Source organism: Rhodopirellula bahusiensis (assembly GCF_002727185.1).
GTDB lineage: Bacteria > Planctomycetota > Planctomycetia > Pirellulales > Pirellulaceae > Rhodopirellula > Rhodopirellula bahusiensis.
On record NZ_NIZW01000024.1, the window covers coordinates 1 to 57671 of the forward strand.

A 57671-nucleotide genomic window follows, 5' to 3' on the forward strand; every position below is an offset into this window, starting at 1 on the left:
AAGTGGACCTATCAGGGCACGCTTCTGGCTGCTTGAGGATCTGGTGAAAATGAGGTCATCAAGCGGCACAAAATCGTTCCGGAGGCACTAGAAGGCTCCCCGACAGGCTTGGCCGAATCGAGTTCACAATACAGTTACGGACTGCTCATTCGCTTTTGGTTGCTCTCCACCCTTTCTGTTGAAAACGCAGTTACCATCAGCTACGGGGCGGTAACGAATTCCCCGATCAGGACTTTCACCTGACAATTCAATCGCCTTTGCAGGCGCACTAGCTCGGTGGTCCCCCACCGAGTCGAGCGCAACCTCACTTGCATCCCCGGTGAAGTCCACCGTACGACGGGCTGCTACCCCACACTCCTCCGCGAAGTCCAAAGCAAGCCAAGTTTTCCGCAACCTGCCCGTGGTCCTCGTGATATCCTAAGATCACGTCGCCGGGCGCCTTTTTTGCGCGAACACGGCTGGCCACGCTTTTCTGTCGACGAAGGAATTCACCATGAGCCGGACGATGCAAGATTTCACCGATTTGCTGCTCCAACAGGGCGTCATCAGTCTCGATCAGCTGTCCGAAGCCGAAGAAGTCGCCAAAAACACCGGTGCGGACATCGGCGACGTCTTGATCAAAATGGAATACGCCAGCCCCGAAGAAGTCGGGATGGCCTTGGCGAAGTTCCACAAAATCCCCTTTGTCGACCTTCGAAGCGAGCGGATCAGCGAAACCGTCATCGAATTGGTGCCCGAATCGGTCGCTCGAGAAAACACGGTGCTGCCGTTCAAAGAAGAGGACGGCGCCCTGACAATCCTGATCGCCGACCCATTTGACCTCGAAACGGTCGAAAAGCTGCGGTTCATTCTCAACCGGAAAATCGAAACCGCCCTGGCCCCCAAAGAAGCCATCAACGGGGCGATCAACCAGTATTACGGTCAGGTCGAAGGTGAATCGGCTGACTCGATGCTGCAGGAGTTCACCGACACGGCCATCGACTTCACCGAAACCGAATCGGACGCTGGCGGGGGGGAGGAAACGGTCGACGACAATTCGGCTCCCGTCATCCGGCTGGTCAATCTGATGATCGCCGAAGCCGTCCAGTTGCGGGCCAGCGACATTCACGTCGAACCGTTTGAAGATCGTGTTCGAATCCGTTATCGAATTGACGGCGTTTGCGTCGAGCGGGAAGCAGCCCCCCGGCGGATGCTTTCGGCCATCATCGCCCGGATCAAGATCCTCTCGAAGATCGACATCAGCGAGAAGCGACGCCCCACGGACGGGCGGATCAAAATCACGGTGGGGGACAAGCAGCTCGATTTGCGGGTCAGCATCATCCCCACCAACCACGGCCAGTCCTGCGTGATGCGGCTGCTGGACAAGGACAACATCAAAGTTGGTACCCGCCAACTCGGTTTGTCCGAGCGTGACTTCCGGAACTTCAACTCACTCATTCGCCGTCCCAACGGAATCGTGTTGGTGACCGGACCGACGGGGTCCGGGAAGACCACCACGCTGTACGCTTCGCTCAACGCGTTGAACCGACCCGACCGAAAGATCATCACCGCGGAAGACCCCGTCGAGTACTACTTGCCCGGTATCAACCAAGTCGAAGTGAAACACAACATCGGCCTCGACTTCGCACGCATCATTCGAGCGATGCTGCGGCAGGCACCCAACATCATTCTCGTCGGCGAAATGCGAGATCATGAGACCGCATCGATGGGAATCCAGGCCTCACTGACTGGACACTTGGTTTTCAGTACCCTACACACGAACGATGCGCCCAGTGCCATATCACGGATGGTGGACATTGGTGTACCGTCCTATATGGTGGCAAGCTCCGTCATCGCGGTGCTGGCTCAGCGTTTGGTGCGGACAATTTGTCCCCGTTGCAAGGTTCGATATCAGCCACCGCAGAGCGTTATTGAGGACTCGGAGATCCCGCCGGAGATGCTCGCTCAAGCCGAGTTCTGCAAGGGCAAGGGCTGCACATATTGCGGGCGTTCCGGCTATCGCGGCCGGATCGGTATCTACGAGTTGATGCTGATCAACAACAAGCTTCGCGAATTGATGTTCAAAGGGACGACCACCAAAACCATTCGCGAAGAGGCCATAAAGAACGGTATGTCAACGCTTTACGCCGATGGAATGCTCAAAGTGATTCGCGGAATCACGACCTTCGACGAGGTCTACCGAGTGGCCAAGAAGACCGAGCAGGAAGCGTTGGCACTCAGTCACATCGCGAAGGAACTGTCGTCGCTGTAAAGCACGGCGGTCGCGTGGTCTGGCTGGCTCGTTTGTTCTCGCGATAGCACGAGGATGCTTGGACTCGGTGGCGCTGAGTGGTGTTTGCTTGCCATTCCGCTCCGACGCCGGTGGCGAAGCTTTTCTCGCCGGCGGGTTGGTTTCGATTGCCCTGGATGGGGAGGGTCGGTGCCCATTCCGCGTACACAACGCGAATTTCTTTGCCTTTGACGCTGTTTCACGCATAATGACACCGTCTGGCACGGGAAATCACGTGTTGGGCGACTCATCTGGGACACACTGTCCCGTTGCCGAACGATCTGGCGGGATGCCGGTTGCTCTGGCGTGGTTCGTTCTCGTCTTTTCTCGCGAATCACCTGGGGAGTGGCCGGTCTGAACGCCGGTTGGACTGGCCGTTTGAGTCGCCAGTGAAATCCGACCAGACAGACGGCCCCTAATTCTCCTCTTCACGCCCTCCCACCCATTGTCAGGCGTTTTCCATGGCCACCGTGCTGATCGACAAACTGCTGCAAGCTGCTGTGAAGCAGGGCGTGAGCGATATCCACATTGTCGTGGGTCAGCCACCTGTGTTTCGTTTGCACGGCCGAATGCGGAAGTTGGAAACGAAGACGTTGGAAGGCGAAGACTCCGTCGCGTTGATGAAATCGATCACGCCGGAACGTTGTCAGCGTGAATTGCAGGAGACAGGTTCGACCGACTTTGGGTTCGCGTTTGGCGATCTGGCCCGTTTCCGAGTCTCGGTCTTCAAGCAACGTGGCTTCATCTCGATGGTGCTGCGTCAGATCCCCAATGACAAATTGACACCCGAGCAACTTGGTTTGCCCGAGGCTGTTGTCAAAATGGTTCACCGCCCGCGTGGGTTGTTCCTCGTAACGGGCCCAACGGGTTCGGGGAAATCGACGACGCTGGCATCGCTGATCAACTTGCTCAACGAGACCATTGACCACCACATCATCACGATCGAAGACCCGATCGAGTTTTATCACGAACACAAAGAGTCGACGATCAATCAGCGGGAAGTCGGCGTCGACGTGCCGAGTTTCTCCGAAGCGATTCGTCGTGCATTGCGGCAAGACCCCGACGTGATTCTGGTCGGTGAGCTTCGTGACCTCGAGACGATCGAGGCGGCCATCAGTGCTGCTGAAACGGGTCACGTCGTGTTTGGAACGCTGCACACGAACAGTGCTCAAGGCACCGTCAACCGGATCATCGATGCGTTCCCGGGAAACTTGCAGGACCAAATTCGGACCCAGCTCGCTTCGACGTTGATCGGCGTGGTCGCTCAGACGCTGCTGCCGAAGATCGGTGGTGGTCGATGTGCCGCTTACGAAGTGCTGAACGTCACTCCGGGGATCGCCAACCTGATCCGCGAAAACAAAACGTTCCGGATCAACTCGTCGATGCAGACGGGTGCCAAGTTCGGCATGCAGTTGATGGATGACGCGTTGTTCAACCACTGGAAGGGCGACCGAGTCTCGGTGGAAGACGTGCTTGCAAAAGCCCACCGCCCCGATGACTTGGCCAAACGAATCGTTCAAGCAAGACAAGGTTTGGGGGACGACCCCGTTCCGATTAAAGAAGATTAGAAGTTGAAAAGGGCCACAGGACCACAGCAGCACAGTTTGTTGGGGTCGGTTGGCTCAACCGTTTCTTATTTTGTTTCCTGTGGCCTTGTGGCCCTGCGCCTCTTTCCAGCTCACTATCCATGGCCCCACGTCGCATCGGACAGATCCTCGTTGACCTCGGTTTCCTCACCGATGATCAATTGCAAATTGTGCTGGACGAACAAGAGCAGCAGCCTGGTGCGCTGTTCGGGAAAGTCGCCGAGGACATGCAGTTGGTCACGGACGAGCAGCTCATTCAGGCGCTCGCCGAGCAAATGGGCATGCAAACCGTTTCGCTGGAAGAGGCGAAGCTGGAACCGGAGGTGATGGAGAAGATCAGTGAAACGATGGCCCAGCTCTATCGTTGCGTTCCGATTCAGTTCGAAGGCAACACGCTGACCATCGCGACGTGTGACCCTCAGAACCTGAACATCCAAGATGAGTTGCGGACGTTCCTCGGTTTCGAGATCAAGATCTTGGTCGCGACCGAAGCGGATATCAACAAAACGATCACGAAGTACTACGACAGCGAAGCCGAAAGCGTCGAGAAGCTGGTCGCTGAACTGGCCGAAGACGAAGAGCTCAAAGCCGCCGCAAGTTTGTTGGACAACGAAAAGTTCAACATCACCGATGCGGAAGCCCTCGCCGACTCGGCTCCCGTGCGCAAGCTGCTCAACATGGTGTTGTTGCTGGCGATCAAGGACCACGCTTCGGACATTCACTTCGAGCCGTTTGAAGATGAGTTCCGCATCCGGATCAAATCCGAAGGCGTGCTCTATGAGATGGTCCCGCCGCCGCGTCACCTCGCGTTCGCAATCACGACTCGAATCAAGGTGATGGCCAACCTGGACATCGCCGAGCGTCGGATGCCACAGGATGGTCGGATCGAATTGATGGTCGGTGGTCACCCCGTCGACCTTCGGGTGTCGGTGCTGCCAACGATCTTTGGTGAGTCCACCGTCATGCGGGTGCTCGACCGATCGGTGGTCAACCTTTCGCTCGACAACGTCGGCATGGACGAAGACATGATGTCTCGTTTCCGCTCGGCGATCGACCGGCCCAACGGAATCGTCTTGGTCACCGGCCCGACGGGATCGGGCAAGACGACCACTTTGTATTCGACGTTGTCTGAACTCAATGAGATTTCCGAGAAGCTGATCACCACCGAAGACCCGGTGGAATATGACATCGATGGAATCATTCAGATCCCAATTGACTCCGACGCGGGGGTGACGTTTGCGTCTTGTTTGCGAGCGATTTTGCGGCAGGATCCGGACACGATTCTGGTCGGTGAAATTCGCGATTTGGAAACCGCCGAGATCTCAATTCAGGCGGCGCTTACCGGTCACTTGGTGTTCAGCACTTTGCACACAAACGATTCGCCCAGCACGGTCACTCGGTTGACCGACATGGGGATTCAACCCTTCATGATTTGCGCGACCGTCGAAGCCATCTTGGCTCAGCGACTTGTTCGCCGGATCTGCACTGGTTGCCGCGAGAAGACCCGCGTCAGCAGCGATCTGTTGATGGAACTCGGGATGAGTCGCGAAGAGATCGAAGCGACCGACTACTTCAAAGGCGTTGGTTGCGAGAAATGCAACAACACAGGGTACAAAGGTCGGATCGCATTGTTTGAGTTGATGATTCTCAACGACACGATTCGCGAAATGATCATGCAGAACGCCAGCACGGACGAACTGCGAGACCAAGCTCAAGGCGACGGGATGGTGATCCTCCGAGAGTTCGGAATGAGCCTGGCTCGCGACGGCATCACCACCCTCGACGAAATCGTCCGAGAGACAGTGGTTGATGGTTGATGCAGTGCGAAAGGGCCACAGCGTCACAGGACCACAGTGATTTAGGACGCAGGTAGATCGAAAAGAAGTAATCCGAGAGGCAAAGATTTAGGAGCGAATGGCGAGCACGTTTGAAGATTTGGAAGTTTGGAAACGAGGGTGCCGATTGGCCGTTTCTGTTTACGAACTCTTATCCGATTGCCGTGACTTTGGACTCAAGGATCAGATGCAGCGAAGTGCCGTCAGCGTTCCTTCCAACATTGCAGAAGGTTATGAGCGAACACCCAAAGACTTTATTCGGTTCCTCGTCATCGCCAAAGGCTCCTGTGCCGAACTTCGAACTCAACTCTACATCGCAACTCGAGTCAAATTGATGTCCACGCAGCAGTCCGAATCGCTCATCGATGAAACAAAGCAGATATCGAGAATGTTGCAGGCACTGATCAGCAACCGTCAGCAACAACTCACAAAGCAGTGAGTGCCACCACGAAATTCAAACGCTTTGCGTGAACAACCAATGAATCCAACTCCAAATGAAGAAGCTAGAAGCTAACCGCTAGTAGCTTTACAAAAACCAAGCCTGTGGCCCTGTGATCCTGCGGCCCTTTTCACTTGAAGAAGCAATCCCATGCCGACTTATACCTTTGAAGCGATGGACGCGACCGGACAAGAGATCCGGGACGAAATCGATGCGGCCAACGAGGACGAAGCCCAAACCACCATCCGTCAGATGGGCTACTTCGTCACCAAAATCGCGGTCAAGAAACAAGCGGCCGGTTCCGCCGCGGCCGGGGGTGGCAAGAAACGCCCCTTCGCCATGGGCGGTGCCAAGACCAAGCACATTTGCGCGTTCACACGTCAGTTGTCGATCTTGCAAGACGCCGGTCTACCGATTTTGCGCAGTCTGAAGATTCTGGAAGGCAACCAGAAACCCGGTAAGCTCAAGAACGCCTTGATGGACGTTTGCGACGAGATCGAAGGTGGGTCGACGCTGTCCGAAGCGATGGCGAAGTGCCCCAAGGTCTTCAGCCGTCTGTACGTCAACATGATCAAAGCCGGTGAGGCCGGCGGTGCGTTGGAAACGATCCTCAATCGTTTGGCTGACTTCCTCGAGTCGGCTGAATCGCTCAAGCGAAAGGTCAAAGGGGCGTTGATCTACCCGGTCATCGTGGTCTTGGTCGCGACGTTGATCCTGACGTTCATCATGCTGTTCATCGTGCCGACGTTCGAAAAGATGTTCGACGAGTTCGGTTTGGATCTGCCAGCACCCACGGTGTTGTTGATCGCGATGAGCAATTACATCGCCGGGTATTGGTTCCTGCTGATCTTGATGCCGGTGTGTGCATTGATCCTGGTCAAATTGATGAGGAAGTTCAAACAGGGGCGAATTGGGTTCGACATGTTCATCATCCGCGTGCCCATTTTCGGCACGTTGATCGAAAAGAACATTCTGGCTCGGACAACGCGGACGCTCGGGACATTGATCAGTTCCGGTGTGCCGATTTTGGAAGCCCTCAACATCACGCGAGAGACGGCAGGCAACGCCATGTTCGAGCGAATGTTCACCGGGGTCAGCAACCAAATCCGCGAAGGGGAAGTGATCAGCAAGCCATTGAAGGAATACTCGGTGTTGGGTTTCCACCCGATGACCGCCGTGTTCTGGGCTTTGTTTGGATCGTTCCCCGGCATCATGGTCATGAGCGTGGCGTTAACCGCGAAGGGCGGCAAGCTCGATGACGGCACCATGGTCGAGATGCTGACGTTCATGTCCAGCTACATGATCATCGGTGGTGCCGTGCTGTGTGTCTTGTTTTACCTGACGAAGATCAAAGGCCGCGTGGTGGATGACCTCGTGGTGAACATGGTCGACGTCGGGGAAGAAACCGGCGAGCTCGACACGATGCTTTACAAGGTGGCCGACACCTACGACGAAGAAGTCCGGATCATGACCGACGCACTGACCGCGTTGATGGAGCCATTGATGATCGTGTTCCTCGGGGTCGCGGTCGGTTTCATCGTGATCAGTTTGTTCATGCCGTTGGTCGAGTTGATCTCGGGCTTGAGCTAAGCAGCCAAATTGAAACAGCCCGACCGGCGCGAGAGTGCCGGTCGGCCGACGAGACAAACCTTTTTCAACCTCATCCGCACCGCGTCGGTTTCACTCCATGAGTGGAACGGACAACCGCCAGCACCATTCCCCGTTCCGAGAGTAGCGATGAACGCTCGAACCAACCTCCAGCAGCACGCCCGCGTGGCACCCACCACCCGCTCCGCCTTCACCCTGGTGGAAATGCTGGTTGTGATTGGAATCATCGGCATCTTGTCGGCGATTCTTATCCCGGCCATCACAGGAGCGATCGGCACGGCTCGCGACACTGCGATCCGAATGGAAATCGATGTCATGGATCAAGCTTTGGCGGCCTACAACTTGAAGTACGGTGACTATCCGCCGGACTTCTATCAGTGGAAAGACGTTGAGCGTCACTTTCGGAAAGCGTTTCCAGACATCAACGACACTGAGTTGCGGATCCTCGCCCAGTTCACTCACGTGAATGATTCGTTGGCGCGTTGCGGTGGCAGTGGAGTTGCCGATCCACGTAGCAGTTCAGCGTTTGCTCACTATCCACATGCGATGGACCGAGCAGAGGCATTGGTTTTTTGTCTGGGTGGTTATTCAAGCGACAAGAAACGCCCATTTACTGGACAAGGCGGACCATTGGCGTTGGTTGCCTCGGCCAGCTACCCAGTCACCGCATCGGACACTGATTATCAGTTGTTTCAGTTCAATTCAGATCGCGACAACGCTTTCTTTGATTTTGCGTCAGCTCGAAACAGCGTCCTGGTTGTCGATGGCAGTGGGGCATTCAATCCGCTGGGTCTGGCCGCTCCATATGCCTATTCCGACGATGAGAGCGTGGCAAATGCTTTGGGGTTTGCTCAATTGCCGGATCCCTTTCCCGTCGCGTTTCCTGGCGTGAGTGAGTTGCCGGTCGCCTACTTCTCTGCCGACAACTATCAGTACGCACTTGGTAGTGCCGATCAGGGAGGTTGGGCTTGGCAGCAAGCCGGTTCGAAGCACCTGATGAATGTCTATTCCCCACCGGGTGATTTTCAGGATGTGGGGGCAGCCCAGGTGTTTGTTTCTGCTCAACAAGACACAACGCCTAAGTCTACGCTTGCTGGACTGTCCGTCGTAGCCGCTGGGGCCTACGAGTTTATAGAGCCCAAACGCTTTCAATTGGTCTCAGCGGGAAGGGATAACCATTTCGGTGGGATCTTCGTTCCGCAAGGATCGGATGCGTATGTCAGTGCCCTACCAATGTTCACGACGGGCCAGTTTTACAACCCATTCGGACTCCCGGCTGCAATCAGCGGGACGCCAGCAAACCTGTCGAGTGTGGACAAGTACCAAGACGGCTATGCCTACGAAAAGATGGGTGGGTCTTCGCCGTACACCACTCGGCCAATGCTGGACAATATTACCAATTTCTCGACTTCGACACTCGATTCGGACCTTCCATAGAACCTGTTACCGCATCAGTCATTCGCCACTCGGCAAAGTCTTTTCTTATGTTTTCTAAAACTTCCAATCGCAACGCATTCACCTTGGTTGAGGTGCTGGTGTCATTCGTGATCATCAGTGTCATCAGCGGGATGGTGGCGATCGCTTTGTCCGGAGCCCAGCGACAGGCTCAGGACACACGTGCGAAGGCAATGATCGACCGATTGAATCTTTCGATCTTGCGACTTTACGAAGACGAGTCGCAAAGGCGTGTTGCCATGCCAAGTAATGTTTTGGATGGCGAAGCTGTCAGTCATGCTCAGTTGATTTTTAAACGAGATTGGTTGCGAGCTGTCCTGCCAAACAATAGGGCGGACATGGATGTCGGATCATCTAGAACGGGTGCTCCAGGTGTGGCTCCGATTGCTTATCGAACCAACGCAGCGGAGCCTCCGGTGACCCCGGGGATTGCACCAGAAAATTCGCGAGCCTTGGCGTCTCAAAGATATCGTCAGCGAGTGATGCGAACATTGAATGTTGGGAGTTGGGCCGCGGCATGGACCGCTTGGACTCCCGAGCATGAAAGCGCTGAATGTCTGTATCAAATCTTTGCGTCATCAACGCTCGATGGAGAGCCATTGTTGAAGCAATTGAGGACCCGAGATATCGCAGACACAGATGAAGACGGAATGCCGGAAATTGTCGACTCGTGGGGTGTCCCGCTTCTTTGGATGCGTTGGCCTACTGGTTTCTACCTGAAAAATCGTTGGGTCGTTGATGAGTCAGATTCTGCGTCTTGGCCAACTGTTGGCGAACTTGCTGCGATCATTCGCAATCGCGGAGACGATCCATTGGATTTACTCCGAATGGACCCGCGTTACCGATCGGAGTACGACTACGATTTGGCGTCGACGACAAATGATTTGGTCGATCCGACAACTAATAGCAACAGCATCATGGTTGACAAACTCACCTATGCGGTGCGGCCGATGATCGTATCTGCAGGTAGTGATGGTGAGTTCGATCTAGTGACTTCGGGGCCGGGGACTGGCCGTGAAACGGTTGGGGATGATTTCGTTAGCGATCTGCGTGTGGCGGATGCTCGTGACGGTACTCTGCGCCGGTTCGATCGTGCCGTTTTCTTCCCTGATCCATTTTTTACTTTGGATTTGGTCGGTACGGGGGCGGACGCTCCACGGCCGCTCCTTCAGCGTCTTGGTGCAGTATCTGACGTGAATGGCGACCGAACGGACAACTCGGCCGATAACATCTATCCAGTGCTGGGGTTCTAGTCATGTTCGTTGCAAAGATGAAAAGAACACTACTTCGGTCTGGTTTTACGCTAGTCGAGCTGATGATCGCTCTTGCGATCATAACCTTGCTGACCAGCATCGCACTGCCCACCGTCAAGAATACGCTGCGTGAACAGCAGGTGTCGCGTTCCGCAACGTTGTTCCAGTCGGTAATTGAAGAAGCCCGAGCTCGCTCCATTGCCACGGGCGGTGGCGGTGGGATCATCATTGATCGAATTGGCGGAAGGGGACCACTGGGTCGAAGTCAAGCGATTCGCATGCGTTTTGCGACGACTCCGGCTCCCTATTCCGGTGAAGGTTTGGGAGATCGTGGTTTGATCTCCGTCGGATTCAATCCTGCGGGGGTCACGTTGGATACGTTGACCATGTTGGTGCCTGGTGAAGCATCTCAACTATTGCGATCTGCTCGTGATATCGATGCAAATCCGAATAAACGTACTTTGATCAATCCGGGCGACATTATTCAGCTCGGTGACAACGGGATGCCCGCAGAAATCACCGGGATTGGACTTACCGCAACGAGCGATGTCATGCTTGCATTGCAAAGGATTGAGCCCAACTCGAACTTCCGCCGGTTCCATAATCAACAAGTTCAGTACCGCATCTTGCGTTCGCCAACTCCGGCAATCGCGATGCCCACTGAATTGTCTCAGGGCGCGGCGATTGACCTAACGAGTTCTGGGATCGGGCGTTATGGGAACGAGTTTTCACCGATGGAGATTGAGGGGAACTATATCGACACGACTGCCCTGCCTTTTGTCGTTGCCGCGAATCGATCTCAAGTCGTTGACTATGGCTCCATTTGGATCTTGTTCGGTGCGAGAGGCGAGGTGAGTCGAGTTTTGTCTTCTCAAAGGGTGGGCGGTGCTTTGCAACTGCAGGAACTGCCTGTTTTGGGTGATATACATTTCTTGGTCAGCCGCTCCGGTGAGCTGAAGGTGGAACCGAATGACCAACTTGAGGATACGGACGGCTCACCATTTGCGGATGATGCCGATGATGGGACGACACCACTTCTCAACAACGAAAGCATCTGGGTGACAATCAAGTCACGCAATGGCGAGGTGGTGTCGTCGTCATGGACCAATCCTTTCGTGAATCAGGGCCAAATGATTCCGCCGGGGCCTCCTACTGATAATGTTTATCAGAGTTCGCGGATTCGGTCAGTGATCGGAGCCGCTCGGACGGCAGCGGTCGAAGCTCGTGACTTGGGGTCGAACTGATGAATACTTTGAGCCAAAATCGATCATGGTGCCGCAACCTTATGGCGCAAGATTCTCTGATCCATGGTTTGCGGGGCGGCGTGACTCTGATGGAAACCGTGTTTGCCATGGGGGTCATTCTGACAGGACTTTTGGGCCTTGCTGCACTGATTCCAATTGCATCGGACAATGCTAAATCGGCGATGGAGTTGGATCGCAGCATCAGTGAATCGACTGCTGCCGCCGCAATTGGTGCCGCACAGAAATTTAACGACTTTGATAAGTTGGCGATCTATTACAAACCCGTTTCGACTTCGCCCGGTGCACCTGGTGAAACACTGACCGGGCAGGTTCTGTCCGTTCGCGATGCGATGACTGTCGGAGGTTTTCCTGCCGAGGAAAAGGAAAAACTTAGTTCACCGGGTTATGGGCATCCAGATTCGAAGGCAGGGCTGCAAGGCGGGATTTGCATCGACCCTCTGGGTATGCCCGATCTCCGAACGTTGCTCGCCGGCCCATCCACTCCTGCAAATGGGAACTTTGCGGACAACGTTTTGGCGAATCCGTTTGCAGCAGCTTCGAACACCGATTCAGCTTACGACTTCAGCCGATTCCCATACTACAACGAGCGGTACAAAATTCTGACACCTCCGAATGAGGCGGTGACCGCATCCAATGGGCCAGTCGCATCAGGTCCCGTTCCACCGAACCGGCCACAGATGCCGTTTCCGATGTCGCCTCGGATGTGGAGGGCGACCTTGCGATCAGATATGTTCGCGCAGACGACTCCTGTGTACCGCCACCAGATCATCAGTCGTTCCTATGCAGAGCATGTGTTCCAGGGTTCGGGTGGACTGTCGATGGTTGATGGTAGCAAGCCAGCGGATCCAGCGTCGGTATTGCTGACAAAAACCGTTATGACGAGTGGTGCAACCACGGATTCAGGAACGGCGAACTCCAGTGAGTACACCTGGTTCGCAACGCTTGTTCCGCCGTTCTTGGGTGGCAACAGTTACCGCCAATCAATTGTTGTCGTTCGACAACGCTTGCCCGAAGTACCTCGGCGATTAGATGATCCGCTAGCACTGCAAAAACGCAGCTATGCGATCGATGATTCGGACGACAACCCTCGGGGCGAAAGAATTGCCTGGGTTGGCGGCTGGATTGGTTTCGTCGGTGGCGCTGGTGGTGAAGTGGAGTTGTATGGCTCAGCTGCAGTTGACTCCGAGGTCCGCACCGGGGAATGGGTCATGCTTTCACGCCAGCCACACCAAGTCGGTGGCGGACCGTTGACCCTTGGCATGGCCGCACAGGGGCCGGCTGTGCATCGATGGTATCGAGTGTTACGAGTCGATGAGCCGCAGTACGGTTTCATCAACGCAGGTGGTTTCGGTGCTGGCTGGAATGATTCAGACGGCAACACAAACCCAGAAGTTTGGCGTCGTACTGTGACGTTGGCTGGTCCCGACTGGACCTTCCAAGACGAAGCAAGCGGCAATGTTACCCACGTCGACGATACCTACTGCACGATTGTCAGTGGGGCTGTGTCGGTGGTCGAATCAGAGGTGGTAATCGAATGAGTCGCGAAACCCCTCTCCTCTCTCTCTTCTCTATTCGTAATGACCTGCCTCCAAACGCAGGGAGTACAAACATGACTCAAAGAAACAAACAACGGCCTCCGGTTCGCGACTCGCAAGATCAGCGATCGGGGATTGTGTTGCTGGTCGTCCTTGGGATGCTGACCCTGTTCAGCGTTCTCGGTGTCAGCTACCTCGTTTTTACTTCACGCCAGCGCAGTGCGGCTTACAGCATTCAGCGTGCGGAAGCTGCTGATTTGGACGGTGCGAAGTTTGTCGATGACGCTTTGAAAAAGATCCTGGTTGGTGCGACTGGTCCTGAATCATCTCTCTGGGGCCACGATTTGCTAGGCGACCTTTATGGGATGCGAGATGCCATCGAAGCCAGCGTTGCACCAGTCGCTGCATATCCTACCTCTGCGACGAGTCGCGACGATATCGCACCAGATGTGTTGCTTGGTGGTCAGTTCATTCGTTTCCCGACGATGCTGTATCTTGAATCCCCCTTTCAGGCAGGTGGGTCAGGCGTTTTTCCGCTAAGTGTTGCTGGGATCAACGACTACTTGTCGGATTATCCGCACCGTCGAAACGACAATGAGCCGACAAGACGCTACCCAGGGTATGGAGGGGATGTCTCTCAGTTGCCCTTGAATCCCAACAGCTACGCGACGCCAAACTTCCCACACGATGACGAGTTAAATGGTCGGCTTCTGACTTTCTTGGGTGGGCCGCTTGAAGGTCTCACATTTTCGGTTGCAAGGTATTTCGGTGATCACCGGGGCGCTCCCTACGGACGCGATCAGTTGTCAGGTCAGCTCGTGATCGATATTCGCGATCATCAGAATTCGCCTATCACGGTGGGTGATGTGACGCAGTCAATGAGCGAGTGGCTGGCAGATCCGGCATTTCGGATTGATCGATTTTTCTATGACTATGACGCGAGTGCGACTGCCTTGCCCAATGGGGCATTGCCTTATGCTCGCTTTTATATGAACGGACGGATTCTGAATGGGCCCGGACTCGGTTGGGATCGCCCCCGTCGTCAGTTCAATCCGACGGGCGGCTTCAATCAACTGATGGGCATGGACCGTCTTCGTACGGTTGGGACAAACAACCCGGTTCGGCCCTTTAATTTGAACGAAGTCGTCTCGACCGATTTGAACATCACTCGGGTTGAAAAAGGAACTGCGTCCAGCATGGAAGCCGTCCCAGTGACAGGCATTCCGTATGAAGTTCCTGATGGGCCATTCGACCCGAACTCACAGGTCAATTGGCCGGGCATGGGACTGCAGCAGCTGCCACTTCGTCGTGGCTCGGATGTGCCCGTTGCCTTGCAAGGTCACTATGCGATCCATCGTTTGGCACGAGATGAGTTTTCCACCACGCCGTTGGAATCGTTTCTTCAAGATCTGCCGCCCGGCGACACGGACGAGCCGTACGATGCACCCGACTTTAACAATCTGTGGCTCAGCTACATGCCCACAGATCCGATTTTGGGTGAAGCAGCACCATCATTCGTGCGTCCTGCATTGTTGAATTGGATCATCAATAATCAGGATGGAACCATGGATACGCTTCGCTTGCAGCGAATGTTGATTGCGATGCAACGGTCAACTCTGCGGCCACTGCCAATCGAAAATGATCCAATGGTTCCTGCTGCTGTTGCCGATCGTGGTGACGGGGTGAAGCGTCTTGACTACTCGACGTTCACCGGCAGTAACAACACGCCCGGTCTCAATCAAGCTGTTGATTTTACAAATCCCTCGCTTGCCGAAGTTCTTGCTATTGCCCGTGCTTTGGCCGGACGCGACGACGACGGCGATGGTGTCATTGATTCATGGGACGTCGACAACAACGGCGATGGCATCGTCGATGGCGTTTGGATTGATGCTGGTCTTCCTCTCACCCAGAGTCGTGATGGGCAATTGATCAAGCCTTTGGTCAGTTACTTGATCGAGGATCTTGGTGGCCGGGTCAACATCAACTTGGCCGGGAATATTGCTCAAGCAAGAAATGCGATCACCAACGATTTGGCGGGCGCTGTTCAACATGCTTCTCCAATCGCGCAGCCTACCAGCAATGCTGCTACATCACCTGCCCGAGTTTACACACAGGTGCCAGCACCACCTAATCGTGGGTACCTATTGGAAACGGGGCTTCCTGCTGGTTGGGGTTACGGCCCGGCGGAGATTGACATTCGGGCGTTGTTCACTGCACTCGGTACAAGTTCAATCTCAGTGACAGAGAGGGCACCTTTGGCAAGCTACAACGCTGATAACCTGATGCGTGGGCCGCAACGCTTGATAGGTGAGCGTCTTGGGGTCTTCTCAAGTGTTGTTGGTCGTGCTCGTGCTTATGCCGATATGGGCGATACTGGTTATGGGCGTGTGGTCGCAGTTCCCGGGTATCTGGCTGATCCAGTGACAACCAATGGCAATGATCTGTTGGGGGCGCTGCGGAACCCCAATCGCCCGAACCTTCATCAATTGATCAACCGCCAAGGTCTGCCGGTTGATGCCTATGGGCGAGGTGCAATCGGTCTCGGTGTCAATGGTGAGTTAGTTGTAGGCGGCACATCTTCGATCGTATCGAACGGTGGGGCTGCGGCCGGAGACTCCTTCGACGACCCCTATGAGATGGATCTCACTGCTTCGAGCGAGCCAGACAAACCTTACACTTTTGCTGATATGGAGCCGTTGCTTCGATTTGACTCGTTTGACCGAGATATGTTGTCTGATCGAATCATTGAGTTGATTGAGGATTATCACAACAACGCTGATATCGATGGAAACGGAACGGTTGCTCCAGCGGAATATGAATCGCTACAAGGCTTGCGAAAAGCGTTGGCAGATTCGATGACCACTCACTCCGTCAGTGCCGCGACGGTCAAGGGGAGTTTGCCGCCAGAGTTCTTTGAGAACACCACGATGGCCACCTCGGCGTCCAGTCCTCAGCAATTGCTGCAGCTCGCTGTTTTTCCGAACACTGCTCCGATTGACCAAGCTCGGAATGCGGTCATGTGGGAACTAATGCCAGAGGAGCTTCGTTCAGGGCGGAAGTTTAATTTGAACCGGCCGTTTGGGAATGGTTTTGATGACGATGGCGATGGCGTTGTCGACGATGATCAAAACGGTCGCATCCTCAACGGGGGAATTTCAACGGCAGAACTTATCGAGACTCACTATCTGGGTGACGGTGGTGCTACCAGTCCAGTTTCATCGACTCGTGGAGTCAATGCGCCCGGAGAACTGCTGAACCCCCAAATCACAGATCACGCTGGTTTCAGCCCTAGGAATGTGACTGCACGGGCCCAGTTCGCTCGTCATTTATATGTCCTTGCGATGATGCTCATTCGGGATGCGAATCGCGGAGTCGATTTCGACTTCCCGCATTCCTACCCCGATCTATCAACATTCGATTCGCCGAACTTCTTCCCAATGTTGCCGATGGATGACACGAGTACACCTGGGATCGATGAAAGATTGCTGGCCCGCCAGGAACGTTTCAATCAAGAGTATCGAGCGATGAAAATTGCTCAGTGGGCGGCAAACGTTGCGGACTTCCGTGATGCAGATGCTGTGATGACACGTTTCGACTACGACCCCAATCCTTTTGACGGATGGGACGTGAATGTCATGGACAGCACAACCTACCGGACTGTATGGGGGCTCGAGCGACCTGAGTTGTCCTTGGAAGAGTCGCTCGCGTTTCATGACCGTCGGGTTCGAGACACAAACCTCGACAACGGTGGTGCTGATCTGTCGTTGCAGGGAGCAGATGGAAGTGCGACTCGAGGCGATGCTGATTTGGATCAATGGCGGATCCCACAAGGCTCGCTCTTCCTGGAACTACGGAATACGCGAAGTCCGCAATTGCCAATCGCACCCGGAAGTGAGATCGACCCGGTTGCGAACGCTTCAGCGTATCCTCCGGAGCTCTACAGTCATCTTGGTACACAACAACCATGGGATCCGTGGGCGTTGGATCTGAATCGAAAAGCACCTGGAAACGATGTTCCTGTTTGGCGAGTGGCGATCAGCGAAGTTCATTCGGCGGATTCCGATGTTCAGACTTCCACGTCAGCAGTACGTCCGCGTGCACCAAGTGGCACCAATCCGTCGACTACGCCCTACTACGAGGGTTCGGCGGATCTGTTGCTTCAGCCCATCGGCAGTGGTGCCGTCACTGCAGCGTCAAACGCTGGTGTTGCAATGGATCGTGATACGGCGACGCTCAATCCGGCGCAGCCTCGATTCTTTGATCCGGTGCCGGCAAGTCAGTCTGCGACAGCGATTGATCGGGTTATCTTCTTTGCAAACAATGTTGATTCGTCTGCGATGGCGACCACATTGGCCGATATCACCGATGCGGGTCAGGTCTACTACAACCGATATGCTAACGGTGACTACGATGACGGCGGTGTCTATCTCGCCGGCGGCCAGCATGCGGTTATCGGTCCACGTCCGCGGACGTTCATTGGAGCGAAAAAGAATCACGCTGGAACCCCTACGCACGACCCCGCGACTGATGGTCCTGCGGTAGATCTAATCGACTATGAGTCGCCGCAGCGAATTGAGCTGTCTCCTCATCAGGTCGTGCACCATGAAATGGATGACACTCTGACGACTCCGATCTATGACGATCCGAATGCTCCTCAGGAGGATGCATCAATCCGTCAGGTCATCGGGATCCAGGCAGCTGCTGATGTTCCTGCCTCTTGGACAACCATAACGACACCGGTTGGCGTCAACGTGTCCGAACCGCTGCCCTATGAAACACCTCCAGTCGGCCGACAGTACTATCTTGAGCCTACCGAATCGCTCAATCCAAACCGGAACTTCCCGGTTGATTCTTATCGCAACTTCGATAGTGGAACGGGACAATTTCCGGACCGACCATTCGACGATCGTCCTGACATGTCAGAGTTGTATCGAGCGTTCGGAGCAACGGGTCAGATGACCGGTACGCGTGAGCACTTTAAAACTGCTTACTTGCAGCGGTTGGCCGACCCGACGCAGCCTTATCACGCTGACATGAATCCATTCATCACTGTTGACTACATCACCATTGATTTGACTGTTTTCAACGGAAGCGATGAGAATGAAATCTCGTTGGAGGACACCGGGATGAATCTCGTTTGGAAGGACCCGTTCGATGAAGACCCATTCACGAATGATCCACAGGAGAATTTCGCGAGTCGCTACAAGACTGGTAAAACCGTCATTGAAGATCCCGCTTCGGCCACCTTTGATAACTTGCTGCACAGCATCAATACTTTTCCACCGGAGGTGACAACCGTCACACCCCAGGACGAGACCGTTGCTGGGTCGGTGTTCTTCGCTGCGAACTTGAATCGCGACACGGCGACTTTGTACAACGAAGACCCAAGTGACCGAGCGACGCACTCATCCACATTGGGGTACCTGAATCATTCGTACGGACCACGTTGGCGCCAGGGGCCGATTGCGCCGGGCACCGTTTATAACTCAGCCCAGTCGACGTTCTCACCGTTCGTCGGACAGCCGTACAACGGTTTCCCCGCAAGCGTGCTTTGGCTCAATCGACCGTTCGTTTCGGCCGAGGAGTTGATGTGGGTTCCCATTAGCTCGCCGGGAAGGTTGGGCATGGAGTTTGGATCGGCGGTAGGTGCCGTGACGACGGACCAATACCGGTCTCTCTACAACACCGAGCCAATCAGTGGCGCGAACCCCGCGGCACCACCAGTTCCAACTGCTGTTCCAACTCCGTTGGTGGCAACACAGCAATCGCGTTACGACTTCAATCAACGGTTCACGCACCTGTGGAACTTCTTCTCGTCGTCATCGAACGTTTTTGCGTACGAGCCTGCGACCTACGAGACAGCAGGAGGAACAACCAAGCCGGACTACCCTTGGTTGCCGAACGACCCCAATTCCTCTCCGTGGACACCAACCCACGAGCACGCGCAGCATGGCTTTGTAGGTATGCCGAGCAGCATGCCTGCGATGACTGCACCCTATCCTGAGATTCCAGAAAAGTGGCCTTCGCCGAACTTCTGGAGACTGTTGGAGTGGGTCGAGGTTCCACCACCGTTTGATTTCGATGCCGATTTCATTTCACCAGAAGACAATGTCCAGGTTGCTGGCGAGCAGTCGTTGTTTTCACCGAGGATGGATTACCGAACCTTCGGTACTATCAACGGCACGGATGTGGTAAACGCCGATCCGCGAAGCTGGGATGCTGTTGTTCCAACCACTACATTTGGTTGGAATCGCGCGGCAGGTGCCTGGCAGAACAATCCCGGGACGAATGGTCAGTACGATGGTTTTTGGACGAACGATGTTCTTTTAGAAGGGTTTCGGCCGCCATTTGGTTTCAAGAGCAAGTTGTATCGAAATGGTTTGGTCAACTTAAATACCATCAAGAGCGTCAATGTCTACAAGTCGCTGATGGCTGGCTTCTCAACTCCGGGTGAATTGGATCCGACTCTGAACAACAATCTGCCGCTTGGCATGGGGGCGTTCTGGGCCGAGTTCTTGAGGAACCGAAGAGGGTATACGCCGGATAGTGCAACTGCAGCTCGGGCGAACAACTGGTTTGTTCCGGGAACACAGCCGCTGCAAACGTTCGATCACGACGACAATCCTGGGACCGCCCCAATTCCCTCGTTTGACAAGAATATTCCAACCCAATTTGCCGGCGTCTTTCGTTCGGCGATGTACGGGAATATCGCACCGCTGGAGAGCATGCGAACCCGTACGATTGATCCTACGGAGCATTCCGGTCAGGTTCATGATTCGGTTGGTCCGCCCTACACACCTATCGTGCGTGAGGAAAAACAGCCTTCTGATAGCGGTTTGATGCGTCGCGATTTCGTTCGAGACGGGGCGGCGCAGGAAGGAAAGCCGATCTTCCAACGGCAATCGACGGATCCTGCAGTGACCGCACCTCAGAACCATGAGCGGAGTGTTGTTCACCAGCAGCTTGGTATGACTCGACTTTCGAATATGGCGACGGATCAGTCCAACGTTTTCGCTGTGTGGGTCACTGTTGGTTACTTCGAAGTTGATGGTGCCACACTCGCGGTGGGGCCAGAAGTCGGACAAACGATGGGCGATGTTACTCGTCCGAAGGGTTTCTTCGTGATCGATCGTAGCAAGCCTGTGATGTATCGACCGGGTGAAGTGAACAACGCGTTGGAAACCATTCAACTGTCACGGATTTTGGAATAGGGACGTAAACATGAATTGCCATATAAAGAAGTTGCCGGCAAGGTTTGCGTTTACCTTGGTCGAGTTGATGATCGCGATGACCGTGACATTGTTGTTGATGGCGGCGTTGGGCAAGGCCTTCGCGGTCATTGGACGTTCAATGAAGGAAGGACGTAGTCAGGTTTCATTGAGCAGCAAGCTGCGTGGTATTAGCTTCCGCATTCGGAACGATTTGCATTCACGTACGGTTGATGCGACGCCGCCGATTTCTCCCGTTGGTGGTCAGGGGTATTTCACATACTACGAAGGGCCGCTGACCGAGCACACCTACGCCTTGTTCGGTGCAGAGCCAACGCAGGAGACGAGCGGAGGCGATTTTGATACACCTTCGTCGGGCGGATTCAACGCACCCGAAAACGGCCCCACCTACAGACGTTTATCGCGATTTGGGGATTTCGATGACTACATTGCATTCACAGCCGAAGCGGAAGGCGACGATTGGTTTACCGGAAAGGTACCGGCCTATCTGGTTGACGATACCGCCGCTGATCCGATGGAACCTCGAATCATTCGGTCGAAGCGAGCGGAAATCATCATGTGGGCGTCGCCAGTTTGGGACGTCGACAAAAGCTTGAATCAACTGCGAGTTGCAACCACTCCCGCTGCCTCAACCGATCCAGTTTGGCTGCCTAGTCCAAGCAAGATGCCTTTGTTTCAAGATAGCGACCGAGATTTTGCACCTGATCGAATAGTCCTGCGACAGCGGATTCTGTTGGTTCGACCTGATCTGAACCTTAAAGCTCGTCTTGAGTATCCGTTTGGCACAGGGCCTGCCGCGGTTCGTGATGGTGGTCCGCCGAATGGTCGATCGGGAGACGGATTCGAAACAACTTTCTTGCGACCGATGGGTGGAAATGCGAATGACCCGGGAGCCGTGCCTGTTGGACTCGAAGAAATCTATCCAATCGGTCAGGTGACGTTCCCCAATTATGTTGCTCCCGGTAGTTCGGCTGATTCGGCGCTAGTTCGTCAAAGCAATTGGTTGGTGGGGATGGCGCCTATGCACCATTACTTCGATATTTCACTACGTCGGGTAATTCATCCTGATACAGGCGAACCGACCAATTTTGTTGCGGCTAACTCGCTGAGTGATCTCGTTTATCCGCATAATCGTTTTGGGCATGTGCGCTATCCAGGTCGCTATTTCGGACGTGGTGATTCAACAGGTGCATTTCAAGACCGAGTCGATTATGCGACATCGATGCCGCTGCTCGCTGTCGGCGGGAATGATGCGCTCACCACGTGGCAGGGAGCGGGCGATACTCGGCTCGATCCTCCGAATGCGACTGCTCCAGGTTGGTTTCCCGCTGCTCACCCCAGTTCGCGAACGTTCAATGCTGTGAGCGGCGAGCAGTTTGGGTTGTTCAATGGTTGGCTGCTTCCTGAATTCGAACTGGGTGATCCCAATCCTCGTCCGAATCCGGCCGTTCCTGTATCACACTGGCACCGCGAATATGTTTCGACGGACGATCCACGCTGGGATCGCACCGGAGAAGACGTGATTGCGTCCAATATTCTTTCGTTCGACCTTCGAGGTTTTGATCAGAGTGCACCCATTTTTGCAACATCGGGGATGGACGAAGCTCCGGGTGTGGCTGGGTTCGATGATGATTTATCCGGAACAGCAGACGACACGAGCACGTTGGGTCTGCAGTTCTTGAGCGAACTCGGCACGATTGGAAGCGATGATGAGGTGATGTCGGTGAATGATATTGGCATTTCAGCATTGCTGAGTCTGAATAATGATACCGGATTTGATATTCTTGATCTTCGAGACAACGCACCGTCGAACACTTACAGCAAGGATCCCGGCCACTACGCGGCGCTCGTGGGGCAGGGTGGATTTGTCGATCTGTGTTATCCCTATCTAAACGGAACGCCGCTTCAGAGTTTGATGGCAAATTCGGGGCAAGTATCCACTCCTCCACTAACGCTCGTCGCTGACGCAGAGGTGACTCGGAACTACACGACATTCTTAAATTCAAGCTATTCTGCCTTTCCGATTCCACCCAATGGATTGGATAGCTTGAAGTACAGTGGAAAGCTGTTGCACCGCGGTACTGCAGGCAACATCGTCTATTTTCAACCTACCTATGACACATGGACTGATGGCTACGAGTCGGATGGTTTCGATCAGACTCAGCGTTCAGATTCGTCTCTGTCGGGCGGAACAGCTAGCGGTACAACTTGGCTGTTGAACAACACTTCCGGCCTCACGAAGACGCCTCGGATTAGTACGAGTGGATGGCAGATCGATTCCGGTCGATTCGATGGTAGTTTTCAAGAATGCCCGCCGCCTTTCCTGGATGATCTGCAGGCCATCAGCATTACCGTTCGACTAGAGGATCCTCCGACCGGTGAGATAACTCAGTTCACTATCGTTGAGAGTTTGCAGTGATTTTGCTGTCGATTTCGGTTCGGGTTTATGATCCGACGGCGGGGCAGCTTCGGCAGCAGACGATCGTTGAGTACTTTCAGTGAGAGGCTGACTGCGGAAGGCAGCTCGGTGAATTGCAAATTGCAATGTGGTCATTGCGAATTTGGAATTGGGTGAGGTGCGAGACCGAAAGGCTCTTTTGTTTCGAGGCTTTGGGTCTGGGCTCGCTTGTTTGGGTGGACTGCTTAGTGAGTCAGTGAGTCTTGGCGGGACGCTTCGCTTTATTGGCGAAGCATTGGTTGGATTCCGGGTGAGACCTGGACCACGCGAGATGCGGTTAGTCACGGTGGTGATCACCGTGCTAAAGGTTTGCAGTCAGCTGACCTAGCAATCGGCCCAGGTTCGGCCGTGGGCGACGTCGACTTTCAGTGGCACGTCGAGTTCCATCACGCTAGTCATGGCTTCGCGAATCATGTCCGACAGCGCGTCGAGTTCCTCGTCGGGGGATTCCAGTAGTAGTTCATCATGGATCTGTAGCAGCAGCCGAGCTTGCAAGTCGCTCTGCTTGAGTTGCTCGTGGACGCGTAGCATGGCCAGTTTGATCAGGTCGGCCGCGGTGCCTTGGATGGGCATGTTGATCGCAATCCGTTCCGGTTCGGTGAGGCTGCGTCGTTTCGATTCGGGCAATTTCGCCAGGTCGCGAACGCCTTTGATTTCTCGCCGTCGACCCAACATGGTTGTCACGTAGCCTTCGTTTCGGCAGCGGGCCAGCGTGTCCATCATGAACGCTTCGACGCCCGAGTAACGGCTGAAGTACAGCTCGATGTAATCGCGAGCCTCGTCGTTGCTGATGCCGAGCGTCTTGGCCAACCCAAACGGACTTTGCCCGTACACGATTCCAAAGTTAATCGTCTTGGCGATCCGGCGCAGATCGCTGGTCACGTCCGCTTCTTCGATCCCGTTGACTTCCGCGGCGACTCGCGTGTGGATGTCGGCGTCGTCGTGGTAGGCACCGATCAGGGCTTCGTCACCGCTGTAGTGGGCCAGCACTCGCAGTTCAATTTGCGAGTAATCGGCACCGAGCAACGACCAGCCTTCTCGGCCGGCGGTGAACGCGGCCCGGATCGCTTTGCCTTGTTCGGTTCGAATGGGAATGTTTTGCAGGTTGGGTTCACTGCTGCTAAGCCGGCCCGTTGCCGCGACGTCTTGCCGGAACGAGGTGTGGACGCGCCCGGTTTTCTCGCAGATCAATTGCGGCAAGGCATCGATGTAGGTGTTCTTTAGCTTGGTGGCTTGGCGGTACTGCAGCACGTGCTCGGCGATCTCGTGATTGACAGCCAATTGGCCCAAGACGTCCGCGTCCGTGCTGACTCCGGTTTTCGTTTTCTTGATCACCGGCAGCCCAAGTTCTTCGAACAGGACGACGCCGAGCTGCTTGGGGCTGTCGAGATTGAACTCGTGTCCAGCGGCTGAGAACACCAGCGTTCGCAGGTCCGCGATGTCCTTGTCGAATCGCTCGCTCATTTTGGCAAGGGTGTCGGCGTTGACGTGGATGCCGTTGAACTCCATTTCGGCGAGCACTTCGGTCAGCGGCATTTCGAGTTGATCGAACAACCCATCCAGCCCGGATGCATTGAGTTCGTCGCGGAGCGCGGGGGCGACTCGAATGGGCACGTCGACGTCTTCGCAGGCATAAGGCGAAACGTCGTCCACGGGGACTTGGTCCATCGTGATTTGTTTCTTGCCTGTTCCTATCAATTCTTTGATCGAAAGGTTGGTGTGATCGAGCCTGCGTTTCGCGAGGTCATCCAGGCCGTGGTTGCGGCCTCCTGAATTCAGCAAGTAGTCCGCGACCATCGTGTCCATTGTGATGCCACCGAGTTGGACGCCGGCCGAACGGAGCACGATCACGTCGAACTTGAGGTTGTGTCCGACCTTTTCGATCGCAGAAGACTCCAGGACATCGCGAAGAGTTTCGATCACGATCAATTCGTTGATCGCCGGATCACCCTCGGGGGCTCGGACGGGAATGTAGGCGGCTTCGCCGGGTTGCCATGCGATCGAGATGCCGACCAGGTCGCAGCCGCGAGCGTGAGTGCTGGTGGTTTCCGTGTCGATGGCCAGGATGGTTTGTTTGGCAAGTTCGACCGCGAGTGCTTTCAGTTCGTCTTCGTTGGTGATCGTCTGGTAGCGAGACTCCCAGACTGGTTTGGGTTCTTCGGGCGGTGCTTCGCCGCCGAGCAGTTCCGCGGCGCGGCTTCGCAGTCGACGGAAGCCAAACTCTTGCAGCAACGCGTCGACTCGTTCGAGGTCGGCGGCCGAGCGGACGCAGCGGTTCCAGGGAATCGGCGATTCGACATCGCGTTTCAGTTCGACCAGCTCACGCGACATCATCGCGGCGTCGCGGCCGTTCATCAGGTTCTCTTTGCGTTTCTTTCCCGAGATGGAGGAAGCGTTGTTGAGGATCTCTTCCAGCGTGTCGTGCTTTTCGAGCAATTGCTGGGCGATCTTGGGGCCGATCAGGGAGATGCCAGGAACGTTGTCGACGGGGTCACCGACGAGGGCCTGGTAGTCGACGACTTGGTCGGGACGAATTCCCCACAGCCCGAACAGTTCGGTGGCGTCGATCTCTTGGTCTTTGCGGATATTGTAGATCTTGGTTTGGTCGCTGATCAGTTGCCGGCAATCTTTGTCGCTGGTCACGATCAGACACCGGCCGCCGGCCGCTTCAACTTTGGCGGCGACGGTGGCGAGCAAGTCATCGGCTTCGAAACCGGATTGCTCGATGATGCCGATGCCCATCGCGTCGATGGCTTGGCGAATCAGCGGGATTTGCTGGCGCAGTTCATCGGGCATCGAGTCCCGGTTGGCTTTGTATTCGGGATACAGCTCGTTGCGGAACGTGACCTCGCTTTTGTCGAACGCGGCGATCAAGTAGTCCGGTTCTTTGCGAGAGTGCAGTTCCAGCATGTCGCCAACGAACCCATAGACGGCTGACACGGGCAGCCCGCCAGTGCTGGTCATCGGAGGCAACGCGTGAAAGACCTGGTAGATCAACGAGTGGGCGTCGACGACGACGACCAACTTGTCGGTCAGGTCTGGGATGGGGTCGTCGGTGGTTTCTGGAATGGGGCGTTGCAGGACAGCGGGCAAGGCATCGTCGGCGATGCGGACGGCGTCGTGACGTTGCTTGCGTTCTTCCGTTGTTTCGCGATCGGCTCGCGGGCCGGATTGCGAGGCGTCCTGGGGGGCTGTTTCAGATGCAGCCGATTCGCGTGTTGGTTGGGTGGAGCTGGTGGGCAGCGGCGTGACTCCTGTGCCCGCGACGGATGGAATGGGCGTGGCGTTGGGGCTGGGCGTGAATCCTCGCGTGGCGGACAGCTTGTTTGGGTCGCGCTCGGCAGTTGCGGCGGCCGCGGGTTTGTCAGCCGCGGATGGCTCGGGGGAGGCGATTGTCGGCGTGGATTCGGCGACTTGGTTGCTGGCGGATGGAGGCGTGTTGTCCGAGTTCGCGGCCGGAGGGCTGGGGGCCTCGTCGAACCCGCTGAACAGCATTTGGTCGTCGTCGTTCTGCTTGGGGCGAGGTCGGGATTTGGCCATGGGAACTGCGAAGAGGGTGGCGAGGCGTCGAGAAGGGCGTGTGCTGTTTGCGAAGCGGAGAGCATACCGCGATCGACCGAAACCGGGCAGTTTGAATGAGCGAAGTCGACGCGTTGATCGGCGAATCGCAAACGATTGTGCCAGTCGAAAGGAGCGTTGCCGGAAGCCGCGTGTCGCTCGCTGGGGCCCCCAGCGAGTTGCGTGTGGATGCCCGCTGGGGCTCCAGCGGGCTACGGTGAGTTGCAGAGTAGAACAGTTGTCTCAACTGTTTGCGTGTCGGGGTGCTGTCGTTGAAATGCTTGACGCGAACGTTTGGGCGGGTGAACGCGAGGCCGATGTGGATTGGCGTTTGAACGCCGGTTGACGGAACGATTGGGGACAATCGTTCTGCTCTGGTGCCGATTGTCGCCCATCGACTCCGCTCGATGGAGCTGCACCGCAACAACCTGTAGCTCGGTGGTCCCCACCGAGAGTTTTTATGCTCGTCTCGGTGGGGGACCACCGAGTTACGGTTGGGATACGCGGGAATCGGGTGGTTCATTCGGGGGTGAGGATGGCCCGGCTTGGGGTTGCACGGCAGTTTGTCGTCAAAATCGGACCAGGCCGGTGGGTTTGCGCGATCGCCCAGGCAGTTTCGGCGTGATTTCTGTGTCAAAAAGATGCGTTCTGGATCAACTCTGAATACAATTGCTGTTTGCAGAGGCAGGTGGTCCGCCGGTCTGAACCGGTCGGTGGTCCCTGTTCGTAGAGTCAACACGCAACGAATGCGACCCAAGTTGGTCCGACTGCCCTCGCACGGGCACTCCATCTCCTCCTACTCTTCATCGCCCCCATGGCCGCACGCGACGATTCAGTGATCCGAGGCAGCTTGATTGCCTGTCTGATTTTCCTGGTGCTTTCTTTGGCGCTCAACTTCTTCTTTTGGAGTTGGGGCAACACACAAGCCCAGACCGCCGCGACGGCGAAGGAAAGCTTGCAATCCCGCGGCACCGAACTGCAAACGATGCAGAGTGAGGCAACATTGATGAAAGCGATGTTGGGCGTGGGCGGGCTGACCCAGGCTCAATTCGACACGCTGACATCCAGCAGCGGTGACGATCCTGAGATGGAGATCATTGAGCAAAACTTTGCTCGCGACATGGCGTTGTTTGGTCCCGAAGTCGACCCGCAAAACCGCAACTATCCCGCGCTCCCGGACTTCCTGGTCAATGCGATTCGCAACCGAAACGTTCAGTACAGCCAGGCTCGTGAACAAGCAACGCAAATCCGTTCGCAGGCCGACAGCGACATCGAAGTGGCTCGCAAGGCTCAGGAAGTGGCCGAACAGAGTCGCGACGATGCGAACAAGAAACTCGAAACAGAACAATCCAAATTTGCCGAAGACCGTCAGCAAATGAAGCTGACGACGGAGCGAACCAGCGACAGCCTTCAAAAGAAGATCGCCGAGTTCACGACTTATCGAAACAAGGTCACCGCCGAGATCAACGAGCTTCAGCAACTGGAAACTCGTTTGTCAGGCACGATCGAGAACCAGCGTCAGGAACTCGTGCGACTGCGAAGCACCAACTTCGAAAGCACGCAAGGTTTGATCAGCTACGTTTACCGCGATGGCAACGTTGTGACGATCAACTTGGGATCGGCGGATGAGCTGACTCCGGGGGTCACGTTTGGTGTCATCGATGGCGACGAAACACGTCTGCAAGATGCGAAGATCAAAGCGACCATCCAAGTCACCAAGTTGTTGGGCGATCACCGTGCCGAGGCTCGCGTGGTGGCGTTCCCCGAGATCCGTTACCCGATCATCCCTGGCGACCAAATCTACTCGCCGTTCTGGTCGCCTGGACGTCGTGTGAAGATCGCTTTGATGGACAACATCGACATCGATGATGACAGCCGACCTGACACGACCGAGATCTCTTCGATGATCCGTGCGGCGGGTGCCGAAGTGGCCGCCATCTTGCGAACCGATGGAAGTCGTGAAGGCACGTTCGACAGCAGCGTGCGATTCTTGGTGATCGGCGAATCCGAACGATTGGACGATCAAGCGGGCAACGCCAGCGAAATCGCCGCGGTCGGTAAGGCCAAGGCGGAAGCGACCGAGAATGGGGTGACAATCATTCCAGCTTGGAAGTTGCAAGCTTACCTGAAGACGATCAACGACTCGCTGACAACGCCTCTCGGATCGGCCGTTCGCGGACGCGACTTCGCTCCGGAGAAATCAACGGCACCCAAGTCGTTGCCGACTAGCTTGCCGAAGATTTACACCGAGCAGCAAGAACGGATGCAACGCACCAACGACATCCTACGTCCGTAGTCGCGTCACCGTCGCCCATCGACTCCGTTCGATGGAGCTGCACCGCAACAACCTGTAGCTCGGTGGTCCCCACCGAGAGTTACTCCGCTCGCCGCAGGGCTCAGTTCCGCGTCAGGTCCCAGGCGTTTGCCCAGGTGGTCTGGGTCGATTTCATTCCGAATTCGTTTTCCAAGCGGTCGGCCATGTCTGGCAAGTGACCGGCTCCGTAGAACACTGCGACGTTCTCTTTGCCAGCGTCGAGCTCTTCCTTCAAAATCTCAAACGCCTTGCGGTTGCGACCTTTGATCAAGGTGTTCTCACCGTTGGCGTCGTCCATGCCCGCGGTCACCAGTTCAATGTCGACGAGTTGGCGAGCCATCGCTCGCTTCATGTTCTTGGGTCGGTCTTCACCGCTGAACATCGCCATTATCAAACCCGCGTCGCCGCCTGTTTTGGCTTGCGAAGCGATGCCGGCACCGAGCATCCTCGCCACCATTTTCCAAATGCTGTCGCCGCGTTTCTCGAGGTCCTCGACGAACTCGTCCGGGCTCATGTCCGCATGGCGAAAGTTCTCGGCCATGTAGTCGATCTTTTCGAGTTGGTACTCCAGGTTCAACATGTCTTTCATGCCAGTTTGAACCGAGGCCAGGATTGACCGACGTTTCTCCAGGTCTTCCGGGCGAATGCGAGTCCCATCGGGGGCCACCAATTCGTAAAGCACGGAATCGTACTTCGAAAGTTGTTCCTTCAATTCGGTGTAGTACTCGTCTTGGCCGATGTGAACGACGCCGACCAAGTCGACAATTGCACCGTCGTACTTGGTGCCGGGCTGGCCGACGAACTGAACCGTTGCGGTTTGCAAGGCATCTGGCTTGCCGTTGATTTCGTGAACACGAACGTACGCGGGCTCTTCGGCGACTTTCGCTTCTTCGGCCGGAGCGGGCTCGGTGTCTGTGGCTTTCGCTGATTCAGCTTCTGTTGTTTCAGCCTGTGCCGGCGGTTCGGCGACCGGGGCTTCTTGAGCGACGGCGGGTGCGAAACCGAAGCATGCACTCAAGCACACCGCCAAGCCGCTGGTGCGAACACGACGAGTCAGACTTGCCCAAGTGGTTTGGAAGGCGACCCGCAACGCTGAGAGTCGGGGAAGAAAATGGCGTTTCATCGAGATCGCTCAGAGGTCAGTAGGAAAGTGGCGGCCTGCTTTCACCATAGCGCCAGAATCGATTTCCGGCAAGCAAATGGTGTGCAGCGGGAGCAGAAGTCCAGCATTTCCAGGCGGGGAACGGGTTGCATGAGGGCGCGAGGCTGGCGGATCGTCGGGGCGTTTCAGGTTGTCGCGGCAGCCAACCGAGAGGGGGCCAGTTCGTCGAGCAAGCCCGACCAATCGCCCGCGATCATGGTTTCGCCCCACTTCGCTGCGATCATCACGCTGTTGATGCCGGATCCAATTCCCAGCATCGCGGTGCGGTCTTGAGCGGACAGGTCACCAGTGGCGGCCGCGGCGGCGACGGTCAGCGGCAACGCGACCGAGCCAGTGTTGCCAAGAGCCGGAAAGGAAACGCTGTCGCAAGATTCAGGCAACTGCATCGCTTCTAACATTCCAACTCGGTGTCTCGAGCCGACTTGATGACAAACGGAACGATCGATTTGATCGCGAGACCATCCGGATTGTTCGAGCAAGTCGTTCAACGCAGCCACACCCGTTGCGATTCCCTCGGCCATCAGGGTTTCGGAATCCGTTTCCATCAACGGTTGCATCCCCGCTCCGGCCGTGTCTTGGTCGCTTCGGCAGAGATGGTGATGTGCGGTGTGGGCGCGAGCGATCGCGTGTTCCAAAGTTGTGGCTTCGGGATGCAGGTCGCGATGGGTCAGCAACCACGCGCAGCTGCCTGATCCAATCGTCAGGGACGCGAACGCGGGTTTGACGGTTTTTCGAGTCAACTGCGTGTCCGCGTTCAGCGATGCGATCGTCGCTTCCATCAACGGTCGACTGTTCTCGGTTCCGACAACGATGCCGGCCGAAATCATTCCTGACTGAATCATGTTGGCGATTTGGACGGCGCCGTTCAGGACGCCCAAACAAGCATTGGATACGTCGTAGACCCAGCACTGAGGTGACAGCCCCAATTCGTGGTGCACGCGAGAGGCGGTGGCGGGTTCCAGGAAGTCGCGGCAGACGCTGGCGTGGATCAGGGCTCCGACTTGAGCTGGATCGATCGAGGCGGCTTCCAGAGCGTGTCGGCCGCTTTGAATGCTGGGGCCACTGGGGACGGTGCCCGGCTCCCAGACTCGCCGGCTGTCGATGCCGCTCATCATGGCCAGACGGCCTTCCGGCAATTTCAGGCGAGAGTAAAGCGGCTGCAGATCCTTCTCGATTTGTTCGCTGGTCCACTGTGCTTGCGGGATCGTGACACCGATCGATGCCAACGCGACGTCAGGAAAATGCACTGCTGCGGCCCTTTGAACCAAAGTTTTAAAAAAAATGCTTGGCTCTCATTGCCTGAGGCCATCTGAATCCGAGGGAACGGAAATTCCCCGATTGAGTGACCCAACGGTCGCGAAGCAGACTAACAGATTGCTTCCGTCGGTCGTATCACCAGTGCGGAGAAGCCTTGCGAGACCTGATCGCAAACAATCACCGCGAGCTTCGGTGATTTCGTAGGGTGTGGTAGGGTCCCGCAATTGCCTTTTGTGATGTTCGCTGCGACGCTGCGCTGCGGAAGGACGCTGGCCTGGCCAATAGGGTTCCGGCGGCCGTTCGTCATCCAAGCTGATTTGTGAGAGATCAGCCCGGTGGCGGAGGGGGAGGAAGTAGCCCTTTGTTTGGGGCGATGGAGTCCATCTCGAGGGCTCAGGATTTTCCGAAAACACTGCAGAAATTCGCGGTTTGCTAGCAAAAAACGCATTTGCTAGCACTACCCGTAGTGGTTCAAGGCCACTTTCTCACAATATATCGTTCTTGCTTGGTCATGTGAAACTCGGTCTCTAATCTCCCGCACATCAGACGCGACACCGTCGCCGCGCCGCCTTATCACGCACCTCATTGGAAAAGTCCGGGAAGCAAAACGACCAGGTTGTTTCATGAAGAGACAGGCTGGATGAACTCCCATGATCGCCCTTTTCCCTGCGAGTTGGCAGGTGGCATCGTGCGAATGAGTTCTCAACGTGTTTGCTGCTCGCTCGATTCAATTTTGCACAAGATTGCTGAATTGAATGCTTCGCCAGTGCGGTAACTATGAAACGCCGATACGAAGAGGATCTTCTCATGACGCGCAAGCCCCTGATTGGTTTAAACGCTGACTTCCGAGCCGCAGCTCGCAGCACCCCCGCGTTTGCTTACATCGCTTCGGGATACTTTCAAGCCATCATCGACGCGGGTGGCATCCCCGTTTTGGTTCCTCCACAAGCGGACGAAGAATCGGTTGGCCGCATCCTGGACGCCGTCGAAGGTTTCTTGTTCATCGGTGGCGGCGACTTGGACCCTCGCAACGACGGGTTCATGCTGCACCCCAGTGTTCATCCCATGGACGCGGCACGTGAAGCCAGCGACCGAATGCTGATGGCGGAAATCGCTGAACGCCGGATGCCTGTCTTCGGAATTGGCGTCGGCATGCAGTTGATCAACGTCCAACAAGGCGGCAACTTGTTCTTGCACATCAAAGAGGACTTGCCCGAAGCCGTGCCTCACTTTGACGCTCAAGACGTCAACCACCGTCACACATTGAACGTCGAAGGCGATTCGTTGATCGGCCGCGTCTACGGCGACGGCGAAATTCGCGTGACCAGCCGTCACCACATGGCAATCGACGAAGTCGCTCCTGGTTTCCGCGTCACCGCTCGCTGCCCCGACGGTGTGATCGAAGCCATCGAAAGCGAAATGATCGATTGGTTCGCTTTGGGAACTCAGTTCCACCCCGAATCCGAAGCGGCCTCCGCCTTGGACATCCGCATTTTCGAAGAGTTTGTTGACGCCGTTCGCGACCGGAACCAAGAGGCTCCCGCGAAAGAAGGCGACGAAGCCTATCGTTTGGTTGCTTGAGCTAGAAACCACACTACGGAGAGGATGTTGACGAATCGGACTTTTTGATCCCTTCCCACCGGGTTCGCTGCCCACGGTTGTCCCGCGAGAACCGTTTTCCGCCAAAGGATTGGCGGGCTGGCAGCACGGAAGCATCGCCTGATGCAGCGAACCCGGTGAGAATGGGACTCCTTCGCAGGAGTTCCTCGCCTTCAAGGATGAAGGTTGGCGGTGGTCACGGATTGACCTGATTGAAAACCGATTTGGCAACAAAACAAGTCACGGCTGACAAGTCCAACCGGGCACGTTCCAAAGGAGCGTGCCCGGTTGTTTTTTGGCCTCTCAGGTACCGATAGGGGTAGGGGAGTCCGGCTCAACCGGACTTCCCTACCCCTATCAGAGAGGTCGTGCAGTTTTATTTCACCCTCCCTTTGGGAGGGTCGGCACGCTTCGGGCCGGGGAGGGTTACGCGCTGGTTCCGATGCTCGACCCTCCCCTCGCTTCGCTCGACCCTCCCAGGGGGAGGGTGATGCTAAACGCTTGGCAACACAGCAGTTAAAAACTGCACGACCTCCAGACGCAGGATGGTTGCTGTAATTGCCCGGTGAGGGCCTCGCCGGGCTACGGGGTTAGTTAGGCGACAGACGATGGATTCGCGCAGCAAACAAGCTGCTCGGGTGGACCAGAGCAGCTTGGCGAAGTTTATTTGGCAGACCGACGGGCGGTCGAGCCTTGCTGATGATCGAGCTCAACCCGCAAAATGCGGGCGGCGATCAAACGCGGCGACGTTCTTTCAAGCGAACAGCCTTGCCGACGCGATCGCGGAGGAAGTACAGCTTGGCGCGACGGGTGACACCGCTGCGTTTGACTTCGACCTTTTCGATGCGTGGGCTGTGAACGGGGAACTTACGCTCCACGCCTTCGCCAGCCACGATGCGGCGAACATGGAACATTTCCTGAGCACCTTTGCCACTGCGGCCGATCACGACGCCAGTGAAAACTTGGATCCGCTCTTTGTTGCCTTCCAAAATCTTGGAGTGCACGTCCACGGTGTCACCGATTTCGAACTGGGGAACGCTTCCCTCTTCTTTTTGGTTGGCCTTGTCGACCATGTCCATGATGGCGTTGTTCATTTGAGAACCTCTTCGATGTTCAGGAGAGTTTGTTGGGGTGTTCTTGATTGTTGGTTGAATGCTCGGGCAGCAAATCGCGGCGACGGTCAATCGTTCTCGCCCGGCTTTGTTCGGCTCGCCAAGCGGCGATGGCGGCATGATCGCCGCTGAGCAGAACATCGGGGACGGTGTGGCCTTCGAATTCACGGGGCCGGGTGTACTGGGGGAACTCGAGCATCCGATTTCCTCGGCTGAACGAATCATCCAGGCTGCTTTGTTCATCGCCGAGCACGCCGGGCAGCAACCGGACGACAGCGTCAATGATGGTCATCGCGGCCACTTCGCCTCCGTTGAGGACAAAGTCGCCAATGCTGATCTCTTCGGGTTGGAGAATATCCAGCACGCGTTGATCAAATCCTTCGTAACGACCACACATCAACATGAGTCGGTCGCTGGTGGCGAGGTCTTCGGCCAACCGTTGGTCGAGCCGTCGACCTTGCGGGGTCAACAAAATCTTTCGAGCCGGGACATCGGCCATGGCGTCCACGTCCCGAACACAATTCACGGTCGGTTCGACCTGCAACAACATTCCGGGGCCGCCGCCGAAAGGACGGTCATCGACTTTGCGATGAGGGGTGTCTTCGGCCCAATCTCGGAGGTTGTGTCGCTGAATCTCAACCAAACCTCGAACAATCGCCTTGTCCAGCAAGCTTTGGGTCAGATAACCGTCAAAGATCGCGGGGAACAGGGTGACAACGTCGAATCTCACTCCGTGGTGGCTTCTGCAGCAGGAGCGTCGTCCGTCGAAGCTTCGGCGGCTGGTTCTTCCGCGGGAGCTTCTTCAGCAGGTGCTTCCGCAACCGGTGCGGCTTTTGGAGCGGGTGCTTCTGGTGGTGGGGTGTAATCTTTGCGACGACCGAGACGCTCGACGGCAGCCTTTTGGGCTTCCAGGTGCGAGCCTTCGGTGCCGTACTTTTTGATCAGCACAGCCACTTTGTCGCTGGGTTGAGCGCCAACGCCAATCCAGTAGTCGACGCGATCGGCTTTCAGCGTGGTGCGTGCATCGGTTTCGGGGCACATTGGATCGTAGGTGCCGAGTTCTTCGATCACACGACCATCACGTGGGTTGCGTTGATCCACTGCACAAACACGAAAGAAAGGACGGTGCGTACGTCCCATCTTTTTCATGCGAATTCTTACTGCCATGTCGGTCGTTTCTCCAAGGAATTGAGGTTGATTTCGGGGCTGAAGACAGAGGGCTGTACCTGCTCTGGTCTCGGCCCACTTCATCTCACTCAGCGTTTTTTACGTTTGAGTTTTCGTTTCAGCTTTTCGCGTTCTTTGCGTTGCTGGGCTTTCTCGGCCGGGGAAAGTCGTTTTCCCGTGCTCTGTTTTGTTTTCAAGCCGCCCATGCGGGGGTCGCCCGACATCGCGTTGGCTTGGATTTGACGCATCATCGCCATCCGATCGCCGCTGCCCTTCCCGGACATGGCTTGCATCATCGGCTTCATCACGTCGAATTGTTTGATCAATTGCGTGATGACTGGCGATTGAACGCCAGCTCCCTTGGCGATTCGGGTGCGACGGGTCGCATCGATCAGCTTTGGGTTTTTGCGTTCGGCGGGGGTCATCGAGTTGATCGCCCCGATGATTTGTCGGAGTTGGCCGCCGGCCGCTTCCGACTCCATCGCTTCTTTGAATTGGCCCATGCCAGGCATCAGGCCCATCATGCGTCCCATCAGCCCCGGTTGGGCGACTTTTTGCATCATGTTTTTGAAGTCGTCGAGCGAGAACTCGCCGCTGGCCATTTTGGCCTCCAGCTCTTCTCGTTCTTCTTCATCGACGATTCGGTGGGCTTCGCGAGCCGCGGCGACCATGTCGCCCATCTGCAAAATGCGGCTGGCCATGCCTTCGGGGCGGAAGGGTTCAAGAGCATCAAAGTGCTCGCCCGTGCCCATGAATTTGATCGGGACGCCGGTGACTTCTTTGACCGACAGCAATGCTCCGCCGCGAGCGTCACCGTCGAGTTTTGTCATCACGACGCCGTCGAGTTCCAACGCGTCGTTGAACGCACCAGCACTGTTGACTGCGTCTTGCCCGGTCATTCCGTCGACGACGAGGTAAACCTGGTCGGGGCCGACTTTTCGGTCGATCTTTTTCAGCTCGGCCATCAGTTCAGCGTCGATCGCCAAACGTCCGGCGGTGTCCAAGATCACAACGCGATTGCCATCGCGGCGGGCCATTTCGACGCCAGCTTGGCAGACCTTCACCGGGTCTTTGTGGTCGGTTTCCGCGTGGACGGGAACGCCGAGCTGCGAACCGATGACTTTGAGTTGCTCGATGGCGGCGGGACGCTGCAAGTCAGCCGCGACCAAAAGTGGCGTGATGTCTTGTTCTTGCAGCAGTTTCGTGAGCTTGCCGCAGGTGGTCGTTTTTCCGCTTCCTTGCAACCCGCATAGCATGATGACGGTCGGGCCATCGGCTTTCAGGTTCAGTGCGGAGTCGACTGGGCCGAGCGTTTCCACCAGCTCGTCGTAGACAATCCGAACCAGTTCTTCTTGTGGCCGAAGCGACAAAAGAACGCGTTTTCCGAGGGCTTTTTCGGAAACATGCCCCATGAAGTCCTGGACGACGCTGTAGCTGACGTCAGCTTCGAGTAGCGATTGTTCCACGATCTTCAGGCCATCGCGCATATTGCCTTCGGTCAGTTTGCCTTTACCAGACAAGCTTTTGAAAGCGGATTGCAGACCGTCGGAGAGGGAATCGAACACGCGTCGGAGGGGGCGGGCGAAAGGGTGGTTTTTTGAGGAAAGCCCGGCAGTTTATCCAAGATGCTGCGGTTTTGTAAATGGAGAGAACGGCGAATTCCGCTGGGAAACGTTTTCGGGGGACCGTAGGAGGTTTGGTTGTTCGTCTGACGGAGTTGCGTCGTGAATCATTCGGCGACGGGCCGGCGGACAACTGTCGTCGCTCCGCGACTGGTCGTGCGTGTTGGGGTGAGCCAACAACCGCGGAGCGGTGAGAGGGGGCGGTTCAATATCTTCGCCCCGGACGGGGCCGTCGTTCGTAGCTCGGGGCGGAAGCCCCGAGATGGATGGCAGAAAACGGCCCGTCGGCCCGGATGGGGCCGTCGTGGGGAGAGTTGTGTGGTGCCTCGCTGACGCGTCGGGTTTCCATTTCGACGGCCTTGGAAGGCCATCGTACGGCGAGCACGAGCACGACTAGGAGCTAGGAGCTCCTCGTGACCTAACGTGTCACTCCGGTTGCGATCCTATGTGTGTCGCCGGGAGGTTCACTCGGCGGCGGACCCCCGCAACCGCCTTTTCACGGAAGATCAATCCCATGGCTAAGTTTTACGTTCAGTGTGGTGCCCGCTCTTTGGTCGTCGACGCAATGGATGCCGATGCCGCCGCGATGCACAGCGTCGATCTCGCGATGCAGCCTCATTTGTGGATCTATGACGACGAAGGTTTGACCGATTCCGATCGGCACAGCCACGTGATGCTGGAGGCGTTGATGCACATGGCCACCGAAATTCGTGTCAGTGAACAAGGTTTCGATCGCGTCGATGCAGCCCGCTTTGGCACGCCGGACATGGTTCACCAATGGCACCAAACCATGGTCGGGCTGGCTCGCTTGATGATGGCGGCCGGTTTGGCTTCCCGGCCAATGCGGCAGTTGGCGACCGCCGCGGTGGGAAAGTCCGTTTGCAACATTCCCCCGGAAGCCGATTCCAAACGGTTGCCTCGATGATCGGGCGAGCTCGACAGGCAACAGCAGCCCAATTTGCAGTTTGCAATTGTCAATTTAACTTTTTCAATGCTCGCCCTTCCCTCGTTTCGCTCGCAGTTCCCGAAGGGAAAGGCAATGCCATATCACTTCACCCTCCCTTTGGGAGGGTCGGCCCGCTTCGGGCCGGGGAGGGTTACGCGCTGGAACCGATGCTGAGCCCTCCCCTCGCTTCACTCGACCCTCCCAAAGGGAAGGTGATGATAGATGCCCTGCAATGCAGGGCATCCATCGAGCGGAGTCGATGGGCGACATTGGTGCCGGCTGGGTTCAGCTGGCGGCTCGCTTGGAGTTTTTGCCGCAAGGCGAATTGGCTTGATCGTTCTTGCCGCGTCCTTTACGGAAACGTCCTTCGCGGCAAGCCAGGTCGACCGCATCGTCTAAGACTTGGTTGTAGTAATTCAGCCGAGTTTCGGCGTGATCCAGCGACCCGCCGAAGGAGCGCTCGAGGTCCAGGTAGATCAGTGGTACCGGCAATTCGGTGACATGAAGACCCGCCGCAGCGGCTTCGACCCACAATTGCAGCGGCATCGCGTAGCCATCATCGGTGATCTTCAGCTCTCGCAACCCCTCGGTCCGATAGGCTTTGAAGCCGCAGAAGGCGTCCGTCAGCGAAAAGCCAAGACGTCGATTGATGTCCGCCGTGATCCGACGATTGATGAACATTCTTTCTTGCGGAGGCGCGTCGTCGCCTTCGAATTGCTTCAGGTAACGGCTGCCAGAAACAATGTCTGCGTGGCGTCCGGCCTCGATGAACTCTGGGATTCGGCAGGGTTGATGTTGGCCGTCGCAGTCCAGCGTCACAACACCTTCGTAACCGTTCTCGATTGCGTACGCGAAAACAGATTGCAGGGCCGCGCCATAGCCGCGATTTTTCGGGTGGTGCACCACTGCGACGGATTCCGGCAATCGATTCGCCCAGTCATCCAGTCGCTGGGACGTTCCGTCTGTGCTGCCGTCATTGACCACCAGAATTTGGTCGGCGTGCTGGAGGACGTTTTCGAGGACTTCGTCGACGTATTGGGCTTCGTTGTAGACGGGAAGTGCGGTCAGCCAAGATTTCATCATTCGTTTCTCTTTCGGTTCTTTCGCGTGCACAAGCAGGAAGCTGGCACGGCGTTTCGATGTTCGCGATCCGGTCGCTGGAATGTTGGGCTGGATCGCCGCGGTCAAGCGAGTCGTGATTTCACTCAATCAGAAATCAGTCGCTCAAGCGGAGAGCATCCAATTAAAGCGAAACCGGCACCGTCAAAATGTTGCCGAGTCGCGGTGTTCCGCCAGTCAGCGTTTCAGTCAGGGAAGCCAGATCACGGTGAAGTAAACCCCTGGTGGGAGCTTGCTTTTGCACGCCAGTCCTCGATGTCGTTCCAATTTGACCGCGATTGTGACAGGTTTTCCTTCACATTCCCACGGTTGCAACCGATGTGCCCCGGTGAAGGCCTCACTTCAAAAAACCAAGAAAAAAATCCGAATCGCTTGGGCTAGTTGAGGTTGACGCTGCTGCTGGCCTTCGCCAAACTCCCCCGCTTCGATCGCAACCCAGTCTTTTTTGGGTTCCGTTCGTTTAACAAGTGGGAGATTCTGCCGCCGGGCGTTCTTTCAGCCGATTGTATCAGTTGGCTGGTTTTAGAGAGCTTGGGCCTGCGTGGAATCGCCATACCACCCGACACAAATGAGTCGTGACTAAATGGGAAAGAAATCCAAGCGGTATCGCGCCGCCCTCGAAAAACAGCCCAAGGAAATGCTTCCTTTGGGCAAGGCTGTCGAGGTATTGAAAACATACGACGCCACGAAGTTTGACCAAACGGTCGAAATTCACATGCGTTTGGGCGTGGATCCAAACCAGGCCGACCAAATCATCCGTGGCTCACTTGTCTTGCCTCACGGCATTGGCAAGACCCAACGCGTGGTCGTGTTCGCCAAGGGCGACGCTGCCAAAGCGGCTGAAGAAGCCGGTGCGGATGAAGTTGGCCAAGAAGAATTGGCCAAAAAAATCAAAGATGGCTGGACGGACTTCGACGTCTGCATCGCCGCCCCCGACATGATGGGATTGGTTGGACCTTTGGGCCGAGTACTCGGTCCTCGTGGTTTGATGCCGAGCCCGCGTGCTGGAACCGTGACACCTGACGTCGGTAAAGTCGTCGGTGAGTACAAGGCCGGTAAGGTTGAGTTTCGAAACGACAAGGGTGGCAACGTCCACGCGATGGTCGGCAAGATGAGCTTCGATGCGAACAAGCTCGAAGAAAACATCGCGTCGTTCGTCGACTTTGTGTCGGCAATGAAGCCTCAGTCCATCAAAGGCACGTACATCAAAGGCGTGGCGATCTGTGCGACGATGACACCTAGTGTTCGCGTCGCCACCTAGCTGCACGGGTTGGCCGGATGATTTCGATCGTCAGGCCGTCCCGATCAACCAGCATCATGGCCGAAAGCGTTGGTTTTCAGATTGATGTTGGTGGATCAATGTTTTTTGGTCCAACCCCAAACGATCACATCCAACTGCGGCCAAGGTTTGGCTCTTTCGAGTGAAAAAATCCGATGAGTAAATACGTCAAAGAACTGGTGACTCGCGATCTCAAGCGTCGGCTTGAAGGCGTGGAGGATGCCGTGTTGGTCAATTGCACCGGTATGGATGCGAACACGACCAACGAGCTGCGTGGCGAACTGGGCCAAAAAGACATCCAGATGATGGTTGTCAAAAACTCACTCGCCCGACGCGCCACTGAAGGCACGTCTCTCTTCCCCGCGTTCGAAGGAACGAATGGGCAAGTCGCCGTGCTCTGGGGCTCAAGCGACTTCGTCAGTCTGGTAAAGGAAGCCGTCCGACTGGACAAGGACAAAGAGAAGTTCGAACAGTTCGTCACGACGGGCGGCGTTCTGGACGGTGAAAAGCTGGATCCAGAAGCGGTCAATGCGGTCAGCAAATGGCCAAGCCGTGAAGAACAAATTTCCATGTTGGTCGGTCAGATGCTTGGCCCAGGTGCAACACTCAGTGCTGCAATGCTTGGCCCCGGCAAGACCCTCAACAGCCAGATCAAGTCCAAGGGCGAAGGCGACGAATAGTCGTCTCCGCTCGACCAGCCGGAGCCTTTGTCCTTGCCCCGGCTTTTTCCCTGAACCATTTCCGAATCACCTTTTTCGTTTTTGAGGTAGTTTGACTATGTCCGATGAAGCAACCGCTGTCGCAGAATTCAGCGCAGAAGCAAAAGAACTGGGCGACAAAATCGCCAACATGACCCTGAAGCAAGCCAAAGAATTGAGCGACTACCTCAAGGATGAGCATGGCATTGAGCCTGCCGCCGGCGGTGGCGCTGTGATGATGGCTGGCCCTGGCGGAGACGCTGGTGGTGCTGCTGAAGTGGAGCAAACCGAATTCGACGTTGTCTTGACCGGTTTCGGCGAGAAGAAGCTGAACGTCGTCAAGGTCGTCAAGAACATCACTGGCGCATCTTTGATGGACGCCAAGAAGATGGTCGAAGGCTGCCCAGCAACTCTGAAAGAAGCCGTCTCGAAAGAAGACGCCGAAAAGGTCAAAGCCGAAATCGAAGAAGCTGGCGGCTCGGTCGAACTCAAGTAGTTCGGAGCCGGATTGGTTCGTTCGGAAATCGGTCAAATCAGTCAATGATCGCGAATTCATTCATTTGAGTTCGCGGTCATTTTGCTGCGCGGACGCAAGCTTGTTCGCGGCTTCTGCGGTTCCGAATCGCTTGTCGTTGGTCGCTTTGATTCGCTGCAATGTGTGGTTTGAATCCATCGATTTGCATCACGACCTGCTTTGCTTTAGCTAGACTGGGGATCCGGTTTGCATTGAATGCTGCGCTGCCAATTCGTTGGAAGTCGCCTTCCATGCGATTGCCGTTGATCCACCCATCATGATTCTCTCGCCCCCACCTCTGAGTCGTCAGGAACAGCCCACCATGTTGCCACGTCGTCATTTTTTGCAGTCACTCGCCGCTACCACCGCCGTCGCTGGAATCGCGGGCTCGCGAATGTTGGCTCATGCCCACGAAGGTCATGACCACGATCACGCTCCATTCAAAATTTCGTTGGCTGAATGGTCGCTGCACCGCACGCTTCGCGATGAGTCGGTTGGAATCACTAACTTGGATTTTCCAAAGGTTTCCAAAGAGCAGTTTGGGATCGATGCGATTGAGTACGTCAATCAATTCTTTAAGGACAAAGCTCGCGACGAGAAGTATCTGACGGACCTGAAAGGACGATGCAGCGACAACGGCGTGAAGAGTTTGCTGATCATGGTCGACGGCGAAGGCCGCTTGGGCGATCCAGACGAAGCGGCTCGTGCGAAAGCCGTCGAGAACCATCATCAATGGGTCGATGCGGCGAAGTTCCTCGGTTGCCATTCCATTCGTGTGAATGCTGCTAGCGGCGGATCGTACCTCGAGCAAATTGGTTATGCCGCTGATGGTTTGAGCCAACTCAGCGAGTACGCCGCGAAGCAAGACATCAACGTGATCGTTGAAAACCACGGCGGCTTGAGCAGCAACGGTGCTTGGTTGGCAGTTGTGATGGAACGCGTTGGCATGGACAACTGCGGCACTCTGCCTGACTTCGGCAACTTCTTCATCTCGCGTGGCAAGAATGCGAACGAGTTCGATCGCTATCACGGCGTGCAGGCTTTGATGCCGTACGCAAAAGCGGTCAGTGCGAAGACGCATGACTTCGACGAAGAAGGCAATGAGACGCACACCGACTACTTGAAGATGATGAAGATCGTCACCGAGTTCGGATACAACGGCTACGTTGGCATCGAATATGAAGGTGGTGGTCTGAGCGAAGCCGATGGCATCAAAGCCAGCAAGAAATTGCTCGAACGCGTCCGCGACGAATTGGCGAAGGCCTGAGTTTTGTTCGCAACGATTTGAATACGAGAACCCGGCGTACCGCGTCGGGTTTTTTCATTGGCGGGAAGTGAGAAAGGACCTCAGAGCCGCAGAACCACAGGGGTAGGTCAGGTTCCACCTGGAAATCGTTCTTCGCCGAGCAAGTCCATTCTCTCGAAGGCGTGTTGATTAGTCGCCTCGCTTGGTTCTCAAGCATTGGCTCGACTGCCATGTGGAACATGGCCTACTGTTGAACGATCGGGGGGCCTTGTGAGAGAAAGCATACTAGAATTGCAAATTGCAAAATGGACATTGCAAATCGGTAATTGTCCGGCGGTGATGTTATGCCGCTTGCCGGGACAAAGCACTTTGCCCTTTGCATTGATCAATTTGCACTTTGCAATCGACTCATGATGTAGGCCAGGTTCCACCTGGCGATTGTTCTTCGCCGAGCAAATCTATTCTCTCGAAGGCGTGTTGATTAGACGCCTCGCTTTGTTCCAAAGCATCGGGTTGGGTGCCATGTGAGACATGGCCTACGGTTGTGCGATCAGCTTTTGGCCGGCGTCGAGGCGGTGGCCTCGCTTGAAATCCAAGCCCGACATCTCTTTCTTGCCCGCCGGTTGGAGACGCTCGATGATGACTTGGCCATCACCGCATCCGATGGCCAGCCCATCATGTTCCATCACTCGGCCGACGTTGGCTGGGTCGGCATCGAAGGTGGACGTGGTGACTTCGCGAATTGCGACGCGCAGCGGAGGCTTGTTCTCGTTAACGACCGCGTGGGTGAACGCGACCGGCCAGGGTTGCATGCCTCGCACCAGGCAATCAATTTGGCGGGTGTTGGCGGACCAATCGATTTGAGCTTCGGCCTTGGATAGTCGCGGAGCCTTGGAGACTTTGGCTGGATCTTGTGGCTCGCCCAGTGCACCGTGTTCGTCGAGAGACTCGATCGTGCGAAGCAAAGCGATGGCTTCCAGCGTGGCGTCGACGCCGATTTCTGACAGGCGTGTTTCAAGGTCGCCGGAAGTTTCGTTATCGTGAATTGGCGTGGTGCGGGACGACACGATGGGGCCACCGTCGAGCCGTGGGGTCATGTGGATGACCGACACGCCCGTTTCGCGATCGCCGGACAAGAGGGCTCGTTGCACCGGCGCGGCGCCTCGGTAGGCGGGCAGCAGTGAACCGTGCAGGTTAATTCCGCCCAAACGCGCGGACTGCAGGGCATCGGGTTTGAGGATTTGGCCGTAGTCGCACACGACCAGCAGGTCCGCGTTCAGTTCGACGAGGCTGGCAACGGTTTCCGGATCGTTGACACTGGCCGGGGCGTCCACGGGCAGCCCGTGCGATTCGGCCCATTCGCGAACGGGTTGCGGCGGCGGTCCGCCGCGGCTCTTGATTGGCGGCAAAGGACGCACGAACACGCGAGCGATTTCATCGCCGGTGGAATCCAGTTGTTGCCGGATCGCTTCGAACGATGGCACCGCAAATGGGCCGGTGCCCATCAAGACGTATCGCAGGGAATCAGCCATTCGAGGTGGTCCCGCCGGTGTACATGGCTTCCCATTCGGCTCGTTGTTTTGCCAGGGTGTTTACGTCGGCAATCGATCCGGTGCCTTGCTTGGATTCGTAGTCGGTTTTGAACTCTTCGAGGTGTCCTTCGAGGTCGCGAAGACCTTCTTCGCCGATGCGGTCAAAGAACATGATGCCATCGAGGTGGTCGACTTCGTGCTGGACGACTCGAGCCATGAATCCATCGAGGACCTGGTTGATTTCGTTGCCTTGCAAGTCAAATCCGCGAAGACGAACGGTCTTGGGGCGTTTGACTTGGCCGTACATTCCCGGAACGCTGAGGCAGCCTTCTTGAGCGGTGTCGTTGCCCTTGGGGCGATCGATCTCAGGGTTCAGGATGACCCACGATTCACCTTCGTCACGCTTTCCAGTTGGGTTGGCCACGAACATGCGGATGGGCAAGTCGACTTGGTTGGCGGCGAGCCCGACACCATCGAACTCGTACATCAAGTCGAGCATCTCGTCTGCCATCGACTTCAGTTTGGCATCCACTCGCACGATGGGGCGACTGACGTGTCGGAGTGTCGGATGCGGGAAATGGATGATCGACAACGGCATGATGAAGGCGGCAAAAAGACGAAACGGCGGATGAGTTCAATCAATCCCGCAGCTTATCAAACTTCCGGCGGATCATCACGCTCCCAACAAGCCGCAGCGTGCGGTCGGTCCGGCAATGCGGGCCGATCGGTTCGGCATCGGTCGACCGCGATTGGGCAGCGGTCGGCGAAGGAGCAGCCGGGGTAGAACTTGTCCGGCGAGGGGACTTCGCCCTGCAACACGATTCGTCGACGTTCGGCCGCGATGGTCGGATCGGGGACCGGAACCGCGGACAGGAGGGCTTCTGTATAAGGGTGTTTCGGATCGGCGTAGAGTTCTTCGGCGGAGCCCATTTCTGCGATTCGGCCGAGGTACATCACTCCGACCCGAGTTGCAATGTGGCGGACGACAGCCAAGTCGTGAGCGATGAACAGGTACGCCACACCGAGGCGTTGCTGCAAATCCATCATCAGGTTGATGATTTGTGCTTGAATTGAAACATCCAGTGCGGAGACCGGTTCGTCACAAAGGATCAAATCCGGTTGCACGGCCAAGGCACGAGCGATGCCGATGCGTTGTCGTTGGCCACCGCTGAATTCATGCGGGTAACGATTCAGGAATCGAGGGTTCAGGCCCACCAATTCCATCAGTCGCAACACTTCGAGTTGACGGTCTTTGCCGGACGCGAGTTTGTGAACCGTCAAGGGTTCGCCGATGATGCCGCCAACCGTCATCCGTGGATTCAGGCTCGCAAAGGGATCTTGGAAAACCATTTGAACGCGGCGTCGATATGGCAACATCTCTTTGTCGGACAGTCCCGCGATCGATTTGCCATCGACCAGGACGTCGCCCGATGTTGGATGGACCAAATTGATGATCGCTCGAGCGGTGGTCGATTTCCCGCACCCGGACTCGCCAACCAGACCCAGCGTTTCGCCTTTTGCGATGTCGAACGACACGCCGTCAACGGCGCGGATCAATCCTTGTTCAGGATTGAACAGCGATCCGCGTCGAAAGGGGAAGTGAACCTTCAGGTCGCTAACCCGCAACAGCGGTGGCTCCGCGGTTGTGCTGGCTGATCCTTCCGTCGAAGTGTGGGTGGTTTGGGCCGCGTTCATGTTGGGACCTCCACGTGGCATGCCGCGAGGTGAGGTTGCACAACGGGCAAGTTCGCGGCACCGGTTGGTTCAGCTTTCAATTGAAGCGTAGGATCCTCACGATGGCAAACTGGTTGAACAAAGTCGCATCGGGGAGAAAACGAGCAACCAAGAATGGGTTCGGACATGTCGGGTGGACCGCCGGGGATTGCGAGCAGCTTCTCATGACGATCGGTATCAAATCGTGGCAGTGAACCGAGCAAGCCAAGCGTGTATGGATGTTTGGGGGAGGCGAACAAGTCGTTGACGTCTGCCTTTTCGACGATGCGTCCTGCGTACATCACCATCACGCGGTCCGCGACTCCGGCGACCACGCCCAAGTCGTGAGTGATCAGGACAATCGCCGTGCCTTTGCGTTCTTGCAAATCGGCGAGGAGGTCCATGATTTGGGCTTGGATGGTCACGTCGAGTGCGGTGGTCGGTTCATCCGCGATCAACAGTTCCGGTTCGCAGGACAACGCCATCGCAATCATCACGCGTTGTCGCATCCCGCCACTGAATTGATGTGGGTAATCGCGAAGACGTTTCTCAGGTGATGTGATGCCAACCAAACCCAACATGTCCACCGCGCGCGCGGCCGCTTCTTTCTTCGTGAGGCTCAAGTGCAACCGAGTCATTTCGGTCATTTGCTGCTCGATGGTCATCAAAGGATTCAAAGCTGTCATCGGATCTTGGAAGATCATCGAGACGTGCCGACCGCGAACACTTTGCAGTTCACGGTCACTCATCTTCAGAAGGTCACGACCTTGGAACAGCGCCGTTCCGGAATCGACTTGGCCTGGCGGTTGCGGGATCAATCCCATCATCGCCAGGTTGGTGACGCTCTTTCCGCTGCCTGACTCTCCAACGATGGCTACAGTTTCTCCTTCTCGAACATCAAAAGATATCCCGCGGACGGCTTGGACTTGCCCCTCATCGGTTTTGAAGCTGACCTTGAGATCTGCAACCTGGAGGAGAGGCTGGTTGCCTTCGCGAGGGGCGGCGTTCTCGCGTTCGGCAGTGGGCTTTGAAGAGGTGATGCTGGATCCGTGTGCTTGGTTCATCGGTTTTTCATCTTTGGGTCCAACGCGTCACGCAAACCGTCACCCAAGAAGTTCAAAGCGAACAAAGTCGTGGCCAAAGCGGCACCTGGGAAAATTACCACCCACCAAAAAAGTTTGACGCTCGAAAGGGCTTCCACGCCATCGTTGAGAAGCAGTCCCCACGACACATCTGGTGGGGCGACGCCCAAACCCAAGAATGACAGGAAGGCTTCGAACAGCATCACGGCAGGGATGGTCAGCGTCAGATAGACAATCACAATTCCAAGCACGTTGGGCACCAAATGTCGAAACACAATTCGCATGGGCGAGGCACCAATCGTGCGTGCGGATTCGACAAATTGTTCTTGGCGAAGCGACAGCACTTGGCCGCGAACGACGCGTGACATCGTCAGCCAATAGATCGCGCCGATGATGATGTAGAAGATCATGATTTGGTCGATGCCATAGCTTTCCAGCCACGCCTTCACGCTCTCTTCGCCGAGGAACGTGACCAGATAAATCACCACGAAGATGAATGGAATCGAATACAGCATGTCGACGATCCGCATCATTGCCGCGTCGACCCAGCCGCCGAAGTAACCCGCGATCGCACCGTAGCTGACACCGATCATCAAACTGACCAGCGTTGCCACCAATCCGACCACCAGAGAAACGCGAGCGCCCCAGAACACTCTCGCGAGAAGATCGCGGCCGAGTTTGTCGGTTCCAAAGATCGAAGGCACCGCGTAGTCGCCAAAAATTGCGACGCGAATTTGGACCATCTTGAAAGAGACGCCGCCGAGCTGGTTCCACAGTTGGTTGAAGGGATGCTCGACGCGGATTCGGTCCTGGATTGAATCGAGTTGTTTGGCTCGTTCTGTCAGGTCTTTGATCGCCATTGCCGCTGCGGCTTCTTCGGCAATCTCAGCTTCGAAGAGAGCCAGTTGGCTGGTCAGTTTACCGTCGGCGAACTTCAGTCCATCGCGTGAACCCATGGTGATGGATTCGAGTGAGGGGGCGAGGAATCGGCGGTTGTTGAGGTCTTTGTCCAGCGGGCTCTGCAGCGGCAGCATCGGGGTGAGGAAAGCGACCAGCCCCAAGCCGATCAGGAAGATCAGCGAGAACATGGCGGGGCGGTTGCGGCACAATCGACGCCACGCGTCTTTCCAAAGCGAGACGCCACGAATCTTGCGGGATTCCTCCAGCAACTTCGTGAGTGCTTCTTCGTTCTTGCCTGAATCGGGAAGGTTCATTCCAGTTCGACTCGCGGGTCAATGACAGCGTAGGCCAAGTCAACGATCGTGTTCATCACAAACAGAATCACGGTGTACGTCAGCACCATTCCGGTCGCCAACGTCGTGTCGCGCTGAGTCGCGGCGTAGATGAAGTGACTGCCCATTCCGGGCAAGGCAAAGATCTTTTCCAGCACCAGTGAACCAGTCAAAACGCCCGCGGTGGCCGGACCGAGGTAACTGACCACGGGAAGCAACGCACCGGGCAACACGTGTTTGATGATCACGGTGCGTTTGGGAAGTCCCTTCGCAAACGCGGTGCGAACATGTTCGCGGCTGAGCGATTCCAGCATCCCGGCTCGTGTCAATCTTGCGATGTAAGCGGCGACCGGAAGTCCCAAGCACAGCGCCGGCAGCGCGACTTGTCGAAGCGTTCCCCAGCCCGCGGCCGGGAACAGTGGGATCAAGAACACGAACAGCAGGATCGCGATCGACGCCAGAACAAAGTTGGGGATCGCGATGCCCAGCACCGCGGTGGCCATCATCCCAACATCGGCAACGGTGCCTCGATAAACGGCCGAGATGACTCCGGCGGAGACGCCCAAGATGATTGCAAAGACCAAAGCGAAGATGGCCAGCGAGGCGGACACGGGAAAGCCCTCCGCGATGACTTGGTTGACGCTGTAATCTTCCAGCTTGATCGACCAGCTGAGATCACCGCGACTGAGGATGCCCCACATGTAGTCCCAGTATTGCTGCAATGGCGGTGCATCGAGGTTGTATCGAGCCCGCATCTGTTGCTCGATCGCGGGAGGCATTGCACGCTCGGCACTGAAGGGGCTGCCGGGTGCGGCTCGCATCAACACAAATGAAACGGTGTAAACCGCCCACAATGTGATGGCCATCCAGCCGAGGCGTCGAACAAGGAATCCGAGCAAGTCTTTCATGGCTTGGGTTCCAATCGAATCGTCTGAAACGGGTGCGTGTCCTGCGGCGTCGGGAACAAACCTTTGACGTAGGGTTTGTAGATGTTCCGTCCGGTGTAGTAGTAAATTGGGATCGCGGGCAGCTCATCGGCCCAGATCTCTTCGGCCTCTACCAGCAAATCCATGCGTTTGACTTTGTCGGCTTCGGACGCGGCCTGGGAAAGCAATTCGTCATAGCGAGGGTTGCTCCAAGCCGTGTTGTTTTGTGGGCTTTCGCCGAGGAACAAATCCAAGAACGTATTGGGGTCGGGGTAATCCGCGTTCCATGCCGCTCGCGAAATGTCGTACTTCTGTTGCTGTCGCTTGTCGAGGAAGCTGCCCCATTCCATGTTTTGCAGATCGGCTTTCACGTTCAGGTTGTTTTGCCACTGTTGCTGGATGACTTCCGCGACGGCTCGGTGACTTTCACTGGTGTTGTAGAGAATCGTGAACTTGGGGAATCCACGCCCGCCGGGATAGCCGGCTTCGGTGAGCAACTCTTTGGCTTCTTCGAGTGAGCCGCGATTGCCTTTGACGTGGGTGTAGCCAGCGATACCGGGCGGCACCAATGCGAACGCTGGTTGCTGGCCGGCCTTGGTGACTTCGCGAACGATTTGCTCGCGATCGATCGCCATCGAGAGAGCTTTGCGAACTCGGATGTCGTCCAGTGGCGGACGCTTGGTGTTCAGTTCGTAGTAGTACACCGACAAGTAAGGTGCACCGTGATAGTCGTCTCGTTTGATGAGTTCTTCCATCAAGGTCACCGGTGGATCCGTGACCCAGTCCAGTTCCCCGGTCTCGTACATGTTCAGCGCCGTGTTGTGGCTCTCAACCGAAAGGGCATCGATGGTTTCGATCCCCACGTTTTCGGCGTCGTACCACAGCTCGTCTTTGACCAATCGAACTCGATCACGCAGTTTCCGCAGGCCGACTTTGTAGGGACCGCAAGTGACGATGTTCTCGGGTCGCGTCCACATCGGTTTGCCATGTTCTTCGATGCAGTGGCGTGGCACCGGGAACAGCGGGTAATACGCGGTCAGGTAAGGGAAGTACGGAAGCGGGTCACGAAGGTGGACGATCAAGGTGTGTTCGTCAGGAGCTTCGACGCCACCAAGTTGGTCAAAGGCGACCAGCACATAGTGAGTCCGCTGAGTGTTTTCCTTCGCCAGCGGCGTTTGCAGGTTCTTGGTGAAGGTGGCCGTTTCGGTGACGTCGTCCCACAGGATTTTGTCGCCGTCCGTCCGAGCGAGGTCGACGGTGTAGAGCCATTCGGATTGCCAGTCCGCGATGATTTTCGACTTCTCTTCCTTCGACGCATCCTCCGGAGTGTTCGGCTTCGGTGGTTTGTCCAAAGCCTTCAGCGTTCCGTGAACAATCGTGCCCCGAGGGAACGTCTGAGGTGCCGGTTCGCTATCGATGGTCTCGCCAGGTCGGTCCCACAGTTCAACTTCGACTTTGTCGCCCGGTTGGACTTCGCCGGTCGCGTAAGCCTCCGCGTTCTGGACGCCAAACAATTGAAAGTTGTATTCGCAGGCGGTTTCCGGGTGCAGCATTCGCGTCCATGACCAGACGAAGTCGGCCGTGGTGATCGGCACCCCGTCGCTCCAGGTGACACCGTCCCGCAAGTGGAACGTGTAGGTCAGGTTGTCCGGCGAGACTTCGTAGGACGAGGCGATGCCCGGCTGTGGAGTCATCGGCTGGACGCCGGTTTCCGGATCCGGGCCGCCTTCGGGCAACTCTTCCAGCAACCCGGTGAAGATGTTGAACAGAATCCGACTTTCGGGTTGGCCGGTCGCTCGGTGCGGGTCGAGCGTTTTGGGATCGGTGCCGTTCTGAAAGCTGAAGTCAGCCGGTGGCATCGCATCAAATCGAGACGCCCAGATCAGGGACACCATCACCACGATGGCGGCCAGGATCAAAAACGCTCGACGAAGTTCCAAAGGCATGGCGGCAAATCAGGAGGGAGGGAAACAGGGCGTCGGCATCATGTTTCGTCTGCAATCGATTTTTCTGGTCGTGGACGTCAATCAGCGTAGTGTCCGGCGGAAACCGAACCTTCGCGATGACAACCCATTGAACAAGCTACCGCTGTTCTATCGCAATACCGTCGCCACGGCATTGCACAACCATTCCATTCGTGACTCATTCATTCCAGCGACGTTGATTCGGCCACTGCCCACCAAGTAAACGCCATGTTCGCTCCGCAATTGATCGACCTGCATTGGCGACAAACCGCTGAACGAGAACATTCCTTTTTGATCCAACAGGAATGAGAAGTCTTGATCGACTCCCGTTGCGGCCATTCCGTCGACAAATTGCTTTCGAAGCGAAGCGATCCGAGTTCGCATTTCCGCGAGCTCTTCGTGCCACATTTGAGTCAGGCCTTCGTCGCCCAACACGGTGGCCACGATTGCACCGCCGTGGCGGGGTGGGTTGCTGTAGTTGGCTCGGACGACTCGTTTGAGTTGGCTGAGAGCGGCTTTGGTGGTGTCAGCGGATCCGGACACCAGGCAAGCCGTTCCGACTCGTTCGCTGTACAGCCCAAAGTTCTTGCTGAATGACGAGCACACGATCGCTTCGTTGACGTGCCGCAGAACCGCGCGAACGCCGGCAGCGTCTTCGTCCAGTCCTTCGCCGAAGCCTTGGTAGGCAAAGTCCAGCAGCGGGATCAGTTTCTTTTCCGCCACGACACTGGCAATTTGTTCCCACTGTTCCGGCGTCGGGTCGACTCCGGTCGGGTTGTGGCAACATGCGTGCAGCAGGACCGCGTCTCCGGCTTTGGGTTTGGTCTTCAGGTCTTCGATCAACGCGTCGAAGTTCATCGTCTTTTTGTCGGCACCCAAGTACGAATAGGTTTCGACGGGAAGCCCCGCCGCGGCCATGATCGCGTTGTGGTTGGCCCAAGTTGGAGTCGGCAGAAAGATCCGCAGAGGTCCGCACTGGGTCGCCAAGAATTCGGCCGCCACACGGAGGGCACCCGTTCCGCCCGGAGTCTGAACCGCTGCCACGCGTTCGGCGGGGACCAGGTCAGCGAAAATCAATTGGCGGGCTGCTTCTCGGTAGTCCGGCAGGCCGTCGATCGAGAGGTAACCCTTGGTCGATTCAGTCTCCACCAGCCGTTTTTCGGCTTCTTTGACACATCGAAGCACGGGCGTGGTGCCGGAAGCGTCTTGGTACACGCCCACGGACAAATTCATTTTGGTTTCGCGTTCATCGGCTTTGAACGCTTCGGTCAGTCCCAAAATGGCGTCGGGCGGAGCAACGGAGATGGAGTCGAATCGGTGCACTGGGAAACCGAAATCAGAGGGTGTTGGGTGGGAGCCAGCGTCACGTCGGGCCGGCGGAGCCACGAGAATAACTACCGAGCCCGATTTCGCCTACACGCGAGAAAACGCTTCCCACTCTATGCTACCGCCCATGCTTGTTTCTCCTGAATCCGATCGAGCCAACCGCCGCTGGGCCGTTGGCGTCTCCGTCGCTTTGGCACTGTTGATTGCTGGGCTCGCGTTCGTTCGTCCTTGGGCTCTCGCTGCGCTGCCGCTGGCTTGGGCGGTTCATTGGTGGCTTCGTCGGCAAACCGTGCGTCGACTGAAAGTCATGGCCTCGCCCTTCCCCGACGTTTGGGAAGCCGCTTTGCAAACGCACGTCGTGTACTACCGCATGCTCGGCGAGGATCAACGCGAGGGCTTTCGCAACCGCATGAAGATCTTTCTGGATGAGGTTGCTGTCACGGGCATTCGCACCGACGTCGACGAAACGACGCGAGCACTCGTCGGCGCCAGCGCGGTGATCCCGATCATGGGGCTGGACGACTTTGAGTACTCCGGGTTGGGAGAGGTGCTGATCTACCCAGCATCATTTGGTGCGGATTACCAGACCGAAGGGGAAGGCGACAAGAACACGCTGGGGATGATCGGAGTGAATCATCTGAGCGGCGTGATGATCTTGTCCAAGCCTTCGTTGCTAGCTGGGTTTTCAAACTCAGGCGACAAACGCAACGTCGGCATCCATGAGTTCGCTCACCTGGTCGATAAAGCCGACGGCGAAGTGGATGGGATCCCCGTGTCAGCATCCGCGGAAGTGACCGAGCCCTGGGTGAAGTGGGTGGGGCAAGAACTGCAATCGGAAGGGACGCGTGCGGGCATCGATGACTACGCGTACACAAATGAGGCGGAGTACTTTGCCGTGTTGTCGGAATACTTCTTCGAGAAGCCGGCGCAGCTGCAAGCGAAGAATCCAAAGCTCTATGCGATGCTTCGCAAGATGTACCACCAAGATCCCAAGCGGCTGTTTCGAGGTCGTCGCAAACGCCGCGGGAAGATTCGACGCAACGACCCGTGCCCCTGCGGCAGCGGTGACAAGTTCAAGCATTGTTGCCGCCGCAAAACCATGCAAGGAATGCCGGTCAAGCCGTAGGCCAGGTTCTACCTGGCGATGGTTGCACGCCGGTGAAGGTTGCTCACGCGATGGCGTGTGGATCACGACTCGCTTTGTCCCAAAGCATTGCCGTGGTTGCCATGTGGGACATGGCCTACGAGAGGCGATTGCAAACTGCAAGATGATCAATGCGATTTGCAATCACCCCATTCAACGCTACATCGCGTCCTCTGAAATCGGTTCGCGGCCGCGGGGTGTCATGAGCGCTTGCCAGACACGCATGTCGATCGTTTCAGAGATGAACCGTGTGCCACCATCGGCCATGGAAACATTCACACCTTCGGCATGCGCCGACGATGGGCGAGCCAAGTCGGCGGCGTTGGTTCGACTCATTTGCATGTGCATGGTGAGTTCGTGTTCCCCGTTGATCCGATGAAGCTCGCGGGGCTTCTTTCCATTGCTCCAGTCCACTCCGTGCCAAACCATCGCGTTGGTGAACCGGCTGAGCTCGGGGTAGAAAACATCGTCGGGATGGTTCTCGAAGATCAGATCCTCGTCGTTGACGAATCCCGATCGGTGCCAAGACAACGCGTGAAGCGATTCGGAGAACAAAACTGCATTGCTAGATCCATCGCGAAAATCATCCAGGTGAATTGGTTTCGCGATGGGGACACGAGCCTCTTGGTCGGCTTGTTTCAATCGAGCGGAAAGTTGATTGCCAAAGACTCCGAACTCTTCGGTCATGGACTCGGCGAACGAGACGGTTTTGATCTCCCCAATGGGATGAAAGATCGCATGCTCGCCCGCGACCATGTCTCTTGGCGGGAAGAAGACACCTGCGTTGGCGACGTAGCTGTTGCGACCCTCGTTTTCCGCTAGAGAATGATCGCTTGGGCACTGCATGATCGCCAAGTTCGGTGCCGCAAGCGGGTGAAAGCCTTGCCCGCTGAAACCTGTGGTGGAGCCTTCTGCTCGAGTGAGGATCGGGTAGCGGTCCTCAGTCCAGTGTTCGTACGTCGGTTGTGCATCCAGCCAAGGCAGCAAGGCGACCGCCCAGGGGCCAATCTTTCGATGAGGAGCGAGGTTTTGCGAGCTGCCTTCGTGCCATTCGGCCGTCGGGTCTCGCAACGGAGAGAGCACCGTTTCGGTCTCGGTATCCCAGCCAAAGTGGCCGAACTCCATCACCCATCCCGGCATTTCACCCTTGGTGTTTTCGTACTGGATCGCGGCCAAACTCAGGTTTTTGAGTTGTATCGTGCATTGGTTGCGGCGGCCTCCGCGGCGTGGGCTGTTGACCGCCGGGATCAGCAGTGCCATCAAGATTCCGATGCAGATCACGACCACCACCACTTCCAGTAGCGTCACTCCGGATCGATTGCCTCTCATCGTCGCACCTCGCAGTTCAGGGGGATTCGAACAGCGTCTCAGGTGCATTGTAGGCCAGATCAGTCACTGGCGTTCGTAGGCCAGGTTCCACCTGGCGATCGTTCTTCACCGACAGATCCCGCTCTCGCGAAAGCGTTCGAAAGGACGCCTCGCTTTGTTCCAAAGCATCGGCGTGGTTGCCATGTGCAACATGGCCTACGAGGCGAAGCGTCGTAGCCGGATTCGCCAAAATTTGGACGCTCTCTCGCTCAATCGGTGGCGTTTTTTTCGAGTCGTTCTTCAATGATGCTGACCAATTGCTTGGGACTGAAGGGTTTGCTGACCAGCGACACCAATCCGGGGCGATCGACAATTCGGTCGGGATCGATTTCGAATCCTTTGGCCGTGCACAGGACAATCACCGAGATCGGTGCTTTTTCGACCACGCGGCCGATCAGTTCCACTCCACTGAGTACCGGCATTTCATGATCGGTCACCAGCACGTCGAAGTTTTCGGCTGACTGAATCGCGTCCCAGGCGAGTTGACCGTTGGCGACCGCGGTCACTTCCATTCCCGCCCGGTCGAGAGTGAATTGCAGCAAATGACGCAGAACGGGGTCATCTTCCGCGATCAAAACCCGCTTTTTCGGTGCAGCATTCATGTTTTTTTACGATCAATCATGGGGACGTGCCGGTCTTGCTTGTCTTGACGTTAAGTTCCGGCGATTTCTATACTTCGGGCTCACGGAATCGAATCCCTTCACCCCTGCGAACGTATGAACAGCGAGCGACGTCACCAGCTGAACGAGAATGAACTTGCCGGAGCCCTCGACAAGTTCAATCACTCGATCGAGCCCTACTCCAAGCCAATCGCCTTGGGTGTCGCAGCGTTCTTCGTTGCCGTGTTGGGGTACGGTTTTTATTCCAGCACCAAATCGGACAATCGAAGCGACGCCACGTTGCAATTGATTGACGCATCCATCACCGGCGACACCGAGAGTCTAGCGACCATCGCCGCTCAATACCCGGACACTTCCGCTGCGGCTTGGGCGCGTCTGTACCAAGGTGGTCAGCAAATGGGAATCGGATTCTCAACGTTGTACACGAGTCGCGACGAAGCCGAAACATTGCTCGATGACGCGGTGGAGGCTTACAACCAAGCGATGGAGTTGAGCAACGATGCGATGATTCAATCGCGAGCTCACTACGGATTGGCGCAGATTGCGGAAGCACGCGGCAATGTGGAAGACGCCGTCCAAGAATACGAAGCCGCCATGGCTGTCGGTGAATCGACCGCCATGGTCAACGAAGCCAAGGCTCGAGTCGCCGCCTTGTCGTCGTCGCAAGCCCAGGACTTCTTGGCCTGGTTCCAAGAGCAAGACTTCTCGCCAGCCGAGCCTAGCTTGCCACCATCGCTGCCGGGTGCTGGTGAACTTCCAGACCTTCCAGACTTGGATCTGCCGCCATTGGATTTGCCTTTGGAAGACATGCCTGAAACAGACGAAGCTGAAACCGCAGAAGCCGACGCGTCGGAAGCTGGTGAGTCGGAAGCGGCAACCGAAGAACCAGAGATGACCGAAGAGCCAGCTGAAACGGAAGCTCCGGCGGAAGAAGCCGCTCCTGAGGAAACTACGGCAGAGGAAGCTGAGGCTGAAGAGCCCGCTTCGGAAGAAGCCGCTGAACCCGCCGAAGAAATGAAGGAAGACGCGGCGACTGAGGAAGCAGCCACCGAAGAAGCGGTCACCGAGAAGGCAGCCGAAGTGGAAGAAACACCCGCAGCCGATGAACCTGCCGCATCCGACGAGTGATGCGAGAATTCGTCGTTCCTGAATCCGCCAGTGGGTTTCGAATCGATCTGTTCTTGACCCAGTCCTGCGACGGCTACAGCCGTTCGCAAATTCGGGACGCGGTCCAGAACGAGGGTGCGGAAGTCGATGGGCGGATCATTCGTCCGAGCTACAAAGTCAAAGCCGGGCAGACCGTCCGGTTTCGCGTTCCGCCGCCTGCATCCGACGACACGGTTCCTGAGAACATCCCCTTGGATATTCTCTATGAAGACGATGGATTGGTCGTTATCAACAAACCAGCGGGAATGGTTGTTCACCCCGCACGCGGAAACTGGACCGGCACGCTGACCAGCGCGCTCGCGTTTCGATTTCAATCGCTGTCGGACGTCGGCGGACCCACGCGCCCCGGCATCGTGCATCGCCTCGACCGAGACACGAGCGGCGTCATCGTCGTCGCGAAGAACAATGCGGTGCACCTGAACCTCGCTGCTCAGTGGCACGATCGTTTGGTGCAAAAGGAATACACCGCGATCACGTTCGGCCGGCTCGACCGAGACCGCGATTGGATCCACGCTTCGATCGGACGCCATCCGTACCAGCGCGACAAGCAGGCGATTCGCGAAGGTCATGCGACCAGCAAATCCGCGTCCACGTTTTATGAAGTCGTTGAGCGTCACGGTCGTGTGACTCGAGTCGACGTGCGTCCCAAGACAGGTCGAACGCATCAAATCCGAGTCCACTTGGCTCACATCGGATGCCCGATTTTATGCGATCGGTTGTATGGCGGTCATTCCGAACTTTCGCGTTCTCAAATAAGGCGACTGGCCGGCACGGAAGTCGCAACGCCCGGTGTGAAGCCGACGGCTGAAGGGCAAGAGATTTTGCTCTCGCGGCAGGCGTTGCATGCGAAAGCGTTGACGTTCACCAACCCACAAACCGGAAAGGAAATGACGCTCACCGCGCCCCTTCCTCCCGATTTGCAAGCCGTTCTTGATCTGTTGTCCTCCGACTCTTCTCTCTGATACCTCGTGGAATCTCGTCGCCATGGCTGAGCTCTTTTCGATCTCCGGTTTGTTCACTCTTGGGATGCTGGTGCTGCTTCAAGCGGTGTTGGGTTTCGACAACCTGCTTT

At 56.4% G+C, this 57671-nt stretch carries 41 protein-coding genes (1 of these 41 running past the window's edge); 23 read left to right on the forward strand and 18 right to left on the reverse strand.

Annotation, left to right across the window (positions count from 1 at the left end):
• Positions 1–493: 493 nt before the first annotated feature.
• The 11 genes from CEE69_RS24620 (at position 494) to CEE69_RS24675 (ending at position 22893) form a co-directional block, all read left to right on the forward strand.
• On the forward strand, positions 494–2251 hold the full coding sequence (locus CEE69_RS24620; protein WP_099263266.1) for a GspE/PulE family protein: 1758 nt from the start codon (positions 494–496) through the stop codon (positions 2249–2251).
• Between the two features lie 479 nt (positions 2252–2730).
• Positions 2731–3837 (forward strand): type IV pilus twitching motility protein PilT, encoded by a 1107-nt coding sequence (locus tag CEE69_RS24630; RefSeq protein ID WP_099263268.1) that lies wholly within the window; start codon positions 2731–2733, stop codon positions 3835–3837.
• A 119-nt stretch (positions 3838–3956) separates the two neighbouring features.
• A complete protein-coding gene (locus CEE69_RS24635) occupies positions 3957–5672 on the forward strand; it encodes a GspE/PulE family protein (protein ID WP_099263269.1) in 1716 nt (571 codons plus the stop codon).
• Positions 5673–5769: 97 nt separating this feature from the next.
• The gene (locus CEE69_RS24640) at positions 5770–6129 is read left to right on the forward strand and encodes a four helix bundle protein (RefSeq protein WP_008656673.1); all 360 of its coding nucleotides are present in this window, start codon (positions 5770–5772) and stop codon (positions 6127–6129) included.
• Between the two features lie 150 nt (positions 6130–6279).
• Positions 6280–7719 carry a type II secretion system F family protein gene (locus CEE69_RS24645; RefSeq protein ID WP_099263270.1) on the forward strand — a complete coding sequence of 480 codons (1440 nt, stop codon included), beginning with the start codon at positions 6280–6282 and terminating at the stop codon, positions 7717–7719.
• A gap of 147 nt (positions 7720–7866) precedes the next feature.
• On the forward strand, positions 7867–9174 hold the full coding sequence (locus tag CEE69_RS24650; RefSeq protein ID WP_099263271.1) for a type II secretion system protein: 1308 nt from the start codon (positions 7867–7869) through the stop codon (positions 9172–9174).
• A gap of 47 nt (positions 9175–9221) precedes the next feature.
• Positions 9222–10445, forward strand: a complete 1224-nt coding sequence (locus CEE69_RS24655; protein ID WP_099263272.1) for a type II secretion system protein — start codon at positions 9222–9224, stop codon at positions 10443–10445.
• A gap of 17 nt (positions 10446–10462) precedes the next feature.
• Positions 10463–11689 carry a pilus assembly FimT family protein gene (locus CEE69_RS24660; RefSeq protein ID WP_233215605.1) on the forward strand — a complete coding sequence of 409 codons (1227 nt, stop codon included), beginning with the start codon at positions 10463–10465 and terminating at the stop codon, positions 11687–11689.
• Positions 11690–11730: 41 nt separating this feature from the next.
• Positions 11731–13248 (forward strand): hypothetical protein, encoded by a 1518-nt coding sequence (locus CEE69_RS24665; protein ID WP_233215606.1) that lies wholly within the window; start codon positions 11731–11733, stop codon positions 13246–13248.
• Positions 13249–13319: 71 nt separating this feature from the next.
• Positions 13320–20456, forward strand: a complete 7137-nt coding sequence (locus CEE69_RS24670) for a hypothetical protein (RefSeq protein ID WP_099263275.1) — start codon at positions 13320–13322, stop codon at positions 20454–20456.
• 10 nt (positions 20457–20466) lie between these two features.
• Entirely contained in the window at positions 20467–22893 is a 2427-nt protein-coding gene (locus CEE69_RS24675) for a PilW family protein (protein WP_099263276.1), read from the forward strand.
• 363 nt (positions 22894–23256) lie between these two features.
• Here the strand turns inward: CEE69_RS24675 and polA are convergent, their stop codons facing one another.
• On the reverse strand, positions 23257–26472 hold the full coding sequence (polA, locus tag CEE69_RS24685) for a DNA polymerase I (RefSeq protein ID WP_099263278.1): 3216 nt from the start codon (positions 26470–26472) through the stop codon (positions 23257–23259).
• Positions 26473–26567: 95 nt separating this feature from the next.
• Between polA and CEE69_RS32580 the strand changes: the two genes are divergently transcribed.
• Both CEE69_RS32580 and CEE69_RS24690 read left to right on the forward strand, forming a co-directional pair.
• Positions 26568–26711 (forward strand): hypothetical protein, encoded by a 144-nt coding sequence (locus CEE69_RS32580; RefSeq protein ID WP_158231072.1) that lies wholly within the window; start codon positions 26568–26570, stop codon positions 26709–26711.
• Between the two features lie 593 nt (positions 26712–27304).
• Positions 27305–28786, forward strand: a complete 1482-nt coding sequence (locus tag CEE69_RS24690) for a hypothetical protein (protein WP_099263279.1) — start codon at positions 27305–27307, stop codon at positions 28784–28786.
• A 100-nt stretch (positions 28787–28886) separates the two neighbouring features.
• Here the strand turns inward: CEE69_RS24690 and CEE69_RS24695 are convergent, their stop codons facing one another.
• Together CEE69_RS24695 and CEE69_RS24700 are read right to left on the reverse strand one after the other, a co-directional pair.
• A complete protein-coding gene (locus tag CEE69_RS24695; protein WP_233215607.1) occupies positions 28887–29927 on the reverse strand; it encodes a hypothetical protein in 1041 nt (346 codons plus the stop codon).
• 164 nt (positions 29928–30091) lie between these two features.
• Positions 30092–31213 carry a 3-oxoacyl-ACP synthase III gene (locus tag CEE69_RS24700; protein WP_099263280.1) on the reverse strand — a complete coding sequence of 374 codons (1122 nt, stop codon included), beginning with the start codon at positions 31211–31213 and terminating at the stop codon, positions 30092–30094.
• An 817-nt stretch (positions 31214–32030) separates the two neighbouring features.
• Between CEE69_RS24700 and CEE69_RS24705 the strand changes: the two genes are divergently transcribed.
• Positions 32031–32804 carry a gamma-glutamyl-gamma-aminobutyrate hydrolase family protein gene (locus CEE69_RS24705; protein WP_099263328.1) on the forward strand — a complete coding sequence of 258 codons (774 nt, stop codon included), beginning with the start codon at positions 32031–32033 and terminating at the stop codon, positions 32802–32804.
• A 752-nt stretch (positions 32805–33556) separates the two neighbouring features.
• On the opposite strand, the gene rplS is transcribed toward CEE69_RS24705, so the two are convergent.
• The 4 genes from rplS to ffh form a co-directional block, all read right to left on the reverse strand.
• The gene (gene rplS, locus CEE69_RS24715; RefSeq protein ID WP_008654069.1) at positions 33557–33916 is read right to left on the reverse strand and encodes a 50S ribosomal protein L19; all 360 of its coding nucleotides are present in this window, start codon (positions 33914–33916) and stop codon (positions 33557–33559) included.
• Between the two features lie 19 nt (positions 33917–33935).
• The gene (trmD, locus tag CEE69_RS24720; RefSeq protein ID WP_099263281.1) at positions 33936–34664 is read right to left on the reverse strand and encodes a tRNA (guanosine(37)-N1)-methyltransferase TrmD; all 729 of its coding nucleotides are present in this window, start codon (positions 34662–34664) and stop codon (positions 33936–33938) included.
• Positions 34661–35083: a 30S ribosomal protein S16 gene (rpsP, locus tag CEE69_RS33535; protein WP_315852544.1), complete on the reverse strand. Its 423-nt coding sequence runs from the start codon at positions 35081–35083 to the stop codon at positions 34661–34663. The genes trmD and rpsP overlap by 4 nt, the downstream gene beginning before the upstream one ends.
• Before the next feature lie 107 nt (positions 35084–35190).
• Positions 35191–36666, reverse strand: a complete 1476-nt coding sequence (gene ffh / locus CEE69_RS24730; protein ID WP_099263282.1) for a signal recognition particle protein — start codon at positions 36664–36666, stop codon at positions 35191–35193.
• Positions 36667–37237: 571 nt separating this feature from the next.
• Here ffh and CEE69_RS24735 point away from each other — a divergent pair.
• A complete protein-coding gene (locus CEE69_RS24735; RefSeq protein WP_233215608.1) occupies positions 37238–37648 on the forward strand; it encodes a hypothetical protein in 411 nt (136 codons plus the stop codon).
• A gap of 306 nt (positions 37649–37954) precedes the next feature.
• Here the strand turns inward: CEE69_RS24735 and CEE69_RS24740 are convergent, their stop codons facing one another.
• The gene (locus tag CEE69_RS24740) at positions 37955–38749 is read right to left on the reverse strand and encodes a glycosyltransferase family 2 protein (protein ID WP_099263330.1); all 795 of its coding nucleotides are present in this window, start codon (positions 38747–38749) and stop codon (positions 37955–37957) included.
• A gap of 622 nt (positions 38750–39371) precedes the next feature.
• On the opposite strand from CEE69_RS24740, the gene rplA reads away from it, so the two are divergent.
• The 4 genes from rplA (at position 39372) to CEE69_RS24765 (ending at position 42546) form a co-directional block, all read left to right on the forward strand.
• Entirely contained in the window at positions 39372–40049 is a 678-nt protein-coding gene (rplA, locus tag CEE69_RS24750; protein WP_099263284.1) for a 50S ribosomal protein L1, read from the forward strand.
• A 173-nt stretch (positions 40050–40222) separates the two neighbouring features.
• Complete coding sequence (gene rplJ / locus CEE69_RS24755) at positions 40223–40747, forward strand: 50S ribosomal protein L10 (protein WP_099263285.1); 525 nt, start codon at positions 40223–40225, stop codon at positions 40745–40747.
• A gap of 97 nt (positions 40748–40844) precedes the next feature.
• Positions 40845–41261, forward strand: coding sequence for a 50S ribosomal protein L7/L12 (rplL, locus tag CEE69_RS24760; protein ID WP_099263286.1), 417 nt, complete (start codon positions 40845–40847; stop codon positions 41259–41261).
• 340 nt (positions 41262–41601) lie between these two features.
• Positions 41602–42546 (forward strand): sugar phosphate isomerase/epimerase family protein, encoded by a 945-nt coding sequence (locus CEE69_RS24765; RefSeq protein WP_099263331.1) that lies wholly within the window; start codon positions 41602–41604, stop codon positions 42544–42546.
• Between the two features lie 515 nt (positions 42547–43061).
• Here CEE69_RS24765 and CEE69_RS24770 read toward each other — a convergent pair.
• The 8 genes from CEE69_RS24770 to CEE69_RS24805 form a co-directional block, all read right to left on the reverse strand.
• Positions 43062–44057, reverse strand: a complete 996-nt coding sequence (locus CEE69_RS24770) for a methionyl-tRNA formyltransferase (protein ID WP_099263287.1) — start codon at positions 44055–44057, stop codon at positions 43062–43064.
• Positions 44050–44655, reverse strand: coding sequence for a peptide deformylase (def, locus tag CEE69_RS24775; RefSeq protein WP_099263288.1), 606 nt, complete (start codon positions 44653–44655; stop codon positions 44050–44052). Before def ends, CEE69_RS24770 begins: the two co-directional genes overlap by 8 nt.
• 56 nt (positions 44656–44711) lie before the next feature.
• Positions 44712–45752, reverse strand: a complete 1041-nt coding sequence (locus CEE69_RS24780; protein ID WP_099263289.1) for an ABC transporter ATP-binding protein — start codon at positions 45750–45752, stop codon at positions 44712–44714.
• Positions 45749–46834: an ABC transporter ATP-binding protein gene (locus CEE69_RS24785; protein ID WP_233215609.1), complete on the reverse strand. Its 1086-nt coding sequence runs from the start codon at positions 46832–46834 to the stop codon at positions 45749–45751. Before CEE69_RS24785 ends, CEE69_RS24780 begins: the two co-directional genes overlap by 4 nt.
• On the reverse strand, positions 46831–48066 hold the full coding sequence (locus tag CEE69_RS24790; RefSeq protein ID WP_099263290.1) for an ABC transporter permease: 1236 nt from the start codon (positions 48064–48066) through the stop codon (positions 46831–46833). Before CEE69_RS24790 ends, CEE69_RS24785 begins: the two co-directional genes overlap by 4 nt.
• Positions 48063–48992 (reverse strand): ABC transporter permease, encoded by a 930-nt coding sequence (locus tag CEE69_RS24795; protein ID WP_099263291.1) that lies wholly within the window; start codon positions 48990–48992, stop codon positions 48063–48065. Before CEE69_RS24795 ends, CEE69_RS24790 begins: the two co-directional genes overlap by 4 nt.
• Positions 48989–50956, reverse strand: a complete 1968-nt coding sequence (locus tag CEE69_RS24800; RefSeq protein WP_099263292.1) for a peptide ABC transporter substrate-binding protein — start codon at positions 50954–50956, stop codon at positions 48989–48991. Before CEE69_RS24800 ends, CEE69_RS24795 begins: the two co-directional genes overlap by 4 nt.
• 147 nt (positions 50957–51103) lie before the next feature.
• Positions 51104–52297: an amino acid aminotransferase gene (locus tag CEE69_RS24805; RefSeq protein ID WP_099263293.1), complete on the reverse strand. Its 1194-nt coding sequence runs from the start codon at positions 52295–52297 to the stop codon at positions 51104–51106.
• A gap of 130 nt (positions 52298–52427) precedes the next feature.
• On the opposite strand from CEE69_RS24805, the gene CEE69_RS24810 reads away from it, so the two are divergent.
• Complete coding sequence (locus tag CEE69_RS24810; RefSeq protein WP_099263333.1) at positions 52428–53426, forward strand: zinc-dependent peptidase; 999 nt, start codon at positions 52428–52430, stop codon at positions 53424–53426.
• A 177-nt stretch (positions 53427–53603) separates the two neighbouring features.
• Here CEE69_RS24810 and CEE69_RS24815 read toward each other — a convergent pair whose 3' ends face one another.
• Complete coding sequence (locus CEE69_RS24815; protein ID WP_099263294.1) at positions 53604–54773, reverse strand: DUF1559 domain-containing protein; 1170 nt, start codon at positions 54771–54773, stop codon at positions 53604–53606.
• 248 nt (positions 54774–55021) lie between these two features.
• The gene (locus tag CEE69_RS24820) at positions 55022–55414 is read right to left on the reverse strand and encodes a response regulator (protein WP_099263295.1); all 393 of its coding nucleotides are present in this window, start codon (positions 55412–55414) and stop codon (positions 55022–55024) included.
• A gap of 114 nt (positions 55415–55528) precedes the next feature.
• Between CEE69_RS24820 and CEE69_RS24825 the strand changes: the two genes are divergently transcribed.
• The 3 genes in view from CEE69_RS24825 to CEE69_RS24835 are tightly spaced (at most 22 nt apart) and all read left to right on the forward strand, a layout consistent with a single transcriptional unit that may run on beyond the window.
• A complete protein-coding gene (locus tag CEE69_RS24825; RefSeq protein ID WP_099263296.1) occupies positions 55529–56560 on the forward strand; it encodes a YfgM family protein in 1032 nt (343 codons plus the stop codon).
• Positions 56560–57561 (forward strand): RluA family pseudouridine synthase, encoded by a 1002-nt coding sequence (locus tag CEE69_RS24830; RefSeq protein WP_099263297.1) that lies wholly within the window; start codon positions 56560–56562, stop codon positions 57559–57561. Before CEE69_RS24825 ends, CEE69_RS24830 begins: the two co-directional genes overlap by 1 nt.
• Before the next feature lie 22 nt (positions 57562–57583).
• On the forward strand, positions 57584–57671 hold the 5' portion of the coding sequence (locus CEE69_RS24835; RefSeq protein WP_199169938.1) for a TerC family protein. 719 nt of this gene lie beyond the right edge of the window; 88 of the gene's 807 nt are visible here — the first part of the coding sequence; the start codon lies at positions 57584–57586; its stop codon lies off the right edge, out of view.

Bases quoted from the DNA above. Each gene is read 5' to 3' on its own strand.
- CEE69_RS24620 (WP_099263266.1), top strand. From the start codon at position 494: ATGAGCCGGACGATGCAAGATTTCACCGATTTGCTGCTCCAACAGGGC.
- CEE69_RS24630 (WP_099263268.1), top strand. From the start codon at position 2,731: ATGGCCACCGTGCTGATCGACAAACTGCTGCAAGCTGCTGTGAAGCAG.
- CEE69_RS24635 (WP_099263269.1), top strand. From the start codon at position 3,957: ATGGCCCCACGTCGCATCGGACAGATCCTCGTTGACCTCGGTTTCCTC.
- CEE69_RS24640 (WP_008656673.1), top strand. From the start codon at position 5,770: ATGGCGAGCACGTTTGAAGATTTGGAAGTTTGGAAACGAGGGTGCCGA.
- CEE69_RS24645 (WP_099263270.1), top strand. From the start codon at position 6,280: ATGCCGACTTATACCTTTGAAGCGATGGACGCGACCGGACAAGAGATC.
- CEE69_RS24650 (WP_099263271.1), top strand. From the start codon at position 7,867: ATGAACGCTCGAACCAACCTCCAGCAGCACGCCCGCGTGGCACCCACC.
- CEE69_RS24655 (WP_099263272.1), top strand. From the start codon at position 9,222: ATGTTTTCTAAAACTTCCAATCGCAACGCATTCACCTTGGTTGAGGTG.
- CEE69_RS24660 (WP_233215605.1), top strand. From the start codon at position 10,463: ATGAAAAGAACACTACTTCGGTCTGGTTTTACGCTAGTCGAGCTGATG.
- CEE69_RS24665 (WP_233215606.1), top strand. From the start codon at position 11,731: ATGGCGCAAGATTCTCTGATCCATGGTTTGCGGGGCGGCGTGACTCTG.
- CEE69_RS24670 (WP_099263275.1), top strand. From the start codon at position 13,320: ATGACTCAAAGAAACAAACAACGGCCTCCGGTTCGCGACTCGCAAGAT.
- CEE69_RS24675 (WP_099263276.1), top strand. From the start codon at position 20,467: ATGAATTGCCATATAAAGAAGTTGCCGGCAAGGTTTGCGTTTACCTTG.
- polA (WP_099263278.1), bottom strand. From the start codon at position 26,472: ATGGCCAAATCCCGACCTCGCCCCAAGCAGAACGACGACGACCAAATG.
- CEE69_RS32580 (WP_158231072.1), top strand. From the start codon at position 26,568: ATGAGCGAAGTCGACGCGTTGATCGGCGAATCGCAAACGATTGTGCCA.
- CEE69_RS24690 (WP_099263279.1), top strand. From the start codon at position 27,305: ATGGCCGCACGCGACGATTCAGTGATCCGAGGCAGCTTGATTGCCTGT.
- CEE69_RS24695 (WP_233215607.1), bottom strand. From the start codon at position 29,927: ATGAAACGCCATTTTCTTCCCCGACTCTCAGCGTTGCGGGTCGCCTTC.
- CEE69_RS24705 (WP_099263328.1), top strand. From the start codon at position 32,031: ATGACGCGCAAGCCCCTGATTGGTTTAAACGCTGACTTCCGAGCCGCA.
- rplS (WP_008654069.1), bottom strand. From the start codon at position 33,916: ATGAACAACGCCATCATGGACATGGTCGACAAGGCCAACCAAAAAGAA.
- rpsP (WP_315852544.1), bottom strand. From the start codon at position 35,083: ATGAAAAAGATGGGACGTACGCACCGTCCTTTCTTTCGTGTTTGTGCA.
- CEE69_RS24735 (WP_233215608.1), top strand. From the start codon at position 37,238: ATGGCTAAGTTTTACGTTCAGTGTGGTGCCCGCTCTTTGGTCGTCGAC.
- CEE69_RS24740 (WP_099263330.1), bottom strand. From the start codon at position 38,749: ATGAAATCTTGGCTGACCGCACTTCCCGTCTACAACGAAGCCCAATAC.
- rplA (WP_099263284.1), top strand. From the start codon at position 39,372: ATGGGAAAGAAATCCAAGCGGTATCGCGCCGCCCTCGAAAAACAGCCC.
- rplJ (WP_099263285.1), top strand. From the start codon at position 40,223: ATGAGTAAATACGTCAAAGAACTGGTGACTCGCGATCTCAAGCGTCGG.
- rplL (WP_099263286.1), top strand. From the start codon at position 40,845: ATGTCCGATGAAGCAACCGCTGTCGCAGAATTCAGCGCAGAAGCAAAA.
- CEE69_RS24765 (WP_099263331.1), top strand. From the start codon at position 41,602: ATGTTGCCACGTCGTCATTTTTTGCAGTCACTCGCCGCTACCACCGCC.
- CEE69_RS24770 (WP_099263287.1), bottom strand. From the start codon at position 44,057: ATGGCTGATTCCCTGCGATACGTCTTGATGGGCACCGGCCCATTTGCG.
- def (WP_099263288.1), bottom strand. From the start codon at position 44,655: ATGCCGTTGTCGATCATCCATTTCCCGCATCCGACACTCCGACACGTC.
- CEE69_RS24780 (WP_099263289.1), bottom strand. From the start codon at position 45,752: ATGAACGCGGCCCAAACCACCCACACTTCGACGGAAGGATCAGCCAGC.
- CEE69_RS24785 (WP_233215609.1), bottom strand. From the start codon at position 46,834: ATGAACCAAGCACACGGATCCAGCATCACCTCTTCAAAGCCCACTGCC.
- CEE69_RS24790 (WP_099263290.1), bottom strand. From the start codon at position 48,066: ATGAACCTTCCCGATTCAGGCAAGAACGAAGAAGCACTCACGAAGTTG.
- CEE69_RS24795 (WP_099263291.1), bottom strand. From the start codon at position 48,992: ATGAAAGACTTGCTCGGATTCCTTGTTCGACGCCTCGGCTGGATGGCC.
- CEE69_RS24800 (WP_099263292.1), bottom strand. From the start codon at position 50,956: ATGCCTTTGGAACTTCGTCGAGCGTTTTTGATCCTGGCCGCCATCGTG.
- CEE69_RS24810 (WP_099263333.1), top strand. From the start codon at position 52,428: ATGCTTGTTTCTCCTGAATCCGATCGAGCCAACCGCCGCTGGGCCGTT.
- CEE69_RS24815 (WP_099263294.1), bottom strand. From the start codon at position 54,773: ATGAGAGGCAATCGATCCGGAGTGACGCTACTGGAAGTGGTGGTGGTC.
- CEE69_RS24820 (WP_099263295.1), bottom strand. From the start codon at position 55,414: ATGAATGCTGCACCGAAAAAGCGGGTTTTGATCGCGGAAGATGACCCC.
- CEE69_RS24825 (WP_099263296.1), top strand. From the start codon at position 55,529: ATGAACAGCGAGCGACGTCACCAGCTGAACGAGAATGAACTTGCCGGA.
- CEE69_RS24830 (WP_099263297.1), top strand. From the start codon at position 56,560: ATGCGAGAATTCGTCGTTCCTGAATCCGCCAGTGGGTTTCGAATCGAT.